The 57,671-nt window shown below is 39.5% G+C and carries 54 protein-coding genes and 1 other RNA gene (1 of these 55 running past the window's edge); 24 read left to right on the plus strand and 31 right to left on the minus strand.

Translation table 11 applies throughout. The annotated features are described in order from the left end of the window. Nucleotides 1-261 precede the first annotated feature (261 nt). Genes BIZ36_RS05060 through BIZ36_RS05075 form a run of 4 tightly spaced genes read left to right on the plus strand, consistent with a single transcriptional unit; the run spans nucleotide 262 to nucleotide 7,058 of the window. Nucleotides 262-2,148 carry a 3-keto-alpha-glucoside-1,2-lyase-like domain-containing protein gene (locus tag BIZ36_RS05060; protein WP_187456791.1) on the plus strand — a complete coding sequence of 629 codons (1,887 nt, stop codon included), beginning with the start codon at nucleotides 262-264 and terminating at the stop codon, nucleotides 2,146-2,148. 7 nt (nucleotides 2,149-2,155) lie between these two features. Beyond that, nucleotides 2,156-4,108 (plus strand): sulfocyanin-like copper-binding protein, encoded by a 1,953-nt coding sequence (locus BIZ36_RS05065; protein ID WP_187456792.1) that lies wholly within the window; start codon nucleotides 2,156-2,158, stop codon nucleotides 4,106-4,108. A 27-nt stretch (nucleotides 4,109-4,135) separates the two neighbouring features. Further along, nucleotides 4,136-4,762 (plus strand): PAQR family membrane homeostasis protein TrhA, encoded by a 627-nt coding sequence (trhA, locus tag BIZ36_RS05070; protein ID WP_222937254.1) that lies wholly within the window; start codon nucleotides 4,136-4,138, stop codon nucleotides 4,760-4,762. 34 nt (nucleotides 4,763-4,796) lie between these two features. Continuing rightward, nucleotides 4,797-7,058 carry a DUF7133 domain-containing protein gene (locus BIZ36_RS05075; RefSeq protein ID WP_187456793.1) on the plus strand — a complete coding sequence of 754 codons (2,262 nt, stop codon included), beginning with the start codon at nucleotides 4,797-4,799 and terminating at the stop codon, nucleotides 7,056-7,058. Between the two features lie 50 nt (nucleotides 7,059-7,108). On the opposite strand, the gene BIZ36_RS05080 is transcribed toward BIZ36_RS05075, so the two are convergent. Both BIZ36_RS05080 and BIZ36_RS05085 read right to left on the minus strand, forming a co-directional pair. After that, nucleotides 7,109-8,020, minus strand: a complete 912-nt coding sequence (locus BIZ36_RS05080) for a ThuA domain-containing protein (RefSeq protein ID WP_187456794.1) — start codon at nucleotides 8,018-8,020, stop codon at nucleotides 7,109-7,111. Between the two features lie 16 nt (nucleotides 8,021-8,036). Further along, entirely contained in the window at nucleotides 8,037-9,053 is a 1,017-nt protein-coding gene (locus tag BIZ36_RS05085) for a LacI family DNA-binding transcriptional regulator (protein ID WP_187456795.1), read from the minus strand. 269 nt (nucleotides 9,054-9,322) lie between these two features. Between BIZ36_RS05085 and BIZ36_RS05090 the strand changes: the two genes are divergently transcribed. The 3 genes from BIZ36_RS05090 to BIZ36_RS05100 all read left to right on the plus strand — a co-directional run bounded on the left by BIZ36_RS05090 (nucleotide 9,323) and on the right by BIZ36_RS05100 (nucleotide 13,465). Continuing rightward, nucleotides 9,323-10,594, plus strand: a complete 1,272-nt coding sequence (locus tag BIZ36_RS05090; protein WP_187456796.1) for a DUF6807 domain-containing protein — start codon at nucleotides 9,323-9,325, stop codon at nucleotides 10,592-10,594. A 12-nt stretch (nucleotides 10,595-10,606) separates the two neighbouring features. Next, nucleotides 10,607-11,983 carry a Gfo/Idh/MocA family protein gene (locus BIZ36_RS05095; protein WP_187456797.1) on the plus strand — a complete coding sequence of 459 codons (1,377 nt, stop codon included), beginning with the start codon at nucleotides 10,607-10,609 and terminating at the stop codon, nucleotides 11,981-11,983. Between the two features lie 105 nt (nucleotides 11,984-12,088). Beyond that, nucleotides 12,089-13,465, plus strand: a complete 1,377-nt coding sequence (locus BIZ36_RS05100) for a putative oxidoreductase C-terminal domain-containing protein (protein WP_187456798.1) — start codon at nucleotides 12,089-12,091, stop codon at nucleotides 13,463-13,465. A gap of 2 nt (nucleotides 13,466-13,467) precedes the next feature. Here the strand turns inward: BIZ36_RS05100 and BIZ36_RS05105 are convergent, their stop codons facing one another. Continuing rightward, nucleotides 13,468-13,899, minus strand: coding sequence for a DUF4268 domain-containing protein (locus BIZ36_RS05105; RefSeq protein ID WP_187456799.1), 432 nt, complete (start codon nucleotides 13,897-13,899; stop codon nucleotides 13,468-13,470). Continuing rightward, entirely contained in the window at nucleotides 13,900-14,571 is a 672-nt protein-coding gene (locus BIZ36_RS05110; RefSeq protein WP_187456800.1) for a ZIP family metal transporter, read from the minus strand. 150 nt (nucleotides 14,572-14,721) lie between these two features. Between BIZ36_RS05110 and BIZ36_RS05115 the strand changes: the two genes are divergently transcribed. Further along, complete coding sequence (locus BIZ36_RS05115; RefSeq protein WP_187456801.1) at nucleotides 14,722-15,903, plus strand: THUMP domain-containing class I SAM-dependent RNA methyltransferase; 1,182 nt, start codon at nucleotides 14,722-14,724, stop codon at nucleotides 15,901-15,903. Between the two features lie 24 nt (nucleotides 15,904-15,927). Here BIZ36_RS05115 and BIZ36_RS05120 read toward each other — a convergent pair whose 3' ends face one another. Genes BIZ36_RS05120 through rlmD form a run of 3 tightly spaced genes read right to left on the minus strand, consistent with a single transcriptional unit; the run spans nucleotide 15,928 to nucleotide 18,629 of the window. Further along, entirely contained in the window at nucleotides 15,928-16,716 is a 789-nt protein-coding gene (locus BIZ36_RS05120; protein WP_187456802.1) for a DUF6048 family protein, read from the minus strand. Continuing rightward, nucleotides 16,697-17,188, minus strand: a complete 492-nt coding sequence (locus tag BIZ36_RS05125) for a DUF6452 family protein (protein WP_187456803.1) — start codon at nucleotides 17,186-17,188, stop codon at nucleotides 16,697-16,699. Before BIZ36_RS05125 ends, BIZ36_RS05120 begins: the two co-directional genes overlap by 20 nt. Further along, nucleotides 17,181-18,629: a 23S rRNA (uracil(1939)-C(5))-methyltransferase RlmD gene (rlmD, locus tag BIZ36_RS05130; RefSeq protein ID WP_353616820.1), complete on the minus strand. Its 1,449-nt coding sequence runs from the start codon at nucleotides 18,627-18,629 to the stop codon at nucleotides 17,181-17,183. The genes BIZ36_RS05125 and rlmD overlap by 8 nt, the downstream gene beginning before the upstream one ends. Nucleotides 18,630-18,858: 229 nt before the next feature. Between rlmD and rocD the strand changes: the two genes are divergently transcribed. Then, entirely contained in the window at nucleotides 18,859-20,103 is a 1,245-nt protein-coding gene (gene rocD, locus BIZ36_RS05135; protein ID WP_187456804.1) for an ornithine--oxo-acid transaminase, read from the plus strand. Between the two features lie 74 nt (nucleotides 20,104-20,177). Here the strand turns inward: rocD and BIZ36_RS05140 are convergent, their stop codons facing one another. The 3 genes from BIZ36_RS05140 to BIZ36_RS21290 are packed head-to-tail and all read right to left on the minus strand — an operon-like array spanning nucleotide 20,178 to nucleotide 21,207. Continuing rightward, a complete protein-coding gene (locus BIZ36_RS05140; protein WP_187456805.1) occupies nucleotides 20,178-20,492 on the minus strand; it encodes a CCC motif membrane protein in 315 nt (104 codons plus the stop codon). A 1-nt stretch (nucleotide 20,493) separates the two neighbouring features. Beyond that, nucleotides 20,494-20,826 carry a CCC motif membrane protein gene (locus tag BIZ36_RS05145; RefSeq protein ID WP_187456806.1) on the minus strand — a complete coding sequence of 111 codons (333 nt, stop codon included), beginning with the start codon at nucleotides 20,824-20,826 and terminating at the stop codon, nucleotides 20,494-20,496. A 3-nt stretch (nucleotides 20,827-20,829) separates the two neighbouring features. Beyond that, entirely contained in the window at nucleotides 20,830-21,207 is a 378-nt protein-coding gene (locus BIZ36_RS21290) for a DUF2752 domain-containing protein (RefSeq protein ID WP_353616821.1), read from the minus strand. On the opposite strand from BIZ36_RS21290, the gene BIZ36_RS05155 reads away from it, so the two are divergent. After that, nucleotides 21,206-21,751: a DUF8465 domain-containing protein gene (locus BIZ36_RS05155; RefSeq protein WP_187456807.1), complete on the plus strand. Its 546-nt coding sequence runs from the start codon at nucleotides 21,206-21,208 to the stop codon at nucleotides 21,749-21,751. The genes BIZ36_RS21290 and BIZ36_RS05155 overlap by 2 nt on opposite strands. On the opposite strand, the gene BIZ36_RS05160 is transcribed toward BIZ36_RS05155, so the two are convergent. Next, nucleotides 21,752-22,762, minus strand: a complete 1,011-nt coding sequence (locus BIZ36_RS05160) for a hypothetical protein (protein ID WP_187456808.1) — start codon at nucleotides 22,760-22,762, stop codon at nucleotides 21,752-21,754. It lies immediately after the preceding gene. A gap of 112 nt (nucleotides 22,763-22,874) precedes the next feature. Between BIZ36_RS05160 and BIZ36_RS05165 the strand changes: the two genes are divergently transcribed. Next, nucleotides 22,875-24,023 (plus strand): cysteine desulfurase family protein, encoded by a 1,149-nt coding sequence (locus BIZ36_RS05165; RefSeq protein ID WP_187456809.1) that lies wholly within the window; start codon nucleotides 22,875-22,877, stop codon nucleotides 24,021-24,023. Here BIZ36_RS05165 and BIZ36_RS05170 read toward each other — a convergent pair. Genes BIZ36_RS05170 through BIZ36_RS05180 form a run of 3 tightly spaced genes read right to left on the minus strand, consistent with a single transcriptional unit; the run spans nucleotide 24,020 to nucleotide 28,837 of the window. After that, nucleotides 24,020-24,679, minus strand: a complete 660-nt coding sequence (locus tag BIZ36_RS05170) for a hypothetical protein (RefSeq protein ID WP_222937257.1) — start codon at nucleotides 24,677-24,679, stop codon at nucleotides 24,020-24,022. The two genes, BIZ36_RS05165 and BIZ36_RS05170, sit on opposite strands and share 4 nt — an antisense overlap. A gap of 3 nt (nucleotides 24,680-24,682) precedes the next feature. Next, complete coding sequence (locus BIZ36_RS05175) at nucleotides 24,683-27,139, minus strand: TonB-dependent receptor (protein WP_187456810.1); 2,457 nt, start codon at nucleotides 27,137-27,139, stop codon at nucleotides 24,683-24,685. Between the two features lie 6 nt (nucleotides 27,140-27,145). After that, nucleotides 27,146-28,837 (minus strand): M23 family metallopeptidase, encoded by a 1,692-nt coding sequence (locus BIZ36_RS05180; RefSeq protein ID WP_187456811.1) that lies wholly within the window; start codon nucleotides 28,835-28,837, stop codon nucleotides 27,146-27,148. A gap of 193 nt (nucleotides 28,838-29,030) precedes the next feature. Between BIZ36_RS05180 and BIZ36_RS05185 the strand changes: the two genes are divergently transcribed. From BIZ36_RS05185 to rny, 4 genes are all read left to right on the plus strand, one after another. Next, nucleotides 29,031-29,321, plus strand: coding sequence for a coiled-coil domain-containing protein (locus BIZ36_RS05185; protein WP_187456812.1), 291 nt, complete (start codon nucleotides 29,031-29,033; stop codon nucleotides 29,319-29,321). 10 nt (nucleotides 29,322-29,331) lie between these two features. Further along, nucleotides 29,332-29,628, plus strand: coding sequence for a cell division protein ZapA (locus tag BIZ36_RS05190; protein ID WP_187456813.1), 297 nt, complete (start codon nucleotides 29,332-29,334; stop codon nucleotides 29,626-29,628). 55 nt (nucleotides 29,629-29,683) lie between these two features. Beyond that, nucleotides 29,684-29,793, plus strand: a non-coding RNA gene (ssrS, locus tag BIZ36_RS05195) — 6S RNA. Nucleotides 29,794-29,841: 48 nt separating this feature from the next. Continuing rightward, on the plus strand, nucleotides 29,842-31,410 hold the full coding sequence (rny, locus tag BIZ36_RS05200) for a ribonuclease Y (RefSeq protein WP_187456814.1): 1,569 nt from the start codon (nucleotides 29,842-29,844) through the stop codon (nucleotides 31,408-31,410). A gap of 65 nt (nucleotides 31,411-31,475) precedes the next feature. Here the strand turns inward: rny and BIZ36_RS20720 are convergent, their stop codons facing one another. The 17 genes from BIZ36_RS20720 to BIZ36_RS21080 form a co-directional block, all read right to left on the minus strand. Further along, a complete protein-coding gene (locus BIZ36_RS20720; RefSeq protein ID WP_222937259.1) occupies nucleotides 31,476-31,904 on the minus strand; it encodes a hypothetical protein in 429 nt (142 codons plus the stop codon). A 274-nt stretch (nucleotides 31,905-32,178) separates the two neighbouring features. Next, nucleotides 32,179-32,694, minus strand: a complete 516-nt coding sequence (locus BIZ36_RS05210; RefSeq protein WP_187456815.1) for a DUF3124 domain-containing protein — start codon at nucleotides 32,692-32,694, stop codon at nucleotides 32,179-32,181. 89 nt (nucleotides 32,695-32,783) lie between these two features. Further along, nucleotides 32,784-33,569, minus strand: coding sequence for a PhzF family phenazine biosynthesis protein (locus BIZ36_RS05215; protein WP_187456816.1), 786 nt, complete (start codon nucleotides 33,567-33,569; stop codon nucleotides 32,784-32,786). Between the two features lie 38 nt (nucleotides 33,570-33,607). After that, nucleotides 33,608-34,822: a sensor histidine kinase gene (locus tag BIZ36_RS05220; RefSeq protein ID WP_187456817.1), complete on the minus strand. Its 1,215-nt coding sequence runs from the start codon at nucleotides 34,820-34,822 to the stop codon at nucleotides 33,608-33,610. A 124-nt stretch (nucleotides 34,823-34,946) separates the two neighbouring features. Then, a complete protein-coding gene (locus BIZ36_RS05225; RefSeq protein WP_187456818.1) occupies nucleotides 34,947-35,786 on the minus strand; it encodes a hypothetical protein in 840 nt (279 codons plus the stop codon). A 33-nt stretch (nucleotides 35,787-35,819) separates the two neighbouring features. Next, nucleotides 35,820-37,877 (minus strand): DUF349 domain-containing protein, encoded by a 2,058-nt coding sequence (locus BIZ36_RS05230; RefSeq protein WP_187456819.1) that lies wholly within the window; start codon nucleotides 37,875-37,877, stop codon nucleotides 35,820-35,822. A 307-nt stretch (nucleotides 37,878-38,184) separates the two neighbouring features. Then, a complete protein-coding gene (locus BIZ36_RS05235; protein ID WP_187456820.1) occupies nucleotides 38,185-38,934 on the minus strand; it encodes a shikimate dehydrogenase family protein in 750 nt (249 codons plus the stop codon). After that, nucleotides 38,935-39,948 carry a DUF368 domain-containing protein gene (locus BIZ36_RS05240; protein ID WP_187456821.1) on the minus strand — a complete coding sequence of 338 codons (1,014 nt, stop codon included), beginning with the start codon at nucleotides 39,946-39,948 and terminating at the stop codon, nucleotides 38,935-38,937. A gap of 6 nt (nucleotides 39,949-39,954) precedes the next feature. Continuing rightward, a complete protein-coding gene (locus BIZ36_RS05245) occupies nucleotides 39,955-40,872 on the minus strand; it encodes a polyprenyl-phosphate transporter (RefSeq protein ID WP_187456822.1) in 918 nt (305 codons plus the stop codon). 90 nt (nucleotides 40,873-40,962) lie between these two features. Next, nucleotides 40,963-42,366: a tetratricopeptide repeat protein gene (locus tag BIZ36_RS05250; protein WP_187456823.1), complete on the minus strand. Its 1,404-nt coding sequence runs from the start codon at nucleotides 42,364-42,366 to the stop codon at nucleotides 40,963-40,965. Nucleotides 42,367-42,463: 97 nt separating this feature from the next. Then, on the minus strand, nucleotides 42,464-43,645 hold the full coding sequence (locus BIZ36_RS05255) for an aspartate aminotransferase family protein (RefSeq protein WP_187456824.1): 1,182 nt from the start codon (nucleotides 43,643-43,645) through the stop codon (nucleotides 42,464-42,466). Nucleotides 43,646-43,659: 14 nt separating this feature from the next. Further along, nucleotides 43,660-45,411, minus strand: coding sequence for an OstA-like protein (locus tag BIZ36_RS05260; protein ID WP_222937261.1), 1,752 nt, complete (start codon nucleotides 45,409-45,411; stop codon nucleotides 43,660-43,662). A gap of 106 nt (nucleotides 45,412-45,517) precedes the next feature. Further along, on the minus strand, nucleotides 45,518-46,789 hold the full coding sequence (locus tag BIZ36_RS05265; RefSeq protein WP_187456825.1) for an adenylosuccinate synthase: 1,272 nt from the start codon (nucleotides 46,787-46,789) through the stop codon (nucleotides 45,518-45,520). Between the two features lie 12 nt (nucleotides 46,790-46,801). Continuing rightward, the gene (locus BIZ36_RS05270) at nucleotides 46,802-47,257 is read right to left on the minus strand and encodes a Fur family transcriptional regulator (protein ID WP_187456826.1); all 456 of its coding nucleotides are present in this window, start codon (nucleotides 47,255-47,257) and stop codon (nucleotides 46,802-46,804) included. A gap of 54 nt (nucleotides 47,258-47,311) precedes the next feature. Continuing rightward, complete coding sequence (locus BIZ36_RS05275) at nucleotides 47,312-49,516, minus strand: RelA/SpoT family protein (RefSeq protein WP_187456827.1); 2,205 nt, start codon at nucleotides 49,514-49,516, stop codon at nucleotides 47,312-47,314. 104 nt (nucleotides 49,517-49,620) lie between these two features. Continuing rightward, nucleotides 49,621-50,853, minus strand: coding sequence for a M48 family metallopeptidase (locus BIZ36_RS05280; protein ID WP_187456828.1), 1,233 nt, complete (start codon nucleotides 50,851-50,853; stop codon nucleotides 49,621-49,623). A 91-nt stretch (nucleotides 50,854-50,944) separates the two neighbouring features. Beyond that, entirely contained in the window at nucleotides 50,945-51,751 is an 807-nt protein-coding gene (locus BIZ36_RS21080) for a TrmH family RNA methyltransferase (RefSeq protein WP_187456829.1), read from the minus strand. Nucleotides 51,752-51,813: 62 nt separating this feature from the next. Between BIZ36_RS21080 and BIZ36_RS05290 the strand changes: the two genes are divergently transcribed. The 9 genes in view from BIZ36_RS05290 to BIZ36_RS05330 are tightly spaced (at most 45 nt apart) and all read left to right on the plus strand, a layout consistent with a single transcriptional unit that may run on beyond the window. After that, nucleotides 51,814-52,623: a DUF6503 family protein gene (locus tag BIZ36_RS05290; protein ID WP_187456830.1), complete on the plus strand. Its 810-nt coding sequence runs from the start codon at nucleotides 51,814-51,816 to the stop codon at nucleotides 52,621-52,623. A gap of 45 nt (nucleotides 52,624-52,668) precedes the next feature. Continuing rightward, entirely contained in the window at nucleotides 52,669-52,911 is a 243-nt protein-coding gene (locus tag BIZ36_RS05295) for a MoaD/ThiS family protein (protein WP_187456831.1), read from the plus strand. Continuing rightward, nucleotides 52,911-53,333, plus strand: a complete 423-nt coding sequence (locus BIZ36_RS05300; RefSeq protein WP_187456832.1) for a molybdenum cofactor biosynthesis protein MoaE — start codon at nucleotides 52,911-52,913, stop codon at nucleotides 53,331-53,333. Before BIZ36_RS05295 ends, BIZ36_RS05300 begins: the two co-directional genes overlap by 1 nt. A 33-nt stretch (nucleotides 53,334-53,366) precedes the next feature. After that, nucleotides 53,367-54,350 (plus strand): GTP 3',8-cyclase MoaA, encoded by a 984-nt coding sequence (gene moaA / locus BIZ36_RS05305; RefSeq protein ID WP_187456833.1) that lies wholly within the window; start codon nucleotides 53,367-53,369, stop codon nucleotides 54,348-54,350. A 33-nt stretch (nucleotides 54,351-54,383) separates the two neighbouring features. Continuing rightward, nucleotides 54,384-54,854 (plus strand): cyclic pyranopterin monophosphate synthase MoaC, encoded by a 471-nt coding sequence (gene moaC, locus BIZ36_RS05310; RefSeq protein WP_187456834.1) that lies wholly within the window; start codon nucleotides 54,384-54,386, stop codon nucleotides 54,852-54,854. Then, nucleotides 54,838-55,434: an NTP transferase domain-containing protein gene (locus BIZ36_RS05315; protein WP_353616823.1), complete on the plus strand. Its 597-nt coding sequence runs from the start codon at nucleotides 54,838-54,840 to the stop codon at nucleotides 55,432-55,434. Before moaC ends, BIZ36_RS05315 begins: the two co-directional genes overlap by 17 nt. Then, a complete protein-coding gene (locus tag BIZ36_RS05320) occupies nucleotides 55,434-56,501 on the plus strand; it encodes a HesA/MoeB/ThiF family protein (RefSeq protein ID WP_187456835.1) in 1,068 nt (355 codons plus the stop codon). The genes BIZ36_RS05315 and BIZ36_RS05320 overlap by 1 nt, the downstream gene beginning before the upstream one ends. Next, nucleotides 56,485-57,261 carry a sulfite exporter TauE/SafE family protein gene (locus BIZ36_RS05325; RefSeq protein WP_187456836.1) on the plus strand — a complete coding sequence of 259 codons (777 nt, stop codon included), beginning with the start codon at nucleotides 56,485-56,487 and terminating at the stop codon, nucleotides 57,259-57,261. The genes BIZ36_RS05320 and BIZ36_RS05325 overlap by 17 nt, the downstream gene beginning before the upstream one ends. 42 nt (nucleotides 57,262-57,303) lie before the next feature. Further along, a protein-coding gene (locus BIZ36_RS05330; protein ID WP_187456837.1) for a WbqC family protein crosses the window boundary here: on the plus strand, nucleotides 57,304-57,671 show its 5' portion. The gene runs 250 nt beyond the window's last position; only the first 368 of its 618 coding nucleotides appear in the window; the start codon lies at nucleotides 57,304-57,306; its stop codon lies off the right edge, out of view.

A 57,671-nucleotide genomic window follows, 5' to 3' on the forward strand; every position in this document is an offset into this window, starting at 1 on the left:
GCCGATGGTACTGCTACACCAAGTGGGAGAGTAGGTCGCCGCCTTTCTTACGAAAGCCCCTTCACATGTTGTGAAGGGGCTTTTTTTATGGGGTATACTCAAAATCATTTTCTTTCATAAACTTATATGAGCCCAATTTCTTCCCAGTTTACTGTACGAATACCTATTTCAACATAAAATAATTTATTCGTTATATAAAAAATATAACAAAGTGTAATATTTTTTGTGCGAGTGTTTTATTTTTATACCAAACCAAGGCCAATGAAAAATACCCTATCAACACTAATTCTTATCTTTTTCCTTTCTGCATGTACAGAGCCAGAAAAGGTAACTAAGAAAGGTACGGACAATGCTGGAGAGCTAACCATTCCTTTTACCACTATTAACGTAAGTGATTTAAATACGTTCCAATCCACTTCCAATAATTGGCAAATTGTTGGAGATGTATATGTCGATCGATTTAAAGAAAAGGTTATCCATTCAGAAGAGGGAACTGGCGTGTTATTAAATAATCCTACCAATGACTCGAAAAATCATTTGATTACAAACTTTGAACATGGTGATTTGGAATTGGAAATGGATGTTATGATTCCTAGTAACTCTAATTCCGGTATTTATTTTCAAGGAAGATATGAAGTTCAATTGTTCGATAGTTGGGGAATGGATCATCCAACCTATACAGATATGGGGGGTATTTATCAAAGATGGGACGAAAATCGTACTGGGGAAGATAAAGGTTTTGATGGGCATTCGCCTAAAGAAAATGCGGCTAAAGCTCCCGGGTTATGGCAACACCTAAGAGTAATTTTTCAAGCTCCTAAGTTTGACCAGTCAGGAAACAAAATATCAAATGCAGCATTTGAAGAAATATGGTTAAACGATGTACTGATTCATGAGGATGTGGAGCTTTCTGGGCCTACCAGATCCGGATTGTCAAATGAAGAGGTTGAAAAAGGGCCATTGATGATTCAAGGAGACCATGGTCCTGTTGCCCTCCGGAATTTAAAGTATAAATTGTATGGTGATGACCAGTTAGCCCTATCCAATCTGAACGTAATTGAATATGATTACAAGGGTGGTCATATACCTAACTTAGATACAATCCCTGTATTAAGGAAATTGGCTATAGACAGTGTTAGTTCTTCTGTTATAACTGAAAATAGGGTTTTTAGGTTATTAAAGTATACCGGCGATTTAATAGTTCCTAAGACCGGGGAATATTTATTTGAAACAAAATTTCATAGCGCAGGTGGCGCTTTGTTAATTGATGATGATACCATAGTTGTGCAGGATGGGTCGTTTGAGATAAATAACCCTGGAAGAAACATTGTTGAGTTGAAAAAAGGTAAAATTCCATTTCAGTTTATCTATAACAAAAATAATCAGTGGACTAAAGGCTTTGAGATTATTTATGAAGGACCTGGAATTCAATTTCAAAAACTAAGTGCGCCTGGTTCCTTGGTTTTCCATAAGGTAAATGATAGAGATAAGGTGGTTTTGGAAGCACAAAGTTCAGTCGTTGCCCAAAGGGGGTTTTTCATGCATAATAATATCAAACGCACACATACCATTGCGGTAGGGTCGCCAGTGGGGACGCATTTTAATTATGATTTATCCTCTGGTACATTGCTGGCGGCATGGAGTGGAGAATTTTATGATGTCACGGATATGTGGCATAATAGGGGAATTGAACAACTTGGTAAGCCATTGGGTTTTACGCTACAGTTTTCAGGTAAACCACAATTTGCAAGTTTGGAATCGGAAAAGGCCGTTTGGCCAGAAAATGACTTTGCTGCTTCCCCTCAGAATTATGATGGATATGAATTAAACGAACAAGGCTACCCTATATTTTTAAGAACTATTTCAGGAGCACAATTATTGGATAAATTGGAACCGATTGATACCTATCGGGGTTTGAATCGTAAAATCACTAAAAAGGGAGATAAACCAATCTGGCATAGATTGGCAGAAGGGGATGCTCTTAAAAAATTACCAGATGGTACTTTTCTAGTGGATGGCCCTAATTATTTTATTGAAATTAAGACAGAAGGGATTATACCAACCTTACGAAATACTGAAGGTGCCGAAGAATTATTGGTAAAACTTCCAGCAGGAAATAGTTCATTAGAATATAATATCATTTGGTAAATAAGTCATGCAAATACGAAATATTTATATTTTTTTAATCACATTAATTGGAAGCTTCCAATTTGTAGTAGGTCAAACGGAAATTGCTAAGAAGGAGTCTAAATTCTATAAAATTGTGGATGTTCCAATTCCTGAAGATGTTGTTTTGGAAGTTGGGGGATTGGCTCTCACAGAGAGGGACCAATTGGGAGTTTCTACAAGAAGAGGTGAATTGTGGGTTATTGATAAGCCATATAGCAAATCTCCAAATTACTCACTTTTTGCTCAAGGTCTCCACGAAGCTTTAGGCCTCAATTATAAGGACAGAAGTTTTTTTCTTTCTCAAAGAGGGGAATTGACCAAAATAACTGATAGAAACGGTGATGGAAAGGCAGACTTTTATAAAACTATTTATGCATGGCCACTTTCGGGAAATTATCACGATTATTCCTACGGTCCCAAATTTACGGAAGATGGGGATATGTTGGTAACGCTGAATTTATCTTGGATAGGTCACGGAGCCAGTCTTGCTAAATGGAGAGGTTGGTTACTGAAAATCTCACCCGACGGAGAAATGGAACCGATTGCCACGGGCTTGCGTTCGCCTTCCGGTTTTGTCTTAAATTCCTCCGGAGACATTTTCTATTCTGAAAATCAAGGAGACTGGGTAGGTTCCGGTAGAATTACCCATTTAGAGAAAGGGGATTTTGCAGGTAATCCCGAGGGGTTGGTTTGGTCTGGGGAACCCGGTTCGCCCATTGACCTAAAAATGGAGGATATTGAGGAGCAATCCGGATTGAGCCTATATGAATATGCCAAGAAAGTTCCCGCACTAAAAGCTCCTGCTATATGGTTACCCCATACTATATTGGGTATTTCAACCTCTGATATGGTTTTTGATGAAACTGGAGGGAATTTTGGCCCGTTTAAAGATCAAATGTTTGTAGGAGATCAAGGTCATAGTAAAATTATGCGTGTCGCCATGGAAAAGGTGAACGGTGTGTATCAAGGAGCTGTATTTCCTTTTGTAGAGGGTTTTTCATCTGGAATTCTCAGAATGTTGTGGGGCAGTGATTCTAGTATGTTCGTTGGGATGACAAGTAGGGGATGGGCCTCCACAGGTAAAAAAAGTTTCGGTTTACAGCGGTTGGTTTGGACCGGTAAGGTGCCTTTTGAAATGAAAACCATAAAAGCTAAGGATGATGGATTTCTCATCGAGTTTACCAAGCCTGTAAATGCAAATCTGGCTAAAAATCTTGCTAACTTCGAAATTACCAGCTTCAATTATTTATATCATAACACCTATGGTAGCCCTATCGTTGATCAGAAAAAGGCAAAAGTAGTGGATGCTCAACTTGGTGTAGATGGTAAAAGCGTTTATTTGAAAATTGACGGTATGAGACTTGGTTTTATACATCAGATCAAATCCCCGATGATAAAATCCAATAGCGGTGAAGAGCTTTTGCATTCAACCGCCTATTATACCTTGAACGAAGTTCCTGGGGGAGATCTAAAATCTAAACCCCTAGAGGCGTTATCTGCAAATAAAGGTGTAGAACAGCCCAAAAGAAAAAATGAGATGCCGCTCACATGGGTAAATGGTCCCGATAAAAAGGTGGTAATTGGTACAGAACCCGGGTTAAAGTATAGCATTAAGGAATTACGGCTAATGAAAAAATCTAAAGTAGAAATAACCTTTACCAATAATGATGATATGCTGCATAACTTAGTGGTAACTCAAAAAGGAGAGGAATCTGTAAATGAAGTGGCTAAGTTAGCCTTGGATTTAGGTCTTGATGGGGCGGACGTTAACTATGTACCTGATTCTGATTTGGTCTTGGTACATACCGGTATTTTACAGCCGGAGGATGCAGAAACTATTTATTTGGAAGTACCCAATGCTACTGGGGAATATTGGATAGTATGTACCTTTCCTGGTCATGCCAATACCATGCGTATTAAACTGATAGTGGAAGAATAGGTGATTTATACTTCTTAAAATCTAAGAGTGGAGGCTTTGCGCATCAAAGAGGAAAAGTTTAATGCTATTTCCCATTTGATTGGGATGCTTCTGGCCTTGTGCGGGCTTATAATACTATTGTACAAGAATGATAATGAGTCGGTAATATCCATTTTTGCTATTATTGTTTACTCTTTCACTTTGATTTCTATGATGGGAGTTTCGGCTGCCTATCATTTTGTGAATAGACCAGTAATCAAGCACAAACTTCGAGTTTTAGACCATATCAATATCTATTTTTTAATTGCGGGAACGTATACCCCGGTCACCTTACTTCTACTAAATGATGGAAATGGTTTACTTATATTTTGGATTGTTTGGGGCATCGCCTTCGTAGGTACCATTTTTAAACTGTTCTATACAGGTAAGTTGGAATTCCTTTCCCTGCTGCTTTACATCATAATGGGTTGGTTAATTGTGTTGGATATTAGTAATTTAACAAACATTATGTCTTCAATGGGGCTTTGGCTATTGTTTCTTGGGGGTCTCTTTTATACCTTTGGAATCCTTTTTTATGCAATCGATAAAATTCCCTATAATCATTTTATTTGGCATCTGTTTGTATTGGCCGGAGCAATAAGTCATTGGTTGGTCATGTTTATAGATGTAGTGTGAAAAAATTTGAAATAGTATTGCGCATTTTTAAATAATGAAATTGTTGAAAAAGAGTCTTTTTAGTGTACTTCCAACTGTTTTTCTGTTGGTTGTTGCCATGAGTTGTAATGAGAATTTTGAGGAACCTACCGTATCGTTGGACGGGTATAAAGTGGAGGAAGGGTTTAATTTGGAGGTTGTTGCTTCTGAACCTTTTCTGGAAGCTCCCGTGCAAATTGACTTTGATTCCCAAGGCCGTATTTGGGCCGTTGAAATGAACGGATTTATGCGTCAACTTGATGGTGTTGGAGAAAACGCTCCAACAGGTACCATCAAAATTCTTGAAGATAGGGACAAGGATGGTGCTACAGACCATGTAAAAGTTTTTCTAGATAGTTTAGTAATGCCTAGGGCCATAAGTTTGGTCTATGGTGGAGTGCTTTATTCAGAGCCCCCCAACCTATGGTTTGTTGAAGTTGATGAAGATGATAAGCCTGTGAATAGGGTGCTGGTAGATTCTTTGTACGCTTTGGAAGGTAATCCGGAGTATCAACCAAACGGACTACACCTTAACGTAGATAATTGGATTTACAATGCCGGTAGCCATTTTAGGTACCAAAGAAAAAACGGGGAATGGATAAAGGAACCTACCACTTACAGGGGGCAATGGGGAATAACCCACGATAATTCCGGAAGATTGTATTACAATAATAACTCTACACAACTTTTAGGAGACTATATCCTACCCAATAGGTTGGTACGTAACGAGTTTTTAATTCCTAACAAAGGGGTCAATCAAAAGTTAACTTCGGACCAAAGAGTCTATCCTTTGCATGCTGCAAGGGTAAACAGGGGCTATGTAGATGGGGTTTTGAACAGTGACAGTTTGTTACTGGAAGTTACCGCGGCATGTGCTCCGTTTATTTATAGGGGAGGGACGTTTCCTGAAGGCTATGATGAAAATGCATTTGTGTGTATACCAGAAATTAATGCGATAAAAAGAAATATACTGGACTTTAATGGTGATAGCGTTGAGGCGCATCAAGCTTGGGAAGGGAAGGAGTTTTTGGCGAGTACAGATGAGGGTTTTAGACCGGTGTACCTTACCTCGGGTCCGGATGGCAGTATGTATGTGGTAGATATGCATAGAGGGGTAATTCAGCATCAAGCGTTTTTGAGTCCATACCTGAAGAAAAGAGCTATGGAAGCCCAACTTGATACAATCATTAATTCAGGTAGGATTCTTAAAGTTAGCAACCAATCCCAAGAAAATAAGCCGTTTCCTAAATTAGACGAAATGGGAGCGAATGAGTTGGTTCAATTGCTGTCCAGCCCCAATGGGTATCTAAGAGATCAAGCGCAGCACCGCTTGGTATATAAAAAATTGACCGGGGCACTCCCATCCTTATTGGAACTGGCCAATGAGGACGAAAATCCCATAGCTCAAATACATGCATTAAATACCCTGAACGGACTAGAGCAAGGTCTGGATGCCAATATGTTGATTAAAGTGGCAGAAAACAGTTCGCCGGAAGTGGTGGCCCATGCGATTGTTTTGTTGGAGGGATTTATAGGCAATTCGGATATTGATAAAGTTAAAAGTCTCTTTCTTAAATTATTCAATAAGAATGACAGGGGCATTGATTTGTATTTGGCCAGTACTATTGGAGTTTGGGCCAATGGTAATTCTGAGACATTTACTCCTATTTTACAGGAATTGAAAACCAGATACCCACTCAATCAGGTTATTCAAGAAGCACTGGTAAGTGGAATGGGCAATCTCAATGAACAAAATAGGGAAGAGTTAGCTCTTAGTGAAAAGGACTCTTTATTGGTACAAAACCTCGAGAAGAATTTTGAACGCAAAACTGCAAATAAGAAAAACCCTATATATGTTAGAAACGGTTCTGGACAGGATTCAAGGACTAAAGGGGCTAAATTATATAGGCAAATTTGCGCAGCTTGTCATCAAGCGGATGGGACTGGTGCCGAGGGTTTGGCTCCACCATTGGTGGATTCGGAACATGTGCTTCCTTCAGAAAAGCTGGGACTCATCATATTACATGGATTAAGAGGACCAATAGAAGTGAACGGAACCTTGTATGATATGAATCATGCCATGCCGGGATTAAATTCGAATGAAACATTGAGCGACAAAGACATTTCTGCCTTAGTTTCCTATGTAACCAATGCCTTTTCCAAGTATCCAAAGGGATTGAGTGATAAAAAGGTAAAGGAACTAAGAGATGTGGCCCCCAAGGAGGGAGGAGGATTTACCATTGAAGAATTGGATGAAACAATAAAAACGATGAAATAAAAAATGGCCGACTTATGTCGGCCATTTTTTATTAATCATCTTCCAAGGTTTTATTTACCAATGGGGCTGTCATCACATTCTAAATCGCCAGTAACATATTGCATCCCGTCCAGTAGAAATTGTAAAAACTCCGGGTTGTCCAAGGTCTGGGCGTTATGGGAAGGCGAACTATAAAAAACCCTTCCTTTACCATGTCTTTTAATCCAAGAAACATAGCTAATACTAGCTTCGGGCTCTTTTTTAAGTCCTTCAAGCTTTGTGACATCTATATATAATAACGGTCTAAAATTATAGTCTGAATACGCATTATTGAAAAAGTATGGTTCATCTACATGCGTAAATCCATTGCCCGAAAATGCCTGCACCAAAGGGTGCTTGTCATTTACTTCCATTACGTGCATTTCTTGCTGTTTTGGATGATAATCAAAGCTGCCTCCTGTCATTTTACTAAACTCTTCAGAGTTGTTCTGTACGGTGATAGCCCCGTGTAGAATCATTAAGCCACCACCTTCGGATATATATTCCATAAAACCTTTTTGATATTCATTGGCTAGAACGACAATTTTTTCATCGGAAAGGTTGGAGTTTTTTTGAAGTAAATCCCAGAATAAATCACGTTTGGGTCCGGCCGGGTTGCAGTTATTAAAAACCACCGCATCATAGTTTTTAAGATTTTCTTTTTTAAAACTATCAATATCATAGGAGTTGGTGACCTCAAATGCACCCGATTTTCTTCCTAAAATTTTCAGCATTTCTATATTGTGCGGAGCAGTCCAGTGATAAAAACCGGTGTGTTGCGAGAATACCAGAATTTTTCTCGTAGGGGCCTCAATTCTTGCACTATTAGGAGCTAATTTTTCAATTTTAGTTACCCACTCATCATTGGGGTCAAAGGAATCCAGGCTCTGGGCGGAGAGATTAAAGGCAGTCAATAAAAGAATTAAACTTATTTTAGTTTTCATTGGTTGTTTTTAGAATTTATTTTTGGGAAGATTCCCTAATAATGAGACGATGTTTTAATATAATTTGATCGGCAGTTTCAATATTTATGGAACCGTTTAAATGGCTAAGAATGCTTTGCCCTGCTAATTTACCCATTTTATATCCCGGATATTCAATAGTGGAAAGTTCTGGGGTGATGACCTGTGCCACTGGGTCATTATTAAATCCAACTACCTTGATGTCATTGGGTACATTATAACCGTTACTCCGTAATTCTTTGATTATATAAACCGCTAAAGAATCACTGGAGACGAAAATTCCATCAATGGGAATTTCTGATTTTTTGATATAATCTATAACTTTTTTGGTTTCTGGAGGGGAGAAATTATCTACCTGAATAACTCGCTCTCTAAAATTCTGGCCAGCATCCTTCAAGGCCTTTCGGTACCCTGCATATCTAAGCTTATAAACACTTCGGTTAAGACCGGAAGATACATGGATTACATGCTTACAACCTTGTTGTATGAGGTGTTCCGTAGCTTGGTAACCTGCCGCCTCGTTATCGATTATTATGGTAGGGCAGTTAGGTAAATCAATAACCCTATCAAAAAAAAGTAACGGTATTTTACGATCCGTGAATATGGAAAAGTGGTCATAGTTCATGGTCTCGTTCGCCAATGACACCAATAACGCATCTACACCGCTTTCAAACAGAGTCTTCGTATTGAACTTTTCTTTTTCTTCCAGTTCCAGTGACTGGCTAATGACCAAATTATACCCTGCATTATTGGCAATAGTTTCAATGCCGGACAAAACTGTGGACATAAAATCTGAATTCAATCTAGGAACTATAACTCCAATGGTATTGGACTTTTGAAGACTTAGGTTAGAAGCAAATTTATTGATTCTATAACCTGTTTCTTTTGCAGCCTCAAGAACCTTTTTTTTGGTTTTTTCACTAATGGATGGGTGGTCATTTAGGCTTCGACTAACAGTCGCGGGCGAAATTCCTAGGCTTTCGGCTATATCGTATATGGTCGTTTTTTTGGACACTGAAATCTATGCAATAAATTACGCAACAAGTATACAGAATATTTTCAGAACTGGATAATGTTGAATGTTATAAGTTCCAAAGGAGTGAGGCTAACTAAATTCCAGATTTTTTTGAGAGATTTGGATTATAGACTTGTTTTTCTTTACGTATTGAGGTATCTCATTAAAGTAATTTATGTAACCGGTTGCGTAATTGGTTATATTTTTTAGTTTTGCTAAATAACTAAGTTATTGTCCTTTACCTTGAGGTTATTTCAATAAGAAAGAAAATGTATAATACGCTAACATTAATAAGAACTTATTTAGAAAAGTTTATTCTATATTTCCTTGCAACTATTGTTTTTCTTTCAGCATCTTGCGAAAAAGAAAAGTCTTTAGTGTTCACAGTTGCAAAAGGCAATGGAATTCCTTTAAACCAACCTCGGTTTGTAGAAGAAAATGAACTCAAAGCCAAGGGATTGGAATTGGATAGTTCATTGGTTTTGGTAACAGCAAACGGTAATGAATTACCTTACCAAAAAGATGATGGTAAATTATGGTTTATTGCTGGAAAAGGTGATGTAAGCTCCTTTAAATTTATCAATAAACAGGGTACGCTTCCAAAAGGTAATCCTTTTAATGTTGAAAAGGAGTCCGGAGATTTGACCGTTCAATTGAATGGAAAGTCGGCCGTATCTTATAGATATGGAATGACATATCCACCAGGGGGTGTAGATTCCCTTTATAAAAAATCTGGCTACGTTCACCCAATTATCACTCCTAAAGGCGACACCTTGACCAGGATCCAACCTGAGGATCATTACCATCATTACGGTCTTTGGGGTCCTTGGACACACACGCAGGTTGATGGGCAACGCGTAGATTTTTGGAACCTCAAGGAAGGAATGGGCACCGTTCTTTTTAAAGATTTTAAAGGGGATACTTCGGGCAAGTTGTTTTCCTCTTTTACCGCGACCCAAGAGCATATTGACTTTAAAACCCAAGAAAAGCCTCAAATCGCCTTGAATGAGGATGTAACGATAAAGATTTGGGATATCAATAGACCGGACCGGTATATGTTCGATTATATCACTAACTTTAGTTCCCCCTTAAAAAAAGGCATCCTCTTTGAGGCATACCGTTACGGAGGTGGATTGGGCCTAAGGTTTCATGAACGTTTAAAAGCTGATAATTGCACAGTACTTACGTCAGAAGGAAATGATCGTGCTTCGGCAGATGGCACCAACGCAAAATGGTGTATTGTAACTGGGGAATCAACGGATGGAAAAGGTACCAGTGGTATATTGTTTCTAAGTCATCCAACCAACAGGAACCATCCGGAGCCTATGCGAATTTGGCCTTTGGATGCCAATGGAGGAAGAGGCGATATGTTTTTTGAATTTTGCCCTATACGCCACGAAGAATGGAAAATTGAACCTAACCAACAATACGGGTTAACCTATAGAATGATAGTCTTTGATGGGGAGTTAACCGCCCAAGAGGCAGAAACATACTGGCAACATTTTGCCAATGAACCACAAATTGAAGTAACCAAGAATTAAATATAAAGAAGAATGCAACGTAGAAAATTCATTAACAGAACCGCATTGGGTACCGCCGCAATGGTGGGTTTTCCAACTATTGTTCCCGCAAACGTTTTAGGAAAAGATGCGCCTAGTAATAAGATAAACATTGGTCAAATAGGATGCGGCCGTATTGCCCGTAGCCATGATATTCACGATACCATTAGATTTGATCAAACCAAGTATATAGCTGTATGTGATGTAGATTCCAAACGTGCGGACGATGCCAAAGTTTTGGTAGATTCTTTTTATCAAAAGAAACTTGATAAAAAGAAGTACAATAGCACTAGAGTGTACGAGGATTATAAGGAAATGTTGATGGACAAGGATATTGATGCAGTTGTTATCAGTACTCCAGACCACTGGCACTCCCAACCGGCAATGGAAGCGGCTTATGCCGGTAAGGATATTTATCTTCAAAAACCCACTTCGTTGACGGTTAGGGAAGGTCAGCAATTACGAAAGGCCGTACAAGATACGGGTGTTATTCTTCAAGTTGGTACCCAGCAAAGGGCCATGCCACAATTTAGGGTTGCAGCAGAGTTAGTAAGAAATGGACGTATTGGAAAGATACATACCGTAAAAATAGGGTTACCGGGCGACCCTGCCGGTCCAGAGGCTCCTGCAATGCCGGTACCGGAAAACCTAAATTTTGATATGTGGTTGGGTTCTACCCCAGAAGTACCCTATACGGAAATCGGGGTACATCCACAAGATGGGTATAGTAGGCCGGGTTGGTTGAGAATTAGGAATTACGGTGCGGGAATGATCACTGGATGGGGCCAACACCATTATGATTCGGCTGCTTGGGGGATGAATACGGAATTAACAGGACCAAAATCGGTAGAGGCGCTTGCCGAATTTCCAAAATCAGGTCTGTGGAACGTTCATGGAGATTTCTTTGTAAAGCATGAATATGATAACGGAATGACTGTTTATACCAGTGGAGGTTATACCAATGGAATTAAATACATTGGCGAAGATGGTTGGATTTTTGTTTCTCGTGGAGATTATCAAGCTTCGGCTTCCGATCCCGTGGATAAGGAAAAAAGTTCTAAGGCTTTAAATGCCTCGGACCCCAAAATATTGGAATCCGTAATAGGTGGGAACGAAATCCACCTAGAAAAAATAGACGATCAACATGGTAACTGGTTGGATTGTATAAAAACAAGAAAACAACCAATATCAGATATAGAGAAAGGGCATAAGGCATGTGTAATTTGCTTGATAAGTGATATAGCCATGCAATTTGACCGAAAATTGGAATGGGATCCCGAAAAAGAGGAATTCATTAATGACGATGAAGCCAACGCCATGCTACGTAGGGAGCAAAGAAAACCCTATGGTACAGATTATGTACAGGCCTAAAATTAATTTTATGATTTATAAAACACCTCCCAGTTCACGGAGGTGTTTTATTTTTAAACGTACCTTTGAAAGTAATTCAAAAAACACTGAAAATTACATATACTAATGAAGCAATTCGCATCTCTTTTATGCGCGGTAATTCTATTTTCCTGTGCCGAAGAAAAGAAAACTCAAGAACCTAGTAATAAAGAATTATCCAGCAAAGTGAAATTAATGACATTGGATCCAGGGCATTTTCATGCGGCTTTGGTACATAAGAAAATGTATCCCCAAGTAGATTCTACCATTTACCTGTTTGCTCCGGAAGGACCGGAGGTCAACGACTTTTTAAGTAAAATAGAAGCTTATAATACGAGGGACGAAGCTCCTACTCAATGGACTGTAGAAAGCAAATTTGGACAGGATTATTTGGAGCAGATGATAGCCGATAAACCCGGAAACGTTATGATAGTTGCCGGAAAGAACTCTAAAAAAATCGATTATGTGCTAGCCGCGGTAAAGGCAGGTTTAAATGTATATGCAGATAAGCCATTGGTGATCAATCCAGAAGGTTTTGGAAAACTAAAGGAGGCCTTTAAGGTTGCCAAGGAGAACAATGTGCTCATATATGATATTATGACGGAGCGTTTTGAATCTACTACCATGATGCAAAAATTACTTTCTACCATGCCCGGTATTTTTGGTGAACTAACAGATGGAACCGTGGAGGAACCGGCTATTAGTAAGGAAAGTGTGCATCATTTTTTTAAATATGTGAGTGGTAATCCCTTAGTGAGACCGGCCTGGTTTTTTGATGTAAACGAAGAAGGGGAAGGTATCGTGGATGTGACCACACATTTGGTAGATTTGGTACAGTGGGAGGCTTTTCCGGGCGAGATAATAGATACTGCCAACGTTGAAATGGTCAAGGCCAAAAGATGGCCAACCATTTTATCTCCGGAGGAATTCAATAAGGTGACCGGATTGGAAGAATACCCAGAATACTTAAGTAAGGATTTAAAAGATGACGACCTTCATGTTTTTGCCAATGGTGAAATGGTATATAAAATAAACGGGAAGTTTGCCAAGGTTTCCGTTATCTGGAACTATCAGGCTCCAGAAGGAACTGGGGACACGCACTATAGTATTATGCGAGGTACCAAAAGTGATTTGATTATCAAGCAAGGCGAAGCGGAAGGTTATAAACCTATTCTTTACGTAGAGCCAAAAGAGGCAGAAGGATTTGAAGAGATTTTAAATGAGGCTGTTAATGGTAAAGTACAGGATGAATTTGCGGGAACCAGTGTCGAAAAAATGGAAGATGGTACTTTTAAAATTGCAATCCCAGAGGAATTTAAAATTGGTCATGAAGCCCATTTTGGACAAGTAACGGAAAACTTCTTGAAATACTATGAGGCTGGAAAACTTCCGGAGTGGGAGGTTCCTAATATGATATCTAAGTATTACACCACCATAGAAGGGTACAAAATGACCCAAGAATAGGTTTAAGAGCTTAAAATTTCCTTGAAATCTGTAAAAAAAGTTTCAAGGTGCAACATAGATACACTTAAAAACACCATGGTTTCTTGCCAGGTGTTTTTATTGTGTATGGAAACATTTTCCTTCATCACAAACACTCTGGAGATTTCCTTTCCGTTCTCTAGAAAATAAATGTCTTCAAATTGGGCGTTGGGCAAATAGTCTTCTGAAGTTAAGAGGGACCTTAGGGATTGTATTTTTTCCCAAAGTTCTATGCGTCTTTCAAGGTCATCGGTTTCTACATCCAATAGAACCATCGCCTTCTTTGTGTCAAAATGAAATTTAAGGCTCAGTCCTTTTATTTTTGTATTGTATAAGATCCATTTTTTTGGATATGACTTTCCAAAAGCAATCCAAAACTCTTCTCTTAATTTTTTTGACTCCTCCCTGCTGAACATTTAGATGAAATAAGCGAATAGAATTCCTAAAATTATAACAAAGATTTTCCTTAGGTTAAATGAATGGCCTTCAGAGCTTTCGAAAAGAATAACGGTAGAAATATGCAAAAACACCCCAATGACCAAAGCGGTTATAGGAACGTAAAACTCCCGTACCCAATTGGCGTTGGAAGCAATAAAACTTCCTAAAGGTGTCATTAAAGAAAATAGTCCTACAAATAATAATGCCTTCTGGAAAGCTATTTTAGAGTTGAGCAAAAAGATACTTAATATGATGGCAATAGGTATTTTATGGATCAAAACGCCATAAAGCATCGTATGGTGATGACCAATGGGAAAACCCTCCAAAAAGGAGTGGATACACAAACTTAAAAATATGGACCAGGGAAAACCACTTTTTTCATGATTGATGTGTACATGGCCGTGTTCCGCACCCTTGCTAAAAAACTCAAGAAAAATTTGTAAAAGTATGCCTAGCATTACAAAAACACCCACCGTTTTGGAATCTGTTTTTTCGTAAACGGATGGAAACAGTTCAAAAATGGTCAAAGCGAGCAAAAAGGCTCCGCTAAAGGCCAATACCAGCTTAAAATGATTTTTGTTGGCAGGTTTAACCGTATAAACAAAGACAAAGCTTAATAGGACTCCAAGTATTAAAAGTAGGTAGGTCATGAATTTTGATGCGGACGGGATAATGTATCGAATGCTCTTGGTCGGTATGAGGGAGAAAAACTTTCTTACCTCCCGAGGTGTACGAAATAGCCCAAAATCTTAAGGTTTGGGCCAAAATTAACCTATTTTTGCAACTTTCATGTCGTTTTTATGAGTGCAAATTTTAAAATGGTGGCCAAGACTTTATTTGGCCTAGAGGAAATACTAGCTAAGGAAATACGGAATATAGGTGGTGGTAACGTTGCCATTGGAACTAGAAGCGTCTCATTTGAGGGAGATACCGGCTTTATGTACAAGGCCAATCTGTGCCTAAGAACGGCCATGAAAATTATAAAACCCATCCATTCGTTCCCGGTGAGGTCTGAGAAAGAGCTTTATCAGCGAGTTTATGCCATGGACTGGGAAGAATACCTATCGGTAGATACAACTTTTGCTATAGATTCAACCGTACATTCAGATAATTTTTCACATTCTCTATATGTGTCCCAAAAAGTGAAAGATGCCATTGTGGACAAGTTTAGGGATACGGAGGGCAAGCGCCCCAGTGTGGATGTAAAGTTCCCGGACGTACGTATCAATATCCATATTCATAAGGACTTTTGCAATGTATCCTTGGATAGTTCCGGAAGGTCATTGCACCAAAGGGGATATAGGACAGCTACCAATATTGCCCCCATTAACGAAGTGCTTGCAGCGGGATTGTTATTACTTAGTGGATGGGACGGCCAATCTGATTTTCTGGACCCTATGTGCGGTAGCGGAACTATGTTAACGGAGGCGGCCATGATCGCTTGTAACATACCGGTAAATATTAATAGGAAGGAGTTTGCCTTTGAAAAATGGAAAGATTTTGATGAGGAGCTCTTTAATAAGATTGTTGAGGTCTGCCTAAACAAAACAAGGGAGTTCCACCATAAAATAGTGGGCTATGATAAGGCGCCTTCGGCTATTAGAAAAAGCTTGGAGAATATAAAGAATGCCAACTTATCCGAATATATAACCGTTGAAAGAAAAAATTTCTTTGAGACGGAGAAGTTTAATGATGGCCCCTTGCACATGGTTTTTAACCCTCCGTATGGGGAACGTTTAAATCGGAGGGACTTGGATTCCGATTTTGATGTGGAAGCCTTTTATGCCGATATTGGTGATACCCTTAAAAGGGAATATCCGGGCACTATTGCTTGGTTTATCACCTCCAACCTTGAGGCTTTAAAACATGTTGGATTACGGCCTTCCAGAAAAATCAAGGTTTATAACAGTCATCTAGAGTCTAGATTGGTGAAGTATGAAATGTACGAAGGCAGCAAAAAAGCAAAATATCAGTCCAAATAGGGCTGTACTTTTTCCAATTTACATCTATTTGTCTTTAGGTACGGGCTTTTTATCCGCAGGGCGGTTTGCTTTCTTGTAGAGGGGAATTAAATAGGAAATAGAGTAATTGTAACCTACGCCAAAACGACTTCCATCCGTAACTTTATTGAAGCCTGGTATAAATAGGTTCTTAAAATTATCGGGATCCTTATTGGTAACTAAAAATCCCAGCCTTGCACTGGCCCCCAAATATAGGTTTTTGAACAATTCCGCCTTTATACCAACTACAAACTCTAGCCAGGAGGCATTGAGATTACCAAATTTGCCAATTTGTTCCGATCCGGGTGTAAAATCATTAGGGCTCCAATAGCGGTCCGTATTGAAAATTTTATAGTTGTTGAGGGTCTGGCTAAAAGTACTAAATGCATAGCGACCGCCAATATATATCATATTTTGCTCTCCGTACCAGTTGCCGTAAGTGTTGTAGTCAATTCCTAGCTTTAGATAACTTCCAGAAGCGGTAAAATCATAAAGGTCACCTGAGATATCCTCAATGGTACTGCCCAATGGCACGCCTATGGTTTTTTTCTCATTGCCCAGTTCCGCTGCCAAATATAACTTTTGGGTTAAGCGATAGTCCGCTACCACTTCAAGTCCCGTATAGTTTTCCTCCAAGAAAGAGATGAGGGGTCTGCTTAAATCTACCCCAACCCGTAACCCATAGGATTGTTTGTAGGTCACCGTGTCCTTTTTGTTGAGGTCTATAGGTTTCTCTTGGGCATTTGTACCCAATACCCACATAACCATTATGGCGCTAATGAAGAATCTTAACATGTGCCGAGAATGTATTTTCTATAGTAGTGGTAACCAATCTTATTTCTTTGATCCAGAGACTGTCAATGGGTTCGTTTACGTTAGTAGCCAAATTATCATAATTAACAATGTAACCGCAGGCTCTAGATTGGTACAACTCCCTTGTTTCATAATTAAAAGTAAGGGTGTCTATATTTTTATCATCAATTGATGTTTGCCTAGAAAGTATAAATGAGGTGGTATTGGAGTCTACCCGTAAAGGCAAGACAATGGAATCCAAGGAAACGTTGTCTATAGTGTCCTGTACGCCTTCGGGCAAAAGTCCGCTAACAATCAGATTTTGAGCCTCCTTTGTTTGCGTCGTATCTATAATGTCATAAAATCGAATGACCAGATTTGGAGTATCGGCATCTACACAGATGTCATCTTTTTCGCAGGCAGCGAAGGATAGGATGCCTGCGCAAAGTAAGACTACGATTCTTAATTTATTCATTAGGCTGAATCTTTTCTAAAAGTACAACATTTTCCACATGATGCGTTTGTGGGAACATGTCTACCGGTTGCACCTTGGTAACTTTATAAACTTCCTTCATCATTTCCAAATCCCTTGCCTGTGTTGCACTATTACAGCTTACATACACCACTTTGTTGGGGGCAATGTTCAATATTTGCTGTACTACATCTTTGTGCATACCATCTCTTGGGGGATCGGTAATAATGACATCAGGAACGCCGTTTTGCGCTATAAACGTCTCATTGAATACGTTTTTCATATCGCCCACAAAGAAATCTACATTTTCAATGTTATTTCTTACGGCATTGGCCTTGGCATCTGCTATGGCTTCTGGAACCGACTCTATACCTATTACTTTTTTTGCTTTTTTAGAAACAAACTGTGCAATGGTCCCTGTTCCTGTATACAGATCGTATACTAATTCACTGCCCTCAAGGGCTGCAAAGTTGCGGGTAATTTTATAAAGTTCATATGCCTGCTCAGAATTTGTCTGATAAAATGATTTGGCATTGATCTTGAATTTAAGGCCCTCCATTTCCTCAAAAATATGGTCCCTACCAGAGAAACAGATAATCTCCTGATCGTAAATGGTATCGTTCTGCTTTTGGTTTATTACATAGAGCAGGGAGGTTATTTCTGGAAATTTCTCTTTTAAGTAGTCTAAGAGCAATTTTCTTTTTTCTGCATCATCCTCAAAAAACTGAACCAATACCATAATTTCCCCTGTTGAAGAAGTTCGGATCATCAGCGTTCTTAACAGCCCATGTTGGTTTCTTGGGTTAAAAAATTCCATCCCGTTCTCAATGGCAAAATTTCTGGTGGCCAAACGTATGGCATTGGAAGGGTCTTGCTGCAGATGGCATTTTTTAATGTCCAAAATCTTGTCCCACATTCCCGGAATATGAAATCCCAAGGCGTTTTTATCGTCAAACTCCTTATCGGAATTAATTTCGTCCAATGTCAACCATCTACTGTCCGAAAATGAAAATTCCATTTTGTTCCTATAGAAATACGTTTTTTGGGAACCCAGAATGGGGGTAGTTTCGGGCAATTCTAAATGCCCAATTCTTCTAAGATTGTTCTCAACCTCCTTTTGTTTATAGTACAATTGGTGCTCATAGCCCATATCCTGCCATTTACATCCGCCGCAAACCCCAAAATGCTGGCATTGGGGTTCCGTCCTTTTGTTTGAAAAGGAATGAAATTTGGTAGCCACACCCTCAAAATAGGCCTTTCTCTTTTTGGTGGTCTGCACATCTACCACATCACCGGGTACGGTATTGGTTAAGAAAATGACCCTACCGTCCGGAGCCTTGCCCACTGTTTTGCCTTTTGCACCGGCATCAATGACCTCAACATTCTCAAAAACCTTTCGCCTTCTATTCTTTCGCATGGCGCAAAAATAGAATGTTTCTGTCAATAGAAAGGGAGGTTTAAGAGATAATTAAAGTATTCAACTTTTAATCTAAGGAAGCAACACCTTCAACCTTAATTTTATAGGACTCTTCATCGATATTTTGTAATTTTACGGCTCTACAAGGATGATTTCTCTCCTACGCTGAATTTTCGTTTCGGCTCTTGCCGGTAAAATCGAAAGGATAAAGGTATAGAAGGAATTACTGAAGTTTTATTTAAAGTAATTTTTTATCATGTCAGTTTTAGAAAAAATGACTTCTCAAGATGCAATAGCATTGGAAGACAAGTACGGTGCGCACAATTACCATCCGCTACCTGTGGTACTGAGCAGGGGCGAAGGTGTTTATGTTTGGGATGTTGAAGGAAAAAGGTATTACGATTTTCTATCAGCATATTCTGCAGTAAACCAGGGCCATTGCCATCCAAAAATTGTGGAGGCCATGACCCAACAGGCCAAAACATTGACACTCACTTCTAGGGCCTTTTATAATGATATGTTGGGTACTTATGAAAAGTATGTGACTGAAACATTTGGTTTTGACAAGCTTTTGCCAATGAATACGGGTGCCGAAGCGGTTGAAACGGCTTTAAAAGTCTGTAGAAAATGGGCCTATGAAGAAAAGGGTATTCCTGAAAATGATGCTAAAATTGTTGTATGTGAAAATAACTTTCACGGACGAACAACCACCATTATTTCCTTTAGTAACGATCCCGTAGCCCGAAAAAACTTCGGTCCCTACACTACCGGATTTGTTAAAATAGCCTACGACAATCTAGAGGCGCTCGAGAAGGCATTGAGTGAAAACGATAATATAGCGGGCTTTTTGGTAGAGCCCATTCAAGGGGAAGCGGGGGTATATGTTCCGTCCGAAGGATATCTTACCAAAGCAAAAGCCTTGTGCGAAAAATATAATGTGCTATTTATTGCCGATGAGGTTCAGACGGGTATTGCCAGAACTGGAAAAATGCTGGCTGTTGACCATGAAAACGTTCAACCGGATATTTTGATCCTCGGGAAGGCGCTTTCCGGTGGTGCGTATCCTGTTTCCGCGGTATTGGCAAATGATGCTGTAATGGGTGTTATTAGGCCTGGCAACCATGGAAGTACCTTTGGCGGAAATCCCGTAGCTGCCGCTGTTGGTATGGCAGCCCTGGAAGTTGTCAAGGAAGAACAACTGGCTCAAAACGCCCATAGACTAGGGGAGCTTTTTAGGGAGAAAATGAATGCATTCATTGCAAATTGTTCCATTGTGACCAAAGTTAGGGGAAAGGGACTGTTAAATGCTATTCTGATCAATGATACGGAAGATAGTTCTACCGCTTGGGATATTTGTATGGCGCTAAAGGAAAATGGACTTTTAGCGAAACCGACGCACGGCAATATTATTCGCTTTGCCCCGCCTTTAGTTATGAATGAAGAACAATTATTGGAGTGTGTAAGTATAATTACCTCTACTTTAAAGATGTTTGACAACTAATATAGATTGTAATTGAATTAAAAAGCCCGTTCCTATCCAAGGAACGGGCTTTTTGTTGAAAAATAAAAATGTCATTATTCCAGACCTAGTCCAAAGCCGTCAGTTGTAAAGAATGCTATAATGGCTCCAAAGTACAATATAGTAAACAGTAATAGTACAATGGAAATACCTATACATATATAGGAAAGTGTTTTACCGGTTTTGGCATTTTCTATACCTGTATAGAGATTAGGATTTTCGTCATATAGCTTTTGGGCACTTTTGGCACTGTTTAGGCCAATTATCCCAAAGATAAGGGCAAAAGGACCGCAGCATACAAAAGGTGCGATAACCCCAATTATGCCCATGGTTAAGGCGGTACTGGCTCCAGGTAATTGTTGATTTTGCATTTTATTGGTTCATTAATTCTTCCATTTTTTCTTGTAATAATTCTTGATCTTGTAAAGCGTCCATTCCAAAGTAAGAAACGATACCTATGATATAAATCAAGAAAAGGGCACTTAGAACAATTCCAATAATTGCCAAAATTTTACCGGTCTTTACGTTGTTAAAGTCAGAATAGAGTTCCGGATTTTCCAAATAGATATCTTTCGCCTTTTTTGCTAAAACTAACGTTACTATACCAATTATTAGTCCTAAAATTCCGTAACAGCAGCATGTTACAATTGATAAGATTCCTAGGACAAGTATAATAGTTGCATTGGGGAGTTTTTGTTGTTCCATAATTTAGTGGGTTATATGAGTCATTTTTATAATATAGTTAGCAATAATAGTTGCTCCAGTTGCAATTCCAAGGGATAATTGGATGATATTCGAATATTTAAATTTTAAAAACTGATTTAAAATTGTAAACAGAACGAAGGGGATTAATATAAAAATAGGAGGGTACATATGAAAGGCTTCAGTGAATTCACCCTTAATTAAATAAAGTAGAGAACGCTGCATTCCACAACCTGGACAATCTATACCAAACAATTGCTTGTTTAAACAAGGCAGCATGTAATCTTCTATTCCCAGAAGAAAGGTGGTTAGTTGAAATTTCAAAACGCAATCAATTTTGTTGAGGAAAATTACCATTATTTTTGTGGATATAAAATAAAACATGACCGTTTTTAAAGTAGGGGATAACGTAGAGGTACTGGATGATGTAATTTCAGGAAGGGTAATTAAAGTGCACCCCTCTGAAATCACTATTGAGACAGATGAAGGCTTTTTTCTTGATTTTGAACCTGCCGAACTCGTTGTTGTGGAAAGCGGTGAAATAAGGGTGAGTAATTTTGAGGTCAGCCAAATGAAATCTCAAAAAGAACAACCTAAAAGAAAAAGATCAGCTTCCGTAAAACCAAAACAAAGAAACGCTCCAAAAATGGAGGTGGACCTTCATATCAATCAATTGACCAAAAATACCAAAGGCCTTAGTAATTTTGATATGCTAAATATTCAAATGGATGCGGCCAGAAGGCAGTTGGAGTTTGCCATTGGAAAGCGCATACAAAAAGTGGTTTTTATTCACGGAGTTGGAGAAGGGGTACTAAGGGAGGAACTTTATTCCCTATTTCGCAGGTATGACAATCTAAGGTATTATGATGCGGATTATAGCCAATATGGCTTGGGAGCCACTGAAGTCTATATTTTTCAGAATGGGTAACTAATTTCCAAATGTGGTATAACTTCCCATTTCTACATTTTCAATCAACGGCAGTTGAACGTCGTCCACATCATCTCCATTACCTTTTAGTTGTAGAATAAGGCTGTCTATGGTAAAATTGTGCGTGTACGTAATATTTCCGTTTTCGTCTGCCTCGCCGGCAAGTGTTTCTATTTTTAGGCTACCTCCAATGGAGTTATAATACCACGAATTGATATCTTCGGAAAGCTGCGCCGTTGAGCATGGCATATCTTCCGATATTTCCACATCGGCAACCACATATCGCAATGCTCCACCAGATATATCCACGGATCTTGGAGTGTTTTCCGTAACGGTGTTCACCAACTGATCAAAAGGAACATCAAGACTCAAAAACTCATCATTTATGGTCTTGTACAACCGTATGGTGCCTTCGATAGGGTTTTCCAGACATTCCACATAGGAATCAATATCGCTATAATTTGAAAAGGGTATTTCTAAACTCGCACTATTGGCAACGCTTGTGGTGAAGGTTCCATAATTAAAAGAAGAGGTGTCGGTAATACTTTCGCCTTGCGCATTTACCAGGGTAAGGCCGGTAATGGTAATCTGATGGCCGTAGTTCTTTACATTTCTTGCGGCCGATAATATTTTTGTTTCAATGCCCAAGGTGCCGCCAGTAGCCGTATTTTCTTCCATGACCATGGGCTCAATGGGCGGTATATTACTGCAAAAATAATCCGAAGAAACATCATCTGAAAACAAGCGGTAAGTTAGACTGGACGATGAAGGTATTGCGCTTGTAATTGTGCCCGTTTCTGAAGTCTCGTTAGCTAGTAGGCCTCCTTCCAAATCTAGAATCAGCGCTTCGTCTCCATCAATTTTAAAGAAAAATGTAGTTTCGGTGGCATCCTCTTCCTCTCCACAATTGGAAATACTAACGGAATCAAAATCAACTTGTTCTATTTGTAAATCGCCATCATCGCACGAAAAAAGTGCCAAAAGCAAACAGGAAAGCATGGTTTTCTTCATGGTCCAAATTTAAAGGAATTTAGGAACAAGTTTAAGTCCATTTAGGGAGAAATTAACTTTAATTACTCTAATTTTGCCCCCTTGTTTCATTAAAAGAACGCGGTACTTAGTTATGGAAAAAGTGTATTTGGACAATGCGGCTACCACTCAGGTAAGAGACAATGTTATAGCCAAAATGCAGGAGGCCTTGTCTCAAATGTATGGCAATCCTTCCTCAACGCACAGTTTTGGCCGGTCTGCCAAGACCGCCATTGAAAGCGCTAGAAAAACCATTGCCAAGTACTTAAACGCCCACCCTTCCGAAATTATTTTTACTTCTGGCGGAACCGAGGCGGATAATATGATTTTACGCTGTGCTGTAAGGGATTTAAACGTTAAAACCATTATCACCACCAAGATTGAACACCATGCCGTTCTCCACACTGCAGAGGACCTGGAAAAGGAGGCCGGAATAAAATTGCAATTTGTTCATCTGGATGCTGAGGGCAACCCGGATTTAAATCATTTAGAAACACTATTAAAGGCTGATGACTCCAAGAAATTGGTGAGCCTTATGCATGTGAACAATGAAATAGGAAACATTTTGCCTATTGATGAGGTATGTGATCTGTGTCATAAACACGATGCCTATTTTCATTCAGATACCGTGCAGAGCATTGGTCACTATCCTTGGGACGTGAAAAAGACGCCTGTGGATTTTATGACGGCCGCTGCGCATAAATTTCATGGGCCAAAGGGCATAGGGTTCGCTTTTATTAAAAGAAATTCAGGTTTAAAACCAATGATTTCCGGAGGGAGCCAAGAAAGAGGATTTAGAGCAGGAACGGAATCTTTTCATAATATTGTGGGACTTGAAGAAGCATTTACTTCTGCCTATGATTTGCTGGAAGATGAAATGGCGTATGTGCAAGATTTAAAACAATATTTTATAACTCGTTTAAAGCAAGAAATACCCGGTGTTGCACTTAATGGACTTTCCGGTGATATGGAAAAAAGTACCTATACCTTGGCCAACGTGCGCTTGCCAATAGACCCTCAAAAAGCGTTGATGCTTTTATTTCATTTAGACATTAAAGGAATTGCATGTTCCAAAGGCAGTGCTTGCCAATCTGGTAGTGAAGGTGTATCTCATGTGTTGGCCGAAATTTTAAAGGAAGAAGACCTGAAAAAGCCTTCCATACGTTTTTCATTTTCAAAATTCAACACCAAAGAAGAATTAGATTATACCGTACAGGTATTAAAGTCCTTTGTGGAGAATTAATTGGATTGCTTTCGATCTCTCCGTTTTTCCCTATCGTAAGGAAATTTACGCGCCGCCAGTTTCATCATACGGTCAATAAGATCGTTGGTATTTTTACCCGATTTTTTATTGATTTCCTTTTCGTATTTCCAAAGTAGTTTGCCACTATCCCCATCGCTTATTTTAACCCCAATACGTCCGTAATTGGCGCTTCCGGAGAAATAATCCATAAAGTTAAAATCTGTGGACACTCCGTTGGAAAGTAGTACGTTTAAATCAATATTACCACTAATTATGCCGTCCACTCCCAATATTTCACTAAGCTGTTTAATAGTGTAAACGTCAATATTCTTAAAGGAAATATCGTTCTGAGCCAAAATGGCGTTGGTGTTTTTTATATTCTGGAACTCTACAGAAAACTTCTTTTTCTTTTTTCGTTTGGAAAAGTAGGTTTCTAGGGCATTTTGTACAGCGTAACCTTCTTTTTCTTCCAAATTCTTTAATTCCGTTTTGGAAATATCATCGGTTAGATCCAACTTGGTTAAAAAAGGTATGATTGCAAGGACTTGATGGTCTTCACTTAGGTCATCAAATTTATTGCTTTCATAAATATTCTTCTGGGCATTGACAATACCCATGGTCAGCATAAGAATAGTAAAAATCAGCTTCTTCATCATTATCTAAAAACGCATTCGTACTCTTAAGTTCAATACCCTCCCCGTCATAAAATTAGGAATGGCGTATTGGTTTTTACTTTCTACGTCCCTCACCCAAGTATTGGTAATGGAATTTTGGATGTTGAACATATTAAAAAGTTCCAAGCCGGCACTTAACTCCTCAAATTTATGGAGCCAATGTCCTTTGGGGTAACTTTTATTACCATCGGCAAAAATATAGGAAATTCCTAAATCGGCACGCTTATAATCCCGTAATCTGCTCTGGTAATTATAGGGGTCTGTATAACTGGGAGAACCACCAGGAACTCCGGTATTATAAACCAAGTTAAGATACATCTTAAAATTGGGTACTTGGGGAATGTAATCTTGGTAGAGAATGCCTAGTTTAAAGCGTTGGTCCGTAGGTCTGGCAATATATCCCCGATTGTTGCTGTTTTCTTCCGTTCTTAAAAACCCAAGGCTCAACCAAGATTCCGTGCCTGGTACAAAAGCTCCTTGTATTCTTACGTCTGCACCGTATACATAGGCGGTAGCATTGTTATTGGCCACATATCTAATCCTAACATCATCTAACGTATAGGTGTTTACTTGAGATAGGTCTTTGTAGTATAGTTCACTACTCAAATGAAATGGCCGGTTCCACCAAGTAAAGGAATATTCATTGCTGGCTACCCAATGCACGGACTTTTGAGCTTTTGTTTCTGGATGAACGTTACCGTTAAAATCTCTGAGTTCCCTATAAAATGGAGGTTGTTGGTACACCCCACCGGACAGTCTAAAAAGCATATCTTTACTCCAATTGGGCTTTAATGCTAGTTGAAACCTTGGGCTCCATATGAAGTGGGACGCACTATTTAGACTTTGACCGCCTATATGCCAATATTGAGAGCGAAGGCCGGCATTGTAATAAAACTCATGGGAATTGAAGGTTATTCTATTGCTGAATTGGATAAAACCGGAGACCCTGTTGGTATTAACGTAGTTTCTGGCATAAATACCTGTAAAGGGTACCAAAGGAGCTTCAAAGGGTTCATAGGGTTGGTTATTACGAAATTCCGTCAGCGGAGGCCGCACGGAATAACCCAAAGAGTCTAAAAATTCCGATTCCCTAATTTGATCCCTTATATTTTCATGGGTAAATTTTAGCCCCCAACTTAATTTCTTTTCTACTTTAATATGACTTCCTGTATGTCCAATATTTACTATTACGGCATCCAAATCATTTCTAGCTCTTTTAAATTGACTGCCATTGCCTCGTGGTGAAGACGCCCCTCCAGATTCGCCAATTTCTAAAGGCGACAAAGCGTAACTTGCTATTACATCGCTGTATTCTTCTTCCTGTGTGTGGTACACAGAGCTTGTAAAATGTACAATGGTTTGATTGTTGGTAAAGTAAGTGGACTTTAGGGCGCCAAAAGTAGTTTTATATTGGTTGTTTTCCCTTCCTTCGTAGAAGACGTTAAGTGTTCTAGGGTCATTAATGGTACCAAAGGTAGTTGAACGGCTTAAGGGCTCATTTTGGTAATCGTTCACGGAGATATTACCAAGAAAACTTAGATGGAACTTATGGCTGAACTTATAATTACTATAGGTTTGAAAATCTATGAAAACGGGAGTGAAATTAGCTTCCGTTTGGGTGCTGTTCACCAATAGGCTGTTGTTTCTGTAACGTAGACCGTTGATAGAACCAAATTTTTTATTCGCTGAAGCCGTTTCTACCGTGGCGGAAGCACCCAAGAAACTAAGGTCTAATTGAGTGTCAAAATCGTTTGGGTTTTTATAAGTAATGTCCAAAACGGAGGATAATTTATCTCCATACTTTGCCTGAAATCCGCCAGAGGAAAACGCTACATTTTGAACCATGTCGCTATTCACAAAACTAAGTCCCTCCTGTTGTGCGGACCGTATTAGGAAAGGTCTGTAAACTTCAATGCCATTGATGTAGACCAAGTTTTCATCATAATTGCCCCCTCTAACGCTGTATTGTGTACTTAATTCATTGTTGGATGTAACTCCTGGCAGTAGTTTCAATAGGTTTTCTACACCGGCATTGGCACCTGGGATTTTTCTAATGACTTCAGGAGAGATAGTTGTAATACCCTCAATCTTTTTTCGTCCTAAAGAACTGACGGTTACTTCGGAAATTTGGGTAATGTTCTCTTTGAGAACAGGGTTAAACTCAAATGTTTCATTGGTGTTGAGAATAAGTTCGTTCAGTTGAGCGGACTTATATCCCACATGTGAAAATTCTACAATTATGGAGCGGTCCGCCGGTACTTCCAAAATGTAAAATCCGTTGGGGTCCGTTACAGTACCTTGGTTTCCAACATGTACAGATACATCTGAAAGTGGCTCCTCAAGTTCGTTGGTAACAATTCCTGTAAGGTTCGCTTTTTGGGCATAACCGACCGAGACAAATAATGTCAGCAAATATAAAAGAACCGATGCTTGCCACTTCAAGAAGTATTATTTTCTAAAAAACGTGCTTTTGAATGTACTGGTATTACCCACATTGTCCGTGACAATAACTTCTAGGTTGCATTCCTTTTGGTCGAGGATTACATCGTCAAAATTATAGGTCAAGGTATTGGTCTTAGGTTCATATTCCATTAAAATCCACTTACCGTTAATGGTAGCGGAGTAGGTATCTACGCCGCTAAGGTCATCGGAAATATGAACGCTTAAATAATGGTAATTACTCAACCATTTTTGGTCTTTAAAGTTTTTGGGTCTAATGGTTGGGGCAACTGTATCCTTTGCCAGCGTATAGGTGCCCAAATTGCGGGTACGGGTGGTAAAGGTATTTCCTCTTTTATAGGTGGAGGAGTAATGCGGTCTTAATCTGCTATCCAATCTGGCTATGAACATTTGGTTACGTTCATCGGCACTATATTTTTCAACATCAAAGGTGATGGTAAAATTTCTATGGGCGGCTACTCGGCTGTTATGTATGGTTACCGTGTCTTCCCCTTTTTCTAGTTCGATATAAAAATTGTCATAGAAAGTATTGGCCGGAAAATAAACCTTGGCACCAACCAAATCATAATTGTTGGGTTTTTTGGCTATGACGTAATTTTCCGTTTTCTCTTCATCTTTCTCAACAACCACCGCTTCTTTTTTACCTTCTACGGGAATTATCGCTTTGGTAATATTGCCTTCAAAGTCCTTTATAACCAATTCTACCTGATAACTTAGTCCTTCCCTAATATCTATTTTTCCATCATTATAGATGGTATTATAAATACTTAGTTTATTTCCCGGAGCCTTGAAAAGTCTTTGTACCCTTTGGCGATATCTGCCATAGCGGTCGTAATCAATTAAAGTATTCAGTAAACGTGTTTCGGAAAAAGAAAAACTCTCTAAATCATAATCAGTATAGGTGGTACCATTTACTAATTGCTGAACGGAATACACCCCATTACGGTTGGCCGCCAAATCTTGGCGGTCATACCCTATAAAGCCAAAACCAATGGTTCCTGAGGCGTTTACTTTTTGGGCCAGAAAGGTACCGTCTGCCTGTTTTTTAAAACTGATTTCAATAGGTTCCTTACTCTGGTTCACCACGGCATCATCAGATAATGCATACCCATATATTTTTTCCAAAGTAGGATTGGTGGCATCCCTCACCTCAAAACCGTACAGTAGTGGATTGGTAGGTTTTTCTGAAATGCTACTCCGAATTTCAAAGTGAAGGTGTGGGCCAGATGAGCCGCCTGTATTTCCACCGTAGGCTATTACGTTACCTTTGGTAACTTTTAGTTCCCCGTATTTGGGAAATACCTCTACCTCATATGATTTTTTCTCATATTGCACTTTTTTGATGTATTCCTCAATTTCTGGTCCAAACTTTTGAAGGTGTCCGTACACAGAGGTATAACCATTTGGGTGTGCAACATAAAGAGCTTTTCCATAACCCCAGTGGGAGACCTTTATTCGGGTAACACTACCATCACCAATAGCGTAAATTGGTAGACCTTCCCTTTGTTTGGTCTTAATGTCTATACCGGAATGAAAATGGTTAGAGCGTAGCTCTCCAAATGTACCGGCTAGTATAATAGGAATATCCATTGGGGACCTAAAAGCGTCCTGAGGATAGTTTTCCTGTGCGTTGACGATAATACAAAAACAAAAAAGTAGTAGTAAAATAGATTTGCCCATAATCTTTTAAAGAAATACGAAATTAGCCAAACGTATTGTAAACTTGAAAAATCAAATTCATAAAAATGCTAAGTCCACTGAGTTTCAACGTAAATAAACTTGTTAAAGTATTACTTCAACATTATTTGAAAAAAGAATTGCTAGGAAGTATTAGGTATGTTAACTTTGTGTAAAATGCATCGCGTTTGAAATTATGAGTGAATTGGTACAGGTTGTCGACTCTTTGGAGAACAAAATCAGCAAGTTACTGCATAAGATGGAGTTGCTCCAACAGACAAATACCAGATTGGAAGAAGAACTAAATTCCCTAAAAAATGACCGGGAAAAGGTTTTGGAATCCGTTTCCTTTTGGGAGGAAAAATATAATTCACTTAAACTAGCGGACTCGATGTTTGGCAGTAATACAGATAAGACAGAAGCTAAGCTTAAGATAAATGCTTTGATAAGGGAGTTGGACCATTGTATAGCCCAACTTTCGGAATAATAAAATCAAAATGTCAGAAAAGCTCAAAATAAAGCTCTCCATTGCGGATCGAGTTTATCCCTTGACCATAGACCCAAGCCAGGAAGAAGGCTTGCGAAAAGCGGCCAAGAATATTGAGCAATTGGCAAAAAAGTTTGAACAGAGTTACGCCGTTAGGGACAAGCAAGATGTATTGGCTATGTGCGCTTTACAGTTTGCCTCTAAAATAGAACAGCGGGGCATTGATCAAACCGAAAACAACCAAGAGGCTACGGAGCGTTTAAAATCTCTGGAACAATTGGTTGCATCTAAGCTTGGTGTAAAGTAAACGTTCTTTAAAATAGCATAAAGTTACTGCCCACATTGGTACTATCTTTTGACAAACTCAACGTTAATTTGTTTAAAAAGGGTGAGTTTAGGTTGTAAAAGCAGGCCTTACTAGTATAAGGATCCTTGAGCAGCCTGTTAGCCCTAAACCTGTTTTTAGGAGTTTGTACAAAACTTCTCCAATGTGGGTTTTTTTATATTAAATATTAAGTATATGGATATTGCAACACTAATAATAGCAGCAATCGTAGGTATCGTCATTGGCTTTGCGATAGCTAAATTTTTGGAAAAGGGAAAAGCTTCCAAGACCCTTTCCGAAGCCAAAAACAAGGCCGAGGCCATTCTAAAGGATGCCAAAACGGAAGGGGAAAACATTAAAAAGGACAAAATCTTTCAAGCCAAAGAAAAATTTTTGGAACTCAAGGCAGAGCATGAGAAAGTAATTGTTAGCAAGGACAAGAAAATAAACGAAGCCGAAAAGCGTACCCGTGATAAAGAATCACAGGTGAGCAGTGAATTGGCCAAAAACAAAAAGCTGAACCAACAGTTGGATTCCAAGCTAAAGGAGTTGAACCATAAGGAAGAATTCTTTGAGAAGAAACAAACAGAACTGGATAAGCTCCATAGAAATCAAGTTCAACAATTAGAGGTCATTTCCGGGCTCTCTGCGGATGAGGCCAAAGGTCAGTTGCTGGAGTCCTTGAAGGAAACCGCTAAAACGGACGCTATGGCTTATATCCAGACAACCTTGGAAGAAGCTAAACTTACTGCCCAGCAGGAGGCCAAGAAAATTGTTATTAATACCATTCAAAGAATTGGTACGGAAGAAGCGGTGGAGAACTGCGTTTCCGTTTTCAATTTGGAATCCGATGATGTTAAGGGTAGGATTATTGGTAGGGAAGGACGAAATATTAGGGCTTTGGAATCTGCAACGGGTGTAGAGATTATAGTAGATGATACCCCTGAAGCAATTATACTCTCTTGTTTTGACTCGGTTAGGAGGGAGGTAGCTCGGTTGTCACTACATAAGCTAGTGACAGATGGAAGGATCCACCCTGCTAGAATTGAAGAAATTGTCAAGAAAACAGAAAAGCAGATTGAGCAGGAAATTGTGGAGGTTGGTAAACGTGCCGTTATTGATTTGGGTATTCATGGATTGCACCCAGAATTGGTACGGGCCGTGGGTAGAATGAAATACCGTTCATCCTATGGTCAAAACCTATTGCAACACTCTAGGGAGGTAGCCAAACTTTGCGGTGTAATGGCAGCTGAATTAGGTCTGAACCCTAAATTGGCCAAACGTGCCGGTTTATTGCATGATATTGGTAAGGTTCCTAATACAGAGGCTGAGGTAGAAACTCCTCACGCCATCTTAGGTATGCAATGGGCAGAAAAATACGGTGAAAAATCAGACGTATGCAATGCCATTGGTGCCCACCATGATGAAATTGAAATGAAAACCTTGATTGCGCCCATTGTTCAAGTTTGTGATGCGATTAGTGGAGCAAGGCCAGGTGCTCGTAGACAAGTATTGGATTCCTATATCCAACGATTAAAGGATTTGGAGGATATAGCCTTTGGCTTTGGAGGGGTCCAAAAGGCCTATGCTATACAAGCTGGTAGGGAACTTAGGGTAATAGTGGAAAGTGAAAAAGTAAACGATGAAAAAGCGGCCCAGCTTTCGTTTGAAATTTCTCAAAAAATCCAAACTGATATGACCTATCCGGGGCAAGTGAAAGTTACCGTGATCAGGGAAACCCGTTCGGTAAACGTTGCCAAATAAGCATTTACTAGGTACAAAATGAAAAGACCGCAATCGCGGTCTTTTTTTTTATCTTGAGGAATGATTTAGAGGTCTAATACAAGCGGCATGTGATCACTTAAATGTAGCCAATTAGTAGGTTTGCCAATGGAAAAGCTTCCCATAGATTGAAAACAAGGATACCCAAAAAAGTAATCTATGTGGTATGGCTTTTCAGGGTTTTTATGGTGGTAAAAAGTAGGTATCCTTTCTTCTGATTGTTTTTCTTGATAATAGGTATGATACAGGCTTTCAATTCCTTTTTCTTTGAGTTGGCGAACAACATCTGTATGATTCCACCAACGATCCCATTGGTCCCATTTTTTATTGCTATTAAAATCGCCGGCTATTAAAATCTTGTTTAATTTAGGTAGATTTATCTGCAGATATTTGCAGAACTGACCTATATAACCAAAATTAGGGGAACTGTTTTGTTTTGTCCATACCCCTAATAATTGAAAATCGTTATTGACCAAGCAAGGAAGAAATAGCTTTACTTGGTGGTCACTGTAATAGTCTGACCAATTAAGCGGTAATAAATCAATGTCTCTTCTTGCGAAAATTCCTAAACCCTTAGTTTCTTGAATCTCCTATCCAGAGGTGGTTAGCTCCCCATAATTCATAGGGAGTGTTGGGGTAATTAATCGGATTTCCACATTCTTGGATAATGTATATGTCCGCGTTCAGTTTTACTAGTTCATGGAATTTCTTCCTTAAGGCACCATTACAATTCCATGAAACAATTTTCACTTACTTTATCCTTTTGGATTGCGTAGTAAACGAAAGCCCTTGTTGTCCTACGGTAGAATTCATGACGCCTTCAAACAGGGGTTCTGGTGTATTTAGAGGTTTTTTCCATTCAAATAGAAAATTGGAACCCGTGCCCCCTTCTACGTCCACCTCGTCTATAATTATTTCAGTGGTTTCCATAGGGGCAAGATACAAGGGATGGTTAAAATACGTACGAACCAATTTTCCATGGGTATCAAAATATTCAGCTTTTAAAAGATAGATGGTATCTTGATCGCTGGTATTTCGCATACTTACCATGGCCGTGAGATTATGCGTTTTATGCTCCGAAAGGCTATAAATTTGGGAATAGATGGATAAGTAAGATTTTCCATATTCGAGACTATCCAAAGAGCTTACATCCACTTTTCTTTTGGACCAGTTTTCGGGGTTTATGGAGCTCACCTCTTTTTTTTCTTCAAAATTACAAGAGGACAGAAATATGGAAAACAGAAGAGCAACCGAAAAAATTCTCATTTGTTTGGGATTTAAATTGGTATTTCAAATCTACCAATTTAAACCTTATAAATACGAGGTCCCTGAAATCAAAAAAGCTTGATACTAGATTATATATGAATGTGTCCTGTGAGGAATAATTGACATTTTCCACGCATTTCTACTCGGTTTTCCAACAAGGTACATTGTAAATCACCACCTCTTGCCGATAGTTGTTTAGCATTAAATTCCGTTTTGCCGGTTTTTTGGTGCCAAAGAGGGGTCAAGGTGGTATGTGCGGAGCCTGTAACCGGGTCTTCATTAATCCCTGATTGAGGTGCAAAAAAACGTGATACAAAATCTACGGAGCTACCTATTGCGGTAGCAATGACTCCACGGGCATTCAACTTTTGGATGCTTTCCAGTTCGGGCTGTAGGGTTGCGATTTCTTCTTCAGAATCAAATACCAAGACAAAATCGGTTTTTCCTTCATAGGCTTCTTTTGCCTCTAACTGAAAGCATTTTTTTAAGTCATCCGATAAGGATATTTTCTCCAGTTCGTCCGCAGGGAAGTTCATACTAAGCATATCCTCTCGCTTTTCTACGAGTAGTTGGCCACTTCTTGGAGAAATAAATTTGATCTGGTCTTTAGAATAACCTTCCAAATAAAATAAAACGTAAGCCGCAGCCAGAGTGGCGTGACCACAGAGGTCAACCTCAGTAGTAGGTGTAAACCATCTAATTTCAAAGTGATCTTGTTTAGGAACATAGAATGCAGTTTCCGCCAAATTATTCTCCATGGCTATTTTCTGCATAAGCTGGTCTTCTAACCATTCTTTTAATGGACAGATCGCCGCAGGATTACCTCCGAAGACTTTATCGGTAAAGGCATCAACTTGGAATAGTCTTAGCTTCATGAAGTCTAACTTATAAGCACCCAAGGTACATAAAGCTCCTATGTAAACAAATTCTCTTTTAACAATGTAAAATGAAAATAGACACCTTTATCTCCATTTGGTCTATGGCCTAAAGTAATGACCCCTCCAAGTCTTTCTACAATACTTTTGCTTGTTGCCAAACCAATTCCAGTGTCCTTGGGGCCCGATTTGTGAAGCGTTTCGAACATAACAAAAACCTTATGCCAGTATTTTTCCGGTATTCCTTCTCCGTTGTCCTCAAATGTAAATTGATAAAAGTCCTGGTCCTCTTTGAACCCTATCCAAACATTAATTGGGTCTTCACAGAATTTAAGGGAGTTTTGAAGGAGATTTCTAAAAATTTGTTCAAAACCGGGGAGGGAGTGATTGATTTCTGTACCAAAGTTGTCAAAAACAATCTTTATTTTATTCGCTGCGTCTACTTCCTTCGCTATTAGTTCAATCTTTTTTTGAGGTGCAAACTTCTCAAAGCAAACTTCGGCATTGGTAATTTTTATGTATTGAGTTATTCCCCTAATCATTGACTCCATATAATAGATACGTTCTTCAATAGTATCTAACCATTCTGGAATCTCCGTATTCTTTAAGAGGTGCAGGTAATCTTCCTTCATAAAACCTACCAATGACGTAATACCGTGTAAAGGCGTTTTCATATCATGGGCCATACGATAGGTGAAATGCTTTAATTGATCATTTTTGGCTTGAAGTTCTTTATTAGTGACAAGTTGTAAATAATTCTGGCGTCTTAGTTCTAGCTGCGCCATAACTTGATTGGCCAAGAACCGTAGGGCTTCATATTGTTTAGTGGTAAACTGTTCCCTTGGTTTTGTATCGATCACGCAAAGCGTTCCTATGGAAAAGCCATCTTTTGTGTTTAAAGGAGCACCTGCATAGAACTGTACTTTTGGGCCGCCAATCACTAGCGGATTATCGCTAAAGCGCTCATCTGCTTTTGCATCGGGTACCACAAGTAAGTTGTCGGGGTCATTAATGGCATGTGCGCAAAATGCCAAATCGCGCGGGGTTTCGGTAGCATCAATACCAAAATGTGATTTAAACCATTGCCGCTGCTCATCAACCAAGGATACAAGGGCCATTGGAGTGTCGCAAATATCAGCGGCAATCCGGGTAATGGCATCATATTCATCCTCGGCCAATGTATCTAGAATATGAAAGCTTTGAAGTGCCTTTAGTCTCTCTTCCTCATTTGCAGGAATAGTTGGTTTGATCATCTATTAAATGGTTTAATGATGTTACTCTCAAATGAAAATTATTGGGGAACTTTCATTTAAGTCCGTTTACTACGAACATTAAACACTTTAAACGAAAACGAAAGAAAGATTATTGTGGGTATTCTTAATTTTTTGTAAGAAAAAGATTAAAAAATTTATTGGCGTCTTTGATGTTTTCTATGCCAAGCAGCCAACAAACTTCTGATAGGTCTGAGAAATCAACGCCGCCTTTGGCAACCGCCTCATTATTATATCTGCCCTCAACGCCATTATATTGCAGTCCTAATTCAATGGCGTGCTCCCACAATTTAAGAAGGTCCGGATTATTAATATGATGATCCCAATCTGTAAAGGTTTCGCTTCTAAAGCCCGGGGTGCCATTTCCAACAGCATTGCCATCGGGAATTTTATGATAGGTAGCCTTGTTCTTTACATATTCCAGCGCTTGGGGATTGGTTACTTTTTCATTCCAGTCACTATGCTGTACAATATGAAAATGATCTTTTAAACTTAAGCGTGGATCTTCTTTGGCCACCGCTTTCATTAGGGCCGCAGAAAAATCTGATTGACCGGCTTCGGCAATCCAAACCCTGCCTCCATTGTCCAATGTTTTTTTGACCAACTTATTAACCTTTGCTACGGCCTTTTCAAAATCCTTATGCGCATCGGTCCAATTATTCCCAAAGGCCATTTTAAAAAGGCTATTGGGCGGCACATACAGCCCTTCTTGTTCACCGTAGGTACCTGCAACTGCGTGATATTTAATACTTGTATAATCAGGTTGAAGCATCAAACTTTTAAAGGCCGCTACTGTGTGCAGGTCATCCACATCTGTTTTACAGTCAAAGTGACCTAATAACAAATCTTTCTCCTTGTTAAAACGATCTTCTTGGGCTTTGAGCGCATTCTGAAATCCACAAATGACAACAGCAAAAACAACGAAGGTTCTAACAATGGAATACATATAAATAATGGGTTTTAAAATGCTCGGTTAATTTTATTCTTCGGAATCGTCGGTAGACTCATCATCACTTTCAGCCTCCCTATGAAGACTGTTTTCCATGATGTTGAGCTTTTTAAGTTTTGCTTTCCATGTGGTCAAAGACTCTTTATGGCTATTGACCCTTTTTACTACATCTTGCACTAATGGGTTGTCTTCACTGGCATTGGAGAAAAACTGAAGGTTATTTTCCAATTGACGGATTTCTCCTTTGATTTCCTCTATTTTCTTACGGATAAAACTTCGTTCATTTTGAATGGCCCTTACATTTTCTGAATCTGCCAGTTCCTGAACTTTATTACCGTATTTCAATAATTCAGCATCTTGTCTGCTTACTTTCAATTTCTTGAACATGGCATCCAAAATCTTATTGAATTTCTGGTCAATATTTTTCTTCCTAAATGGAACCCTGCCGTAGTTTTTCCATTCGGCAATAAATTCCTTAAGTACCAAAATATCCTTTTCCCTATCTCCGCTCAATTGAACATCCTTAAGACGGTTGAGGCATTCCTCTTTTTTCCTATAATTTTCCTCCTCTTCCGCTGCACCTTTATTTTTAAGGGCATGGAGCCTGTCAAAATAATGGTTACAAGCGTTTTTAAATTCTTTCCAAATCTTATCAGAGTACTTTCTGGGAACATGCCCAATTTTCTTCCATTCACTTTGGATGCGCTTCATTTCTTGGGTGGTACTATCCCAATCCTCGCTGTCTTTTAATGAAATCGCCAAATCCAATAACTCCCTCTTTTTCTGAAGGTTTTCTTGTTGGTCTTTTTTGAGGTTTTTATAATAGCTGTTTTTATTCCGATTAAAAGACCTTACAGCATCCTTAAAGGAAGCCCAGGTTTTTTCATTTTTATTTCTAGGAACTTTCCCGGCTGCAAAGAAGTTTTCACGAAACTCCTCTACTTTTTTTATTTGCTGCTGTAGACCTCTATGATTATTGGCCGTATTTTCTGCTATTTGCCTAATAGACTTGATAATTTCCTGCTTCTTCTCCCAGTTCTTTTCAAATAGGGCGTCCTGTTCCTTATAATGGTCTTGTCTTCTTTGGTGCAGAACCTTGGTAGCATTGCTAAAGCGCTCCCAAATTGCTTCTCTATGTTCTTGGCCCACAGGGCCTATATCCTCTTTCCAGATTTTATGGAGAATCTGCAATTCTCTAAAAACCTTGTTCAGGTCTGGCTCCGTTGCCAATGCTTCGGCCTGTTGTACCAGTTTTTCCTTTTCGGCAAGGTTGTGCTTAAAATCCAGGTCGCGCAATTCTCTGTTAAGATGTAGGAAATCGTAAAATATTTCCACATGATGCTGGTAGGTTCGCCATACATCATTGTAGTTATTTCTGGGAATTGGGCCAGCATTCCTCCATTGTTCCTGTAAATCCTTAAAGTTTTTGTAGGTAGTGTTCATATCCTCTTCTACGTTCACCAACCCCTTTAGTTCTTCAATAATTTCCAGTCTTTTGTTAAGATTGGCCTTTAAATCCTTTTCCAGGTTTTTATAGTATTGATTTCTCTTTTCGCGGTAATCCGTATAGACTTCATTAAATTGTCTTTTGGTAACCGAATTGTATCTAAAGTCTATTTCATTGCCTCCATTGGAAATAAAATCCTCCTTCTTTTCATCTATAAAATCCTGAAATTTTAAATCGAACTCCGATTTTATACCATCCACATGTTTTTTTATGGCCTGTACTTTTTCATTTCGGACCAATCGCTGAAGTTCTCCTACCAAATTTTCCATGGACATGGAGTGGTAGTCCAATATGGGAATGGTATGCCTGTGTTCATTATCGCTATCCTCAGCGTCTTCTGCGTTATTTTCATCAATTTCATTGAGAACGTCCTCATCCTTTTCTTCCACAGTTTCTCTTTCTTCTTCCTTACTGCCTTCTGGAGTGTTTTTGGAGTGCGAAGCTACATCGTTTGAGATATTTTCTTCAGTTGTAGGAGTTTCCTCAACCTTGGTGCCTTCATCACCCGTAGCAGAAATACCTCTGGTTTCTTCCTTTTCATTTTGGGTGGTGTTCTCTTGAAGTTTTTTGTCTTCAGACATGATCGTTCTTGTTTTGTAGGTGCCCTATATTCTTCTAATCCGTTTTGGAATAAAGTCACCTTTGTTTGCTTCCAAGGCTTTGGTGAAAATCATATAGTTTGATTTTCAGTACATTATTTATTTGCCCTTAGGTTTGTTTAGCTAGCCTATTTAATGGTAAGATACTAACAACCTAATAAAGTACAAAGGTTATAAGACTATTTTAAGAAAGCAGGTTTTAAGGTAAATCCACTAAGAATTAATTGCGATTTCTTTTAGACAAGTGATGGTATTGAACAAGCGGAATTTGTGGTTTGGGAGAGGTAGGTTAAAAAGTTTCCTGCCAAATTTCCCAAGCTCTGTCCGCTTGAAGTTCCAACATTCTTAAACCATTGCAAATTTGGGCGCCGCGTTTCTTTCCCTCCTTTAAAAAAGCAGTTTCCGAAGGGTTATAGATGAGATCGAACAACAAATGGTTCTGTGTAATTCCCTTATACGGGATATTGGGTTTGGCTTCCACATCAGGGAACGTGCCCAAAGGAGTACAATTGATAATGACCGTATACTTTTTTATAACCTCTATATCCAAATCGTCATAGGATAATTTGCCCACATCCCTTTTTCTGGAAACATATTTTCTTTCAATTTGTAATTGATCAAGTACAAAAGCCACTGCTTTAGAAGCTCCTCCTGTTCCCAATATTAGGGCTTTGGTATGTTGCGGTTGTAAAAATGGTTTGATGGAGTTTTCAAATCCGTAGGCATCCGTATTATGGCCAATAAGGCCATTTTTTGAAAACTGAATGGTATTTACGGCACCAATTTCTTTAGCCTGGGGAGTGAGTTCCTTAAGATAGGGGATAACATTTTGCTTATAGGGAATGGTCACGTTCAAACCTTTTAAATCCATGTTATTTTTTAGAAGGCTCTGAAATTCATTCGCAGCTTGCAAATCAAAATTTTCGTAGCTATGACCGGATAATCCTAGCTTTTCAAATTTATCCTTGAAATATCCCCTTGAAAAGGAATAAGAAATGTTTTTGCCTACAAGACCAAATCTATGATTGTGTTTTGTCATTTATGATTTTCTATTTTTTCCGTACCAATCCAGGCCCAATAAAATACCTATACCAACAAGAACAAAAAAAATGGCCCACCAAGTTTCGGCTAGGTCTATTTTAGGAAAGTACCGTTCATAATTTACAATGATTTCCTTTCCGTTGGAGTCCAGGATATTTACCCCTTGCTCATCCGTTTTAAAAATGGTTCTTTTCCACGGCCAAACAGTGCCAAGAGAACCGGTGATAAAACCAATGATAACAGCTGTAGTAATATGTTTATAGTGTTTTAGAACGTAGCTTAGCAGGTGCGATAGACTGACAAGGCCGGCAGCAGAACCGGTAGTGAAAACCGCAAGAATGACAAGGGTGTCCAATCGTTCTTGGTTTTTTACAAAACCAAAGTCTCCCGTCAAAATTTCAGCACACGTATCGTACAGTGCATTCACAGAATCTACCAATAGCAGCACGTAGTTGCCTAAAAGAATCAAAATAAAAGATCCGGACAATCCGGGTAAGGTCATCCCGGATACACTGATCATACCGCAAAGAAAAATAAATAACAGATTATCGTTTTCTTTTGCGGGACTTAGAAAACTAATTGAAATACCTACAAAAAGACCGATAAGTCCTGCAATAATGGTTTTGCGGTTCCAGTGTTCATAATCTTTTGAAATATAATAAATAGACCCTAAGATCATTCCAAAAAATCCCGCCCATACATATAGTTCCTTTTGTTCCAGAAAATAATCCAAAATTTTAGAGACGCTAAAGTAACTTACAAGCATCCCAAAAATGAGCAAGGATAGAAAGGAGCCGTTAATGTATCTGTAAAAGCTCTTGAACCTACCATTAAAAAGTAATTTGAAGGCTTTACCGTTTACCTTTTGAAGTGAATAAATAAACTCTTCATAAAAACCGGCAACAAAGGCCACAATGCCTCCGGAAACCCCAGGTACCTTATTGGCAGCTCCCATGCATAGGCCTTTAATGACCAGAAAAAACTTATCCTGTATGCTGCGAGGCTCGTACATGAATCACTATTCTTTTTTGGCAGCGGTTCGCTCTAAAAGAAAAATGAGCAGAAAGCCCACAAGGGCCGCAATAATAGCAATTACCAACTGATTGTCCCCTTGAAAGCTAAATGGGGATACATTTTCATCGATCGTAATGATTTTTTCGCCAATGGTCCTGGTTTCCAATACTCTTTTCCAAGGCCAGATTTTATTGAGGGACCCAATTATAAAACCAGTTAGTAGGGCCAGTGTGAGATTTTTGTGATTGTTGAACATCCATTTAAGCAATTTGGCGAAACTTAGCAATCCAAAAATGGCCCCTGCACCAACTACTGCAATCACCTTGATATCCATATTGTGAACCGCATCGATAATGGTTTTGTAGGAACCTAAAAGCACAAGAATAAATGCTCCGGAAATACCTGGCAATATCATGGCGCAAATAGCTAGCGCTCCCGATAAGAAAAGAAATGGAAGGCTATCTACACTCCCTGACGGGGGTAATATGGTTATGTAATAGGCAACGCATGCCCCTAAAATCAAAAAGAAAATAGTTGTGGCGTTCCATTTTTTTACCTCTTTCCCTACCAAAAGTATGCTGGCTATGACCAATCCAAAGAAAAAAGACCAAATGAGAATGGGTTTGTTTTCTAATAGCCAACTTACCAGTTTGGCCAATGAAAGTACGCTTATTCCTATGCCAATAAATAGGGCCAGTAGAAAATTACCGTTTAGCTGGTTCCAAGCGGACTTTAGACCTTGCTCCTTTAAGGTTTTGAAAAGGGAAAGGTCTACATTGTTTATAGAAGTTATCAACTCTTCATAAATACCCGAAATAAAAGCGATGGTACCACCAGATACACCAGGAACTACATCTGCAGCACCCATGGCCATACCTTTAAGAGTAACTATAAGGTATTGGATAAAGTTTCTTTTCTCCATGAAATTTGTTTCAACAGAAACAAAAATAAACTTTTATAGTGGTAAGTGCCCAATATCTAAATTACTACTTCAGTTTGGACGAGGATTATGTTACTGCCTAATGGACTTTTCAATGGTAGCCACAATTTTTCGTACCCAATCAGAGGTGGCATATTGAGGAAATTGCTGCTTAAAGACTTCTAACTTTTTAAAGTCCATTTTTAACGCATCTATTAAGCTTATCCTGGCATTAATGGTGTCATTTGTTTCCAGATAGAACCCTGCGGTTTTGTATTTCAATTCCGCATTATCAGGATAAAATTCCTGTCCTTGGGATAATACTTGAATGGCGCCGGGTATGTCATCATTTTTTTTGATTACATCGGCCCAATCCAACCAGGTGCCTAGCTCATAATTTCCCAGATCTACCGCTTGTTTGTAGGAGTAATCCGCTTGGTCATACCGATCCAGAGCAGCGTTGATCATGGCACATTTTTTCCAGTATTGGGCATTTTCACCATCTATATTCAAGGCCTTGTTTACATAAAACAATGCCTTTTTGTAGTTCTTTTTTCTGAAATAAAAATCGGTGATGGCCAACCATCCTTTGTCCAATAAAGGGTCTTCATGAACGGTATGATAATAGTAATACTTGGCCATTTCATCATTTTCCAACCGCTCATAACACTTTCCGATGCGCAAATAAGCATGGGAAGTTGGGTCTTCCATTTGTATGGTGGTCTCGTAATTTTCAATGGCCTCATTGTATTTGCCCATTTTCTCGAGAACCTTCCCTTTTTCAAAATAAGCGCCAATAAAGGTGTCATCTGAAATGATTGCAAAATCAAAGGCGGTCAAAGCCTCTGAAAGCATATTCTTGGAAATATACTGTTTCCCCAATTGATGCCAAGCAACCTCGCAGTACGGGTTTCTTTCCAAGTAATCGTTCAAGTAAACAATGGCACCGTCGTGGTCTTCTAAAAACTCAAAACAGTAAATAACATTGTATAGGGATGAGTAGTCTTGATCATCAAAATCAACACATCTCATGAAACTCTCCTTGGCCAACTTATAATCGTCCATAAAGAGGTACTCCATTCCCAAAAGGGAATAGATGTCAAAACTATTGTCCGTTAAATTCAGGGCGTGGTTCAATAATTCTACAGCGGCCTCGTGGTTATCTTTTTTGGAGAATATGTTGGCACGCTGTATAAAAATTTCCTCATTACTGCTATCCAACACTTGCAGCTCATCCAAGTACTGCTCTGCTAAATCAAGATGGTTCTCAAAAACGAGCACCTCTACATCTAGCAGTTTGAGTTCTATGGAACCTGGGTGTTGTTGCAGCCCAATTCGGATCGCTTTTTTTGCCAGTGTTATCTTGCCGTTGTTTAGATAATGATGGATGATTTCCTCAAAATCTTCAGCATCGAAGAAGTAAACATCGTCAGTTTTGAGCATTGATTCAAACTTGGCGATGGATTGGTCTGGCCTTTCGTTAGATTCTAACGCCATATGAACGTTTTGGTTAAACTATGGAATTAAAAGTACCTTTTTAAAAAGCACTTTTTTTCCCCTTGGAGCCTATATTATTAACAAATTAGTTAACATCTTATTGCTCATACATATTTATAACTTCAAGTATCATGCCACAGCCTTCCTCTATTTCTTTCTTTGAAATGGTTAGGGGAGGAGAGATGCGCAGGGCTCTAGGTTCAAACTGCAACCAGAATAAAATCAGCCCTTTTTTGGCACATGTCAATATTACATGATTGGCCATTTCGGCCGTTTTTAAAATAGGTGCAAGCATTAGGCCCTTACCTCTTATTTCCAGTATATTTTCATGTTGTAGTAGTTCTCTAAAGAGTTGTTCCTTTTCCGATACCTCCAACATTATATTTGTTTCCTGAAGCTCTCTAAGGGTTGCCAAGGAAGCGGCTGCAATCACCGGATTACCGCCAAAAGTTGTAATATGGCCTAATTTAGGGCCCTGTTGCAGGTGGGACATTAATTCTATGGAAGCCACAAAGGCACCTACTGGCATTCCGGAGGCCATTCCTTTACCAATAACCAGTATATCTGGCACAATTTCATACTGCTCAAAGGCAAATAATGTTCCTGTTCTGCCAAAGCCGGGCTGTATTTCGTCCAAAATTAACAGGGCCTCAGTCTCATGGCAGCGTTCCCTAACTTTTTTAAGGTAGTTAGCCGTAGGTAGAATAAATCCTCCTCCTCCTTGAATGGTTTCAAGAACAACGCCTGCTGTTTTTGAGGTGATACGAGCTAAATCTTCGTCATCATTATAATTAATAAAGGAAACATCCGGTAAAAGTGGCCTGAATGGGCCTTTCCTTTCTTCCTTTCCTAAAAGGCTCAAACTGCCCATGGTATTGCCATGGTAGGCGTTTTTGGCGGCAATGAGTTCGCTACGGCCTGTGGCCCTTCTAGCTAATTTTATAGCTCCCTCAATGGCTTCGGTACCTGAGTTTACCAAATAAGTACTTTGTAAATTGGGAGGAAGAAGGGAGGCCAAAAATTTGGTATAATTTACAGCCGGACTTTGCGCATATTCTCCATAAACCATTACGTGCATGTACTTTTCTGCCTGCTCCTGTATGGCCTTAACAACCTTAGGGTGACAATGCCCCAAAGTACAGGCAGAAACCCCTGCCACAAAATCTAGATAGGGTTGGCCCTTTTCATCATAAATATAGCTTCCTTTGGCCTTGGACACTTCCATCGCTAACGGATGTGGAGAAGTTTGGGCCTGGAATTTCAAGAAATCTTCTTTCATGGCCTCTTTTAAAATTATTGAAATTGATTGGGGTCAGAGGTAACCTTTACTTGTTTGGGCCTATCAGTAACAGAGGGGCGCTCTTTTTTTACCGGAGTAGGAGGAATACCGTTAATGGGATCATTGGAATTTTGTGATCGCTCTGCTTCTTCTGCGTCAATATCAATGGGATTGTCAATACCCCTAATTACAACCAGCTCAAGATTGTTGTCATCTTCGTCAAAGATGTCCTCCATTTTTATAATGCGCTCATCTCCGCGCCAAATAAAACCTTTTAATTTTCTGCTCTCAACGGGAAGCTCTTTTTCTGGAAATATATCACCGTCCGGATCGGTAAAAAAGGTAAGGTCTTCCACATCATTATTGGCCATTGTAATTCTAATTTTACTACAAATGGTTTTGTCTATACCAATTAATTGGTCCTCATCATTGTACATGTAGTAAATCACCTCTGTATTTTTGATAAGGTCTATAACCTTGAGCTCATTATCTATAAACTTGCCAAAAAGGTCCTTTCCTTTGGCTTGATTATACCCCGTTTTACTAATACTGTCCAAGGAAACAATAAAAGCATTGTTAATTACCTTGAGAGAATCCATTTTCTCCGTTTTTAGGTTGGAAATTAAATGGATGCTGTCTCCCGTCATTTGATTCTCCCCATTCCACAAAATGGGATTTTTTATCAATTGGGTGATGCCGGTCTTTTCCGAAAAATGAAGCGAATCACATTTGCCGCTTAAATCTGTTTTATAGAATTTAGCATTGTGAAAGGCTCTGGAAATTCTGTTCTGAGGCTTTCCGGTAACCATTAAGGTGTCTCCGTGCATGTATAGGGAATCTTGTTCTACCAAACTTATGGAAACGGCCCTTTTTGTAGCGAAAACGGAATCCTTTGCTTTAAAAACTTCTGCGTAATGGGCTTTGATAACCCCGTTGTTTACAGTATCCGTTACAACAATATTATTGGTGGCCGAAGCAAATTCCGAAGCCTTGTCAAAATAGACGCTATCGCCTTCTATAATTCTGTTATTGTAATCTATTCGGGTGTTCTTAATTCCGTATCCACTTTCTACCTTGGTATCATAAAATCCTCTTTCACAATAGATTTTATAGCTTTCTCCCGTAATTGTGGAAGGTCCGTACATGTAGGCGTTCTTGGAGTTGGTATAGTAATCCAAACGTTCTGAGTCCAAGGTATACTGAGGATTATCAATATGTACACTGTCCAGAAACTGATATTTTTTCAACTCCATAAAATATCTTCCAATTTCACTGGTAAGTGTATTGGTAGAATCTATAATGGTCCCTGAGCTATTGTAGTAAGATTCCTGATTTTCACGGTCAAAATATAGGGTATCAGTTTTTAAGGTCATCTTACCCGTCTGTTGGTCTGCCTCAAGTAGCACGTCTTCAAAAGCTTTGGCCAATTTGGTTTCGCCATCGTAATTTATTTTACCGCTGGTGAGTTCTATAGAGTCACCTTGTTGCAGTCTAACATTTCCCAATGCTCTCAGGCGGTTTTCCTTTTGATAGTAAATGGCAATATCGCACCAGAGGTCTGCACCTTGATGTTCAAACTGTACCTGCCTGTTGTCCTTGCTAAAGATGGATGCTCCTGGAAATTTAGCCTCGTTTTTGGTAAAGTTGGCTCCGTATACAATATTTATTTGCCTGCTTTGTGTGGTATCTTTAGCGGCATTTGGGTTTTGGGCCAATACGGGAATGGCGCAAAGGAAAAAAAATAGAATTCGAAAGAGCTGATTCAATTTTCTCTGTAATTTTTGAACAAAATTAGCCTTTTTAGCCCTTAAAAATTGGAGTTTAGCATAGATTTAGGAAGTAAAACGTTACCAAACCTATGCTAAACCAAGGTTATCTCAAGATTGTCTGCGTACGATCCGGCCCTACGGAAACAATGGTGATAGGCACTTCTAACTCCTTTTCCAAAAATGAGATATAGGACTTTAACGCTTCCGGAAGTTCTTCGGCGCTACTCATTTTGGTAAGGTCCTCTTTCCAGCCTTTCATTTCGCTGTAAATAGGGGTTACGTTTTCTGCTTCAATATTGTAAGGTAAATGGGTAATTTCTTCCCCTTTATAGTTGTAAGCGGTACATACTTTTATAGACTCAAATCCACTAAGAACATCGGCTTTCATCATCATTAATTGGGTAACCCCGTTCACCTGAACGGCATATTTGAGGGCAACCAAATCTAACCAACCACAACGCCTTGGCCTACCTGTAGTAGCTCCAAATTCATTTCCTACACGACCCATGGTCTCTCCATCTTCATCGAAAAGCTCGGTTGGAAAAGGTCCGCTACCAACTCTGGTGGTATAGGCCTTAAAAATACCTTTTACATCTCCTATTTGATTAGGAGCAACCCCTAAACCGGTACAGGCTCCTGCGGCGGTAGTATTACTGGAGGTTACGAATGGATAGGTTCCAAAATCAATATCCAGTAAAGATCCCTGTGCGCCCTCAGCCAAAATTTTCTTGCCAGATTTTTGGGCTTGGAATAAATACTCTTCACTGTCTATGAAAGTTAGCTGTTTCAATTCTTCAACGGAAGCAAAAAAGTCGGTTTCCAATTCCGCCAAATCATATTCGATATCTACATTGTAGTAATCGATCATAGCTTCGTGCTTGTCTGCCAGAGCTCTATACTTTTCTTTCCAGTCATCCATTTCAAGATCACCTACCCTCATGCCGTTCCTTCCGGTCTTGTCCATATAGGTAGGGCCAATACCCTTAAGGGTTGAACCAATTTTGGCTTTACCCTTTGCTGTTTCAGATGCCGCATCCAATAAGCGGTGGGTGGGTAAGATTAAATGGGCCTTTCTTGAAATGAGCAATTTCGATTTTATATCAATTTTAAACTCTTTCAAGGCATCTAGTTCCTTCTTAAAAATAACGGGATCTATAACCACTCCGTTGCCCACCACGTTCACCGCGTTTTTGTGAAAAATTCCGGAAGGAATGGTGTGCAATACGTGTTTTATTCCGTCAAATTCAAGGGTATGCCCTGCGTTTGGACCGCCCTGAAAACGGGCGATAATATCATAGTTCTTGGTCAGTACATCAACGATTTTACCTTTACCTTCGTCTCCCCACTGTAATCCTAACAATAAATCTACTGCCATTAAAAAATTCGCTTAGCTGTTGGTTTTTTCATTTTTGTTTCGAGTGCCATAAAAATAGAGGGAATGGGTGTTGATCTTAATATCAAAAACCTCTTCTATGGTCTTTTTTATTGACTGTATCCTGGGGTCGCAAAATTCTACCACCTCACCGGTATCCGTAAGGATGACGTGGTCATGCTGGCGATCAAAATAGGATTTTTCATATTGCGCTTGGCTTTTCCCAAATTGGTGTTTGCGCACCAACTTACAGTCTAAAAGAAGTTCTATCGTATTGTAAAGCGTAGCCCTACTTACCCGGTAGTTTTTATTTTTCATGTTTATGTAAAGCGACTCAATATCAAAATGGTCATCACTTTCATAAATTTCTTGAAGAATAGCATAACGTTCCGGAGTTTTTCTATGTCCGTTATCCTCCAGGAAAGAGGTAAAAACGTTTTTTACTATTTCTTGATTTTTATTATCTGCCATAACAGGTTTACGTACTTCAATTTGCAAATGTACAGTTATATTTTAATTACAGTTCTAGATTCTTGTTACTTTATCGATTCCTTGAATTTTCTTGAGGTTATCCATTAACTGTTTAAGAATACCGTTGTTTTTAACCACCACGGTAATTCTACCTGTAAAAGTGCCTCCGTCCGTACTAAAGTTGAGGTTTTTCATGTTCACGTGCATCTCATCAGAAATAATTTCCGTTATTTCATTTACAAGACCTAAATTATCAATTCCTGTAAGTTTTATCTCCGATCTAAATTCTTCTTGGGAAGAATCTATCCACTTTGCCTGAATGATTCTGTACGCATAATTGGATTGAAGCTGTATGGAGTTGGGACAGTTTTTCTTATGCACTTTGATGCCTTCGTTTACGGTTACAAAACCAAAAACATCATCCCCTGGTATGGGATTGCAACATTTACTAAGCGTGTAGTCTAATTTTTCCTCTTCTTTGCCAAAAACAAGAACATCATATTTGGTAGTTATTTCCTCCTTATCAATAGTCTCCGGAACAGGGTTTCTTTTAATTTTATTTTTAAAGAAACTTATGAAGGCATTACTGTAGGATGATACAAATTCTTTGATCATCTGGTTATCTATAGCTCCAATACCTACCCTGTAAAAGAGGTCTAAACTTGTTTTTAGCTTAAAAAAGACGACCATTTTGTTGATGGAATCTTCGTTCAAGGTGATTTTCTGCGATTTCAGCTTGCGTCGCAAAATTTCCTTGCCTTCTTCGGCAACGGATTTTTTTTCTTCCCTTAGCGAGGATTTTATTTTTGCCCTTGAGCGAGCTGTGGTGGCATAATCCAACCAGTTTTGATTTGGTTTTGCTTGATCGGATGTAATAATCTCTACCTGGTCTCCACTTTGTAAGGTAGTGTTCAAGGGTACCAGTTTCCCGTTTACTTTGGCTCCTCTCGTACGCATTCCCACCTCTGTATGAATGTGGAAAGCAAAATCCAGTGGAGTAGCTCCTTTTGGGAGTGATTTTAATTCACCTTTGGGAGTAAAAACAAAAATCTCCTTTGAATATAGGTTAAGTTTAAACTCCTCTACAAAATCTATAGCATTGCTATTGGCATTCTCCAAAGCTTCTTGAAGGCGATTGAGCCACATTTCAATACCCATTTCCTTTTGCTCGCCGTGTTTGTACTTAAAGTGGGCGGCATAACCTTTTTCAGCAATTTCGTGCATGCGCTCGCTACGGATCTGAACTTCTACCCAACGCCCTTTAGGACCCATAACCGTTATGTGTAAGGCTTCATACCCGGTAGATTTTGGAGAAGAAATCCAATCGCGTAAACGCACCGGATTAGGTGTAAAGTGGTCCGTAACTATAGAGTAAATCTTCCAAGCCAAAAACTTTTCATTTTGGCGGTCAGATTTGTAAATGATACGTATGGCAAACTTGTCATAAATCTCATCAAATCCTACATTTTGCGCTTTCATCTTTCTCCTAATGGAGAAAATTGATTTCATGCGCCCTTTGATAAGATAATTGAGACCTTCAGCTTTTAGACTATTGTCAATAACTTGCGAAAAAGCATCAATATAGGCTAGCTGATCTTCCTTGGAGTCTTCAATTTTCTCTTTGATATCCCTATACACATCAGGTTCGGTGTATTTAAGGCTCAAATCCTCTAAGTCCGTTTTTATATTGTACAGGCCGATCCTATGCGCTAGCGGAGCGTAAATATATAGGGTTTCAGAGGCCATCTGAACTTGTTTATGCTCTGGCATGGAATCCATGGTGAGCATATTGTGGTAGCGATCGGCAATTTTTATGAGGATTACCCTAACATCATCATGAAGGGTAAGAAGCATTTTACGAAAGTTCTCCGCCTGCTGCGATGTGCTCATGTCCTTCTTCAGGTGGGCAATTTTTGTAAGACCATCCACAATTCGTGCAATGGTCTCCCCAAACATGCGCTCCATATCATCCAGGGTGTAATCTGAATCTTCCACCACATCATGGAGTAGGGCAGAGGCAATGGAGGTGGCGTCCAATCCAATTTCAGAGGCAACAATTTTTGCAACTGCTATGGGATGGAAAATATAGGCTTCGCCTGATTTTCTTCGCTGGTCCTTATGGGCGTCAATGGCTATCTCAAAAGCCGAACGAATGAGTGTTTTATCATCGTCTGATAAGTGCTGATAGCTTATTCGAAGCAATTCCTTATACTGCTTCGCGATCTCTTTATTTTCCTGTTCTAAAGCTGCCTCCGTCATAGTTAAATAAAATTAGGATAATCTTTATAGATTCACAACAAAAATTATGCCCGCAGGGAGCGATCAACCTAATGTTGAGCCATTATCCAATTAGCTTTAATGAACTAATTTTCGTTGGTAAGATTGGCAATTCTTTTGCTTAACGGCGGATGGGAATAGTGCATAAATACGTAAGCCGGATGCGGGGTTAGATTGCTTAAACTGTTCTTGCTCAGCTTTTTTAAAGAGGTAATGAGTGGCAAGGCCGCATAGGTATGTTTTGCATAATTATCGGCCTGATATTCAAATTTCCGCGATAGGTGGTTCATAATCAATCCAGTAATTTCGGAAATGGGACTATATAGAATACCAAAACCAATTAGGGCCGCATGAAAAGAAGGATTGGAGACGCCTATGGCATAGGATACCTGAGGATTGTTGACAAATAAAGAGAGAATAAAAAGTGTAACTCCCGTTAATAATAACGAAGCTACAAGATTGTAGATAATGTGGTTCTTCTTGTAATGCCCTACCTCATGGGCCAATACCGCAACAATTTCCTCTTCTTCCAGATCATTGATGAGGGTGTCAAAAAGGGTTACTCTTTTTTCCCTTCCAAAGCCGGAAAAATAGGCATTGGCTTTCGTAGATCTTTTAGACCCGTCAATAACAAATATGTTTTGCAGTTCAAAACCTACATTCTTTGCAAATTGTTCAATTTTACTTTTCAAGCTACCTTGCTCTAAGGGTGTTTGTTTGTTGAACAGGGGAACTATCAATTTGCTGTAAAAGAGATTCATAAAAAGTGTGAAAACTGAAATGATAAGCCAAGCATACAACCAAAAATAGGATCCGGCCCATTGAAAGAACCATATGATTAAGGAAAGCATTCCTCCGCCCACAATGGCCAATATAGCCCAGCCCTTTAACTTATCTATAAAAAACAACCCATTTGAAGTTTTGTTAAAGCCGAATTTCTCTTCGATTACAAAAGTGGAATAGTAGGAGAAGGGAAGCGAAATAAGGTCGTTTCCAATAAAAATGATTCCAAAAAATAAAAGGGCCATTAAAATAGGATTTGTGGTAATGCCCCGTACCAACTGGTCTACCCATTCAAAACCTCCAAAAAATAAAAAGCCTAATGTGAGAATTAGTGAGAAAGTGGAGGTGATGACTCCAAACTTATAGTTGGTTTTCTTGTAGGCCTGCGACTTTCTATACTCTTCTTCGTCAAAAACGTCTGTCAATCCTTCAGGAATAGGGTCATTATAGTGTCTTGCGTTTAAATAATCCAAAAGGGTTTCAAGCACATATTGAAAGACCAGAATAGTAACAATCGCGTAAAACAATATATTCATTTTACTATGGTTTAAGGTTTGGTATGGTAGCAAAACCAAGATTATGAATGGTTTTGCTTATAAACGGTCAGTATTTAGTTGCCAGAAACGATTAGGTTCGCTGTCTTTTGGCCTCAAAGATAAGAATACCTGCGGATACGGACACATTCATACTGTCAATTTCGCCTTCCATGGGTATAATAATATTTTGGTGTGACTGGTCTAACCAACTTTTCGACAGTCCCGTTGCCTCTGTACCTACGACTATGGCATTCGCACCTTTAAAATCAGCATTTAGATAATTGATGGAAGCGGTTAGTGCGGCACAATAAATTTTAATATTGTTTTGTTTGAGGAAACCGAGAATTTCTTCGGTACTGCCCATGGCCAGATTATTGGTGAACACACAACCCACACTTGAACGGATAATATTGGGGTTATAAAGGTCGGTTTTGGGATTGGCAATAATTACCCCATCTAAATTTGCAGCATCTGCCGTTCGTAGGAGCGCCCCAATATTTCCGGGCTTTTCGGGCGCCTCGGCTACTAGGATCAGCGGGTTTTTGGTTTTTAGGACGAAGGTGTCCAAAGTGTGGCTTCTGGTTTTGGCAATGGCTAAAACACCTTCCGTAGTGCCACGGTGGGCCATTTTAAGGTAAACCTCATTGGTAACCGTAACAATTTCTGTGGAGGTCCCTGTTTTTAAAAGAAGCTGCTCCAATCTTTTTTCTTCACATAGTTGAGGTTGGAACAAAACACATTCTATTTCAAAATTAGCTCTGAGAGCGAGCTGTAGCTCACGTAGCCCTTCTATAATAAAGAGTCCGGTTTTCTTTCGCTCGCGAGATTTTTCCTTTAGTAGAACCACTTTTTTGACGAGCGAGTTCTGAACACTACTGATTTCCTTGAAACTTTGCACAGGGCAAATGTAAAGAAAAGCAAAATGCTTCGACCTAAGAGCTAAAACCAAAAAACAACATCATGATTAAAAATATAGCATTGTTTCTATTGGGTACATTAATACTTAGTTGCAAAGATGCTCCTCAGAAAACAAAAGAAAATAATGTTGCTGCAGAAAACTCGGCCGTTGAAGAAATTAAAGATCACGGCTTTCCCGAGTCATTCACAAAAATATTGGATGCCCATGGTACCTTGGCCAAATGGAAAACGAAGCAGACCTTAAGCTATGAAATGCCCAAGCCAGATGGTAAGGAGATACATACCATCGACTTAAAATCGAGACGTGACCGTATCGATATGGGTACCATATCAATGGGTTTCGACGGTTCAAAAATTTGGTTAAAAGACGACAATGCGGCGTACAAGGGTAATGCTGCGGTGTACCACAACTTGATGTTCTATTTTTATGCGATGCCCTTTGTTTTTGCCGATCCGGGAATCAATTATGGCGAAACCGAACCTTTAGAATATGAAGGCAAAAGCTATCCCGGCATCCATATCAGTTTTAATGATGGGGTAGGAGCCTCCTCCAATGATGATTATTTTCTTCACTACGACCCTGAAACCTACCAAATGACTTGGTTGGGCTATACTTTTACCTATGGTAGTGATGAGAAGTCAGACAATGTAAAATGGATACGCTACAAAGATTGGCAGAATATTGACGGGGTATTGTTGCCAAAGTCCATAACTTGGCATAATTATGAGGGTAGAAGCATCAAAGAGGGTAAGGATCCTGTGCAATTTGAGAATGTAACATTGGAGACCCAGCAAAAACCTGATGTCTTTTACCAAAAACCTGAAAGTGCCAAAGTAGTCTTAAACCCTTAAACATTCGCTTTTTTTTGAGTAATTTGGAGCTCAAATACTAATTTAATGGAGGTACTTTTATTTGGTATTGCCAAAGACATCGTTGGCTCATCTAGTTATACAATCAGTGAAAATGCTGTGATGCCTACTTCGGTGGCGGAATTAAAGCAACAGCTGACTACTGATTTTCCGGAGCTGGGAAAACTTTCTTCGTTGGCAGTGGCTGTTAATAGCGAATACGCCGAAGACGGGGTTTTACTGCAAAGCCAAGATGAAATAGCATTGATACCTCCTGTAAGTGGCGGATAATGGTAGACAAAATCATTGTTGAAATAGTAGATGAATTAGACCCTTCCGGGGTTTATCAAGAACTGTCAGATCCAAATAGCGGTGGATTTTGTGTATTTGTTGGTGCGGTAAGGGAATTTACCCAAAACGAGCAGGTTATGGCTTTGGAGTTCGAAACCTATCAGGGCATGGCCATCAAAGAAATGACCAAAATTGCTCAAGATGCTATGAAAAAATGGGATTTGAACAAAGTGGTTATAAGGCATGCTGTTGGCAAAAAGGAAGTGGAAGAACCCGTGGTGGTCGTGGGGGCATCTTCGGCACATAGAGACGCTTGTTTTACGGCTTGCAGATATTTGATTGACACTTTGAAGGAGACCGTACCCATCTGGAAAAAGGAAATGTTCAAGAATAAGTCCATCTGGGTTTCGGCAACCCCTTAAGATCTATTTACTTTGTAAGAGAAGGAAGATGATATGCTGATAGACAACCACGGTAGAAAAATCAATTACGTACGTTTGGCGGTCACCGATCGTTGCAATTTGCGCTGCAATTATTGTATGCCTGCGGAAGGCATCAACTTTGCTAAAAGTGACAAGCTGTTTACCATACAGGAATTGGGCAAACTCAGTGAGCTTTTGGTAGACCAGGGGGTGGACAAAATCAGAATTACCGGGGGAGAGCCCTTTGTGCGTAAAGATTTGATGGTGCTGTTCCGTAAATTGAGCAAACTTCAAGGTCTTAAAGATATTTCGGTTACAACCAATGCTACTTTGATCGGACCTTATATTGACGAGCTTAAAGAATTGGGCATTCTGAATATGAACATCAGCATGGATGCCATTAACAGGGACACCTTTGAGCGAATAACCCGCCGCAACCAATATGATACGGTGTACGAAAATTTGGTGCGATTGATTTCCGAAGGTTTCAATGTTCGCATCAACTTTATTGCATTGGATGGGCAAAATACCCAAGACATTTTGCCAATGTTGGAGCTTGCCAAACATTACAACGTTTCGGTGCGCTTTTTAGAGGAAATGCCTTTTAACGGCGGATCCAAGAAATTTCAGTCCATCGTTTGGGACTATAAAAAGATATTGGCCCACATTGCGGATGCCTATCCGGATTATTATCAACTGGAATCCCCAAAAACATCCACTTCCATTAATTACAAAGTGCCCGGATTCAAAGGCTCATTTGGGGTTATCCCCTCCTTTAGCCGAACTTTTTGTGGGTCTTGTAACCGACTTCGAATTTCGGCCACGGGCGATGTTATCACCTGTTTGTATGCCAAACCCAGTATGAACATTAGGGAAATTTTTAGGCGGGAAAAAAGCGATGAGCTCGTGAAACAGCGCATTTTGGAAGCAGTTGGAAGTCGTGCAAAAACAGGCTTTGAGGCCCAAGAAAAGTATCAAGGTGTTTTTGAGAATTCCATGACATCCATTGGGGGATAATAATTCAATTTAGACAATAAGAGAACCAAAAATATGAGCAAACTTTCTCATTTAGATGATGCCGGAAATGCCGCCATGGTAGATGTTTCGGAGAAAAAAGTATCCGCCAGAACGGCCATAGCCTCTGGGAAGGTAGTTTTTCCATCCGCTGTTTTTGAAGAACTGAGTGCGCAAGATTTTTTGGGAAAGAAAGGAAGCATTATACAAACTGCAGTAATCGCGGGAATTCAAGCGGTCAAAAAAACTTCGGATTTGATACCGCTGTGCCATCAATTGAGTTTGAGCAAGGTAAAGGTGGACATAGTCCCAAGTGATAATTGTTTACAGATTACCTGCACCGTTAAATGTAATGAACGCACGGGGGTGGAAATGGAAGCGCTTACGGGCGTTTCGGTTAGTGCACTTACCATTTATGATATGTGCAAGGCACTTTCGCATGATATCGTAATTGGAGAAATTAAGTTGAACGAGAAAACAGGAGGTAAGAGTGATTATAGGTCCTAAATTGTACGGATTGGTCTTAGCCGGTGGAAAAAGCACCCGAATGGGAAAGGACAAAGGTCTTATCCATTACCACGGAATGCCACAAAGAGAGTATTTGTATCATTTGTTGGGCAGGGTTTGCGAGGAGACTTTTATGAGCGTTCGGCCCGAACAATCCAAAGAGATCACTGCTGATTTTCAATTGATCGAAGATATGGATGAATATAAGGGTCCGTTTAACGGACTTTTATCCGCCCATAAGAAATATCCTGAAGCCGCATGGCTAGTTTTGGCTTGTGACCTTCCGCTAATCGATTTAAAATCGCTTCAAGAATTGATTGCAGCTAGAGACCCTAACGTTTTCGCTACTTCATTTGCGCATGAGGAAAATCCGTTGCCGGAGCCTATTTGTGCGATTTGGGAACCGCTAGCCTTGGAAAAGGCTAAACAATATTTGGATGAGGGCAATGGTTCGTGTCCCAGAAAATTCTTGATCAATAGCGAGGTGAAATTGGTTTTTCCGCAGGATAGTAATGTGCTAATGAATGCTAATTCGGAAGAGGAATACAAAGAGGCCATCGTTAAACTATCCACGGAATAATGGAACGCTACCAAAGACAGGTGATTTTGCCCGGTTTTGGGGAAGAGGCCCAGCAAAAACTGCAGCAAGCCAAGGTGTTGGTCATTGGCGCAGGGGGGTTGGGCATTCCAGTGCTTACCTATTTGAACTCGATGGGTGTGGGAACTTTGGGTATTGTTGACAATGATCTGGTTTCCATTACCAATTTACATCGGCAGGTAGCTTTTGCCGAAAAGGACGTGAACCAAGCGAAAGTGACTGTTTTGGCAAGAAAGCTAAGCGAACAGAATTCTGATACCAAGATTATAGAATATCCAATCTTTTTGAATAGAGAAAATGCTTTGGATCTTATTCAAGAATATGATTTGGTGGTGGATGCTTCGGATAATTTTCCCACACGATATTTGGTGAACGATGCCTGTGTAATGTTAAATAAGCCATTTATTTACGGTGCTTTGCATGGTTTTGAAGGTCAGGTGAGTGTTTTTAACCATAATGGAGGTCCAACCTATCGCTGTCTTTTCCCTACCATGCCTAAAAGCGATGAGGTGCCCAATTGCAATGATCACGGGGTATTGGGAATTTTACCCGGTATTGTTGGGAATCTTCAAGCCTTGGAAGCAGTTAAAGTCATTACTGCATTGGGGGAGGCTTTGTCCGGTAAATTGTTGCTTTTTGATGCACTCGGCAATACCTTCCAGAAAATAAAATTTGGGCTGAGGACTGAAAATTTAGAAATCAGGGAACTTCAAAGTAGTTATGATTTTGATTGTGAAGTTGGCGTGAATGAAATTTCCGCAGAAAATTTCTCCAATCTTATGGAAACAGATGAAATACAACTCATTGATGTTCGTACAGAAAAGGAATTTGCAAGAAACCATTTGTCCGTTGCTAAAAATATTCCCTTGGGAGAGCTAGAAAGCCGCTTAGGGGAAATCGATTTTAATTCAACGGCTTATCTTCTTTGCCAATCTGGTATTCGCAGTAAAAAGGCCATAGCAAAACTACAAGAACTGCAACCTCTGGCCCAATTGGTCAATGTAACTGGAGGTATGAACCAAATAAGATTGCATGCTGCTGAGCACTGAAGAGTTTGTACTGCTTAGTTTGGGCTTTTTTGTAATAGCCACGCTTTATTCTTCGGTCGGTTTTGGCGGTGGTTCTAGTTATTTGGCCCTGTTGACCTTGTTTCTCTCAGGTTTTTTCGCCATCCGCTCCATAGCATTGGTATGCAATTTGGTGGTGGTTTCGGGCAGTTCTTACCTCTATTTTAAGAATGGACATAGCGATTTTAAAAAATTCCTACCATTTGTGTTGAGCAGTATTCCCATGGCTTTTATTGGGGCATCGTTCCGGCTACAAGAGCATGTTTTTTTCGTACTCTTGGGGTTTTCACTGGTAATATCTTCCATTTTTTTGGCATGGCAGACATTTACTTTTTCTAATACAAGCGATAAAGTAAAATCCTACCCCAAGTACCTTACCGCTGTTTTGGGTGGTGGCATCGGATTATTATCCGGTTTGGTAGGCATTGGCGGGGGTATTTTTTTAGCGCCTATTCTAAATCATTTACAGTGGGATAAATCCATTAAAATTGCTGCCTTGGCCAGTTTTTTTATCTTGGTAAATTCCATTAGTGGCCTGGCGGGCTTGGTTCAAGGAGAAATGTTAAATTTGCCATGGAAAGAAACATTGGGTCTTGTAGTGGCCGTGCTTTTGGGCGGTCAGTTAGGAATTCGGCTAAGTTTAAAGCGACTTTCCCCTATTGGAATAAAAAGGGTTACAGCCTTGCTAGTTTTTGCGGTGGGCATTCGTTTATTGATCAAATACCTACCCCACTTATCCTAAGTCTCCCCATTTTCGAATGGAAACCGTTAAAAGAAAAGTAGATTGAAAACATTGTTGCATCCGGCGTATTTGCCCAATATTCAAACATTCGCTAAAATCATTTCAGAGGAAATCTGTTGGGAGGTAGAAGATAATTTCCAAAAACAGACCTTTAGAAATCGCTGTTATATTGGCACTGACCAGGGGAAACATATGCTAAGTATTCCTATAAAACATGTTGGTGGTTCCCAAGGCAGGCAGAAGTTTAAGGATGTAGTTTTGGATTATTCCGGAATGTGGTCTAGGCAGCATTGGAGAACCCTGCAAACGGCCTACAGAACTTCACCCTTTTTTGAATTTTATGAAGATGAATTGGCGCCAATTTTTGAAAAACAACATAAGTTTTTGTTGGACTTGAACCTTTTTGCCAT

The sequence above is a fragment of the Cytophaga sp. FL35 genome (genome assembly GCF_014349235.1).
Taxonomy (GTDB): Bacteria; Bacteroidota; Bacteroidia; order Flavobacteriales; family Flavobacteriaceae; genus Euzebyella.

Excerpts from the sequence above, each read along its gene's own strand:
- BIZ36_RS05060 (WP_187456791.1), top strand. The coding sequence starts at position 262 with ATGAAAAATACCCTATCAACACTAATTCTTATCTTTTTCCTTTCTGCA.
- BIZ36_RS05065 (WP_187456792.1), top strand. The coding sequence starts at position 2,156 with ATGCAAATACGAAATATTTATATTTTTTTAATCACATTAATTGGAAGC.
- BIZ36_RS05075 (WP_187456793.1), top strand. The coding sequence starts at position 4,797 with ATGAAATTGTTGAAAAAGAGTCTTTTTAGTGTACTTCCAACTGTTTTT.
- BIZ36_RS05080 (WP_187456794.1), bottom strand. The coding sequence starts at position 8,020 with ATGAAAACTAAAATAAGTTTAATTCTTTTATTGACTGCCTTTAATCTC.
- BIZ36_RS05090 (WP_187456796.1), top strand. The coding sequence starts at position 9,323 with ATGTATAATACGCTAACATTAATAAGAACTTATTTAGAAAAGTTTATT.
- BIZ36_RS05095 (WP_187456797.1), top strand. The coding sequence starts at position 10,607 with ATGCAACGTAGAAAATTCATTAACAGAACCGCATTGGGTACCGCCGCA.
- BIZ36_RS05100 (WP_187456798.1), top strand. The coding sequence starts at position 12,089 with ATGAAGCAATTCGCATCTCTTTTATGCGCGGTAATTCTATTTTCCTGT.
- BIZ36_RS05105 (WP_187456799.1), bottom strand. The coding sequence starts at position 13,899 with ATGTTCAGCAGGGAGGAGTCAAAAAAATTAAGAGAAGAGTTTTGGATT.
- BIZ36_RS05110 (WP_187456800.1), bottom strand. The coding sequence starts at position 14,571 with ATGACCTACCTACTTTTAATACTTGGAGTCCTATTAAGCTTTGTCTTT.
- BIZ36_RS05115 (WP_187456801.1), top strand. The coding sequence starts at position 14,722 with ATGAGTGCAAATTTTAAAATGGTGGCCAAGACTTTATTTGGCCTAGAG.
- BIZ36_RS05120 (WP_187456802.1), bottom strand. The coding sequence starts at position 16,716 with ATGTTAAGATTCTTCATTAGCGCCATAATGGTTATGTGGGTATTGGGT.
- BIZ36_RS05125 (WP_187456803.1), bottom strand. The coding sequence starts at position 17,188 with ATGAATAAATTAAGAATCGTAGTCTTACTTTGCGCAGGCATCCTATCC.
- rocD (WP_187456804.1), top strand. The coding sequence starts at position 18,859 with ATGTCAGTTTTAGAAAAAATGACTTCTCAAGATGCAATAGCATTGGAA.
- BIZ36_RS05140 (WP_187456805.1), bottom strand. The coding sequence starts at position 20,492 with ATGCAAAATCAACAATTACCTGGAGCCAGTACCGCCTTAACCATGGGC.
- BIZ36_RS05145 (WP_187456806.1), bottom strand. The coding sequence starts at position 20,826 with ATGGAACAACAAAAACTCCCCAATGCAACTATTATACTTGTCCTAGGA.
- BIZ36_RS05155 (WP_187456807.1), top strand. The coding sequence starts at position 21,206 with ATGACCGTTTTTAAAGTAGGGGATAACGTAGAGGTACTGGATGATGTA.
- BIZ36_RS21290 (WP_353616821.1), bottom strand. The coding sequence starts at position 21,207 with ATGTTTTATTTTATATCCACAAAAATAATGGTAATTTTCCTCAACAAA.
- BIZ36_RS05160 (WP_187456808.1), bottom strand. The coding sequence starts at position 22,762 with ATGAAGAAAACCATGCTTTCCTGTTTGCTTTTGGCACTTTTTTCGTGC.
- BIZ36_RS05165 (WP_187456809.1), top strand. The coding sequence starts at position 22,875 with ATGGAAAAAGTGTATTTGGACAATGCGGCTACCACTCAGGTAAGAGAC.
- BIZ36_RS05170 (WP_222937257.1), bottom strand. The coding sequence starts at position 24,679 with ATGATGAAGAAGCTGATTTTTACTATTCTTATGCTGACCATGGGTATT.
- BIZ36_RS05180 (WP_187456811.1), bottom strand. The coding sequence starts at position 28,837 with ATGGGCAAATCTATTTTACTACTACTTTTTTGTTTTTGTATTATCGTC.
- BIZ36_RS05185 (WP_187456812.1), top strand. The coding sequence starts at position 29,031 with ATGAGTGAATTGGTACAGGTTGTCGACTCTTTGGAGAACAAAATCAGC.
- BIZ36_RS05190 (WP_187456813.1), top strand. The coding sequence starts at position 29,332 with ATGTCAGAAAAGCTCAAAATAAAGCTCTCCATTGCGGATCGAGTTTAT.
- rny (WP_187456814.1), top strand. The coding sequence starts at position 29,842 with ATGGATATTGCAACACTAATAATAGCAGCAATCGTAGGTATCGTCATT.
- BIZ36_RS05210 (WP_187456815.1), bottom strand. The coding sequence starts at position 32,694 with ATGAGAATTTTTTCGGTTGCTCTTCTGTTTTCCATATTTCTGTCCTCT.
- BIZ36_RS05215 (WP_187456816.1), bottom strand. The coding sequence starts at position 33,569 with ATGAAGCTAAGACTATTCCAAGTTGATGCCTTTACCGATAAAGTCTTC.
- BIZ36_RS05220 (WP_187456817.1), bottom strand. The coding sequence starts at position 34,822 with ATGATCAAACCAACTATTCCTGCAAATGAGGAAGAGAGACTAAAGGCA.
- BIZ36_RS05225 (WP_187456818.1), bottom strand. The coding sequence starts at position 35,786 with ATGTATTCCATTGTTAGAACCTTCGTTGTTTTTGCTGTTGTCATTTGT.
- BIZ36_RS05230 (WP_187456819.1), bottom strand. The coding sequence starts at position 37,877 with ATGTCTGAAGACAAAAAACTTCAAGAGAACACCACCCAAAATGAAAAG.
- BIZ36_RS05235 (WP_187456820.1), bottom strand. The coding sequence starts at position 38,934 with ATGACAAAACACAATCATAGATTTGGTCTTGTAGGCAAAAACATTTCT.
- BIZ36_RS05240 (WP_187456821.1), bottom strand. The coding sequence starts at position 39,948 with ATGTACGAGCCTCGCAGCATACAGGATAAGTTTTTTCTGGTCATTAAA.
- BIZ36_RS05245 (WP_187456822.1), bottom strand. The coding sequence starts at position 40,872 with ATGGAGAAAAGAAACTTTATCCAATACCTTATAGTTACTCTTAAAGGT.
- BIZ36_RS05250 (WP_187456823.1), bottom strand. The coding sequence starts at position 42,366 with ATGGCGTTAGAATCTAACGAAAGGCCAGACCAATCCATCGCCAAGTTT.
- BIZ36_RS05255 (WP_187456824.1), bottom strand. The coding sequence starts at position 43,645 with ATGAAAGAAGATTTCTTGAAATTCCAGGCCCAAACTTCTCCACATCCG.
- BIZ36_RS05265 (WP_187456825.1), bottom strand. The coding sequence starts at position 46,789 with ATGGCAGTAGATTTATTGTTAGGATTACAGTGGGGAGACGAAGGTAAA.
- BIZ36_RS05270 (WP_187456826.1), bottom strand. The coding sequence starts at position 47,257 with ATGGCAGATAATAAAAATCAAGAAATAGTAAAAAACGTTTTTACCTCT.
- BIZ36_RS05275 (WP_187456827.1), bottom strand. The coding sequence starts at position 49,516 with ATGACGGAGGCAGCTTTAGAACAGGAAAATAAAGAGATCGCGAAGCAG.
- BIZ36_RS05280 (WP_187456828.1), bottom strand. The coding sequence starts at position 50,853 with ATGAATATATTGTTTTACGCGATTGTTACTATTCTGGTCTTTCAATAT.
- BIZ36_RS05290 (WP_187456830.1), top strand. The coding sequence starts at position 51,814 with ATGATTAAAAATATAGCATTGTTTCTATTGGGTACATTAATACTTAGT.
- BIZ36_RS05295 (WP_187456831.1), top strand. The coding sequence starts at position 52,669 with ATGGAGGTACTTTTATTTGGTATTGCCAAAGACATCGTTGGCTCATCT.
- BIZ36_RS05300 (WP_187456832.1), top strand. The coding sequence starts at position 52,911 with ATGGTAGACAAAATCATTGTTGAAATAGTAGATGAATTAGACCCTTCC.
- moaA (WP_187456833.1), top strand. The coding sequence starts at position 53,367 with ATGCTGATAGACAACCACGGTAGAAAAATCAATTACGTACGTTTGGCG.
- moaC (WP_187456834.1), top strand. The coding sequence starts at position 54,384 with ATGAGCAAACTTTCTCATTTAGATGATGCCGGAAATGCCGCCATGGTA.
- BIZ36_RS05320 (WP_187456835.1), top strand. The coding sequence starts at position 55,434 with ATGGAACGCTACCAAAGACAGGTGATTTTGCCCGGTTTTGGGGAAGAG.
- BIZ36_RS05325 (WP_187456836.1), top strand. The coding sequence starts at position 56,485 with ATGCTGCTGAGCACTGAAGAGTTTGTACTGCTTAGTTTGGGCTTTTTT.